This window comes from Ruegeria sp. SAZD013 (assembly GCF_059612525.1).
Genome location: NZ_JBXWQT010000020.1, coordinates 56,392 through 112,388, shown reverse-complemented (window position 1 = coordinate 112,388; position 55,997 = coordinate 56,392). Strand labels below are relative to the sequence as shown.

Here is a 55,997-nt window from a genome sequence, read left to right as displayed (position 1 = left end):
ACCATCGAAATGCAGCCTTCGACCGGGCAGACATCAACGCAGAGGTTACAGGCGACGCATTCGTCATCCTTTACCTCAAACACACGGTCATCCGACATTGAAATCGCCTGATGGCTGGTATCTTCACAGGCGGCATAGCACCGGCCGCATTTGATGCACTGGTCCTGATCGATCTTGGCTTTGGCGATGTAGTTCAGGTTCAGGTATTGCCAATCGGTGACATTGGGCACCGCGCGTCCGATCACCTCATCAATGCTGGTATACCCCTTTTCATCCATCCATTCCGACAGACCTGCTGTCAATTCATCGATGATCTTGAACCCATAGGTCATCGCAGCGGTACAGACCTGCACCGTGCCACATCCCAGCGAAATAAACTCGGCCGCATCACGCCATGTGGTGACACCCCCGATGCCCGAGATCGGCATGCCATGCGTCGCCTCAGCCCGTGCGATTTCGGACACCATCGACAGGGCGATCGGTTTCACGGCAGGGCCACAATACCCTCCGTGGCTGCCCTTGCCATCGATCGAGGGTTCCGGGCTGAACGTGTCCAGATTGACGCTGGTGATCGAATTGATCGTGTTAATCAGCGACACCGCGTCCGCGCCACCATTTCTGGCCGCCGCCGCGGGTTTCCGGATGTCGGTGATATTCGGCGTCAGCTTCACGATGACCGGACGGTCATAGTATTGCTTGCACCAACGCGTGACCATCTCGATATATTCCGGCACCTGCCCCACGGCGGACCCCATGCCGCGCTCACTCATCCCGTGCGGGCAACCGAAGTTCAATTCGATTCCGTCCGCGCCGGTTTCGGCCACGCGCGGCAGAATGACTTTCCAGGCTTCTTCCTCGCAGGGCACCATGATCGAAGCGATCAGGGCGCGATCCGGATAGTCGGACTTGACCCGCGCCATTTCCTCGAGGTTCACCTCAAGCGGGCGGTCGGTGATCAGTTCGATATTGTTCAGTCCCAGCAAACGGCGGTCGGCACCGTAAATCGCGCCATACCGCGGGCCGTTCACATTTACGACCGGCGGTCCCTCGGACCCCAGCGTCTTCCACACAACACCGCCCCATCCGGCCTCAAACGCGCGACGAACATTGTATTCTTTGTCCGTCGGCGGCGCAGAGGCCAGCCAGTAAGGGTTGGGGCTGGAAATGCCCAGAAAGTTAGTCGTCAGATCGGCCATGGCTTCTCCCTTCCCGGCTCAGCCGGATTTTTTGAATATCATTTCGGTCGGGCGTATGCGCCCGGCCTTGAGGTTTTTGACGTAGTTCTGGAACTTTTTGGGCGCCGTCTCGCCCATCATCAGATGAATGCCCAGTGGTGCCGGGCCGGATTCGGCAATCTTTGCAAAGACGTCCTCAAAGAACTGTATCGCGAATTCGGTGCGATCCGTTTCTGTCACCAGTTCAAAACCCGCGGCGCTTGCCGCAGACTTATAAACATCCGGCGCATCCACGAACGAGGTCTCGGCAACAGTGGACCACGGCAGAGGGAAAGCCAGCGGCTCGTCCACGTCTCCGGCCATCACATCGAACAGGGCAAAAGTACCGCCCTTGGCAAGCGCCCGCGACACTTCGGCGAACAGTCCGGCCTTGTCCTTTATGTTCATGCCGACATGCATCATGACGGCCAGGTCGAACCCAGCATCCGGCACCGGCATCTCCAAAGCGCTGCCCACATGAAAGCTGGTTTTCGAGGAATGCCCGACCATATCGCTGAGAGCCCTGGCGGTTTCAACGAATTCCGGTGTCAGATCGACGCCTGTTACTGTCGAATCATAGCGATCCACGACATAGCGAGAGGTTCCGCCGATACCGCATCCGACATCCAGAACACGGGTCGCATGGGTCGGCGACAACTGCGCAAACAGGTTGTTGGTCGCCAGAACGCCGCCCGTGTGGAACTCGTCCCCCGCTTTCAGGTCTGCGACCGTGGCCGCATCCGGATCGATACCGCTGGCCTCAAGCGCCGCGCGAACGCGGTCGGCCAGTGCTCCGGTGGTGTAGTGTTGCGCTACGGCTTGTTCGATCTGGGACATGGGAATACCTCAGCAGCGAAAGGAATGGGGCGAATACCCCATCCTATCACGAAACCAGCGTCGCGTGGATGTCCATCGCAGCATCCCGGCCTTCAGCAACAGCCGTAACGGTGAGGTCTTCGCCGCCCGCCGCGCAATCTCCACCTGCCCAGACACCAGCCACGGAAGTGCGTCCCGCACCGCTGACAGCGATCTTGTTGCCGTCCAGCTTCAGCCCTTCCGGCGCACCTTCCAGCGTCTGACCGATGGCTTTGAGAACCTGATCTGCCCGCAGCCAGACCGTCTCTCCGGTTCCGGTAAGCTGACCGTTCTGGCTCGAGGTATATTCCAGCTCAATCTCGGTAGCGGCTCCATTGCCGTGTACTGCCACCGGCTGCACGTTGGTCAAAATCTGAACCCCGTGCGAGGCTGCCAGATCCTGCTCGTACCGGCTGGCACCCATGGCGTCGCGGCCCCGGCGATAGGCAATGGTGACGTTTTCGGCACCTAACAACTTGGACTTTACCGCCGCGTCCACGGCAGTCATGCCTCCGCCAATAACGACGACGTTCCGACCGACAGGAAGCTTTGCAAGATCATCAGCTTGCCGCACGTCCGCGATGAAATCGACGGCATCCCGCACGCCGTCCTTGTCAACACCATCCGCGCGCAAGGCATTGATCCCGGCAAGCCCGATGGACAGGAACACCGCGTCGTAGTTTTCGACCAGACCATCCAGTGAGATGCCTTCACCCAGAACCGACCCGGTTTCAATCGTGATACCACCGATTTTCAGCAGCCAGTCGACCTCGGCCTGCGCAAAATTGTTGGTCGATTTATAGGCGGCAATCCCATATTCGTTCAGACCGCCCGGTTTGGGCTTGCCTTCGTGGATCACCACGTCATGGCCCAGCATGGCAAGACGATGGGCGCAGGCCAGACCGGCAGGCCCTGCCCCCACGACAGCAACCGTTTTCCCGGTCGATGCCGCACGTTCAAACGGATGCGCGCCCGAGGACATAAGATCATCTGTCGCAAAGCGCTGTAGCCGTCCGATCTCGACCGGTTTGCCCTCGGCCGCCTCACGAACACAGGCCTCCTCGCACAGTGTTTCCGTCGGACAGACACGGGCGCACATTCCGCCCAGAATGTTTTGCTGAAAGATCGTTCGCCCGGCAGCCTGGGGCTGTCCGGCCTGAATCTGCCGGATGAATAGCGGAATATCGATGTCTGTCGGACACGCTGTCACGCAAGGTGCGTCATAGCAGAAATAACAACGGTCTGCTGCAACTGCGGCCTCATGCGGGGCCAATGGCGGATGCAGATCGGTGAAATTCGAGGTCAGCTCATCGCTTGAAAGCCGCCCCGCGACGATGCCGGGTGCCATCTGGCCCTGTGCCATCACTCTACTCCCTGAAGATATGTTTGTTATGACCTCAGCTTGCCACAAATAAATTTTTTATCAATTGGTAAAATTTGCCAAATGGTCAAAAAATCGAAAATCCGGGCCGTTAAACCCGGATTTATTGGCATTTTAGCTGATTTCAGGGCCGAAAAGCATTCAGACCATTTCACCAAGGTGGCAGGACTTGATCCAGACTCGGGCCCCATCAGGCCCTGCAACAGCCCGCGAGTGCGTTCCGGGAGGCAGGCGCAACCAGTCCCATTTCGAAAATTCTTCCCCCGATTCAGAGAAACTGCCCCTTATGACAAACACTTCCATGCCGTCGCGCGCGTCCAGTTCGACCACGCCCCCAGCAGCCCATGTCCGCACAAAAACGTCCTCATGATCATCTTTGAACAGCTGTACGTCAGAATAGCCATTTATCGAGCGGCGAACCTCGGTCCGGTCCTGCGGGTCAAACTGGTGCAACTTGACCAGAATGGTCGCGCCCTCGGCAGCGGACGGAGTGTGCGAGGAAGTTGGAGGGTTGCGAACATAGCTGCCGACGGGAAAATCTCCGGTCTCGTCCTGAAATACACCGTCCAGCACCAGATATTCCTCGCCGCCGTCATGGGTATGGGCGGAAAAGGTGCTGCCGGGCGCAAAGCGGACAATGGTTGTTGCACGGGCCACCTCATCACCAATCCGGTCCAGCATTTTGCGCTCGACCCCTGCTGCGGGAGAAGCGACCCATTCACTTTCGTCAAAGTGTACTGCGACCCGTTTGGTAAAATCCGCATTGATCCGCATGTGTATCCCTTTCTGAAGCGACCCCTGAAAGAAATGGGATCGCGTGATGAAATTTCAAATTATCCGCTTTTGACGCCTTGGGCCGCTTGCTGTAATCCGAACTTCAAGGTGCATGGTCAAACACCTGTCGGGAAACGGGCATAGATGCAGGCAACGTCACAGAAATTCAACGTCGCGGTCGTCGGTCAAAACAACCGTCTGCAATACGAGGCCCTGTTGTTTGCGGCTTCACTGCGCCATTCTTCACCGAAATTCGGGGGCAAACTGTTTGTCGTCACACCCAATCCGGGGCCACGCTGGAAACAGGATCCCCGCATTCAGGACGAAGATGTTCTGAAAGCCCTGAAACAACTGGATGCTGAAATTCTGCCCTTCGACTCGCATGTATTCGGTGAAAGCTATCCCTACGGCAACAAGATCGAAGCGCTGATGGCCCTGCCGGAAGATGAGCCCTTTGTGTTCTTTGACACCGACACGCTGATCACTGGCGAGATCACATCCGTCCCATTTGACTTCGACCGCCCCAGCGCGTCACTGAAAGTTGAAGGGACATGGCCCAAACCAACGCTGTATGGTCCCGGTTTTGACGGTATCTGGCGCGCACTTTACGCCCGGTTCGGGTTGGATTTCGAAAGCTCGCTGGACACCGATCAACCCCATGACCACTGGCGGCGGTACCTGTATTTCAATGCAGGCTATTTCTTCTACAAATGTCCCCGGAAATTTGGTGAGCGTTTTCTGGACTACGCCAGAACAATCCGCGACGAAAACATTCCGGAGTTGACAGGCCAAAGCCTTGACCCCTGGCTGGATCAGGCCGCCCTGCCCCTTGTCATTCACTCGTTCGGCGGTGGTCGTGATGTTTTGCCCTCTGGTTTGCTGGATGGATCCGTCAGTTGCCACTATCGCCTGTTTCCCTTGCTGTACGCCCGTGAAAGCGATCATGTGATAGACGTTTTGGAAACCATCGTCGCTCCAAACAAGGTCAAGAAGGTTCTCAAGCAATATGAGCCGCTGAAAAAGATGGTTCTGCAGGGTAAAGGCGCAAAAGTCCGCGCCCTGTTTGACCGCGATCATCTGCCACGACGTGAACAGGCCATCCGCAACACGATCAAAAGCAGGGGCCTCTGGCTGCGCTGACAGGATCGTTGTGCGCAAGCGGGCAATGGCCTACAGATTTCGCAAGACAAATTCCAACAGGAGATTTTCAAGATGTCTGACGGTCCCACCTACGGTTTCGACACGTTGCAAATTCACGCGGGCGCCCGCCCCGACCCGGCGACCGGAGCGCGCCAGACACCCATTTATCAGACCACGGCCTATGTGTTTCGCGATGCAGACCACGCAGCGGCCCTGTTCAACCTGCAAGAGGTGGGCTTTATCTATTCGCGCCTGACCAACCCAACTGTGGCTGTTCTTCAGGAGCGCGTGGCTACACTTGAGGGCGGTGTTGGCGCCGTTTGCTGTTCGTCCGGGCACGCGGCGCAGATCATGGCGCTGTTCCCGCTGATGGGTCCGGGTTGCAACGTGGTCGCCTCAACCCGTCTGTACGGCGGCACGGTCACCCAGTTCAGCCAGACAATCAAACGCTTTGGGTGGTCTGCCAAGTTTGTCGACACCGATGATCTGGACGCGGTGAAGGGCGCAATCGATGAAAATACCCGTGCGATTTTCTGCGAGTCCATCGCTAATCCCGGCGGCTATGTGACGGACATCCGTGCACTGGCAGATGTGGCCGATGCGGCGGGCATTCCGCTGATTGTCGACAACACCTCGGCAACACCATATCTGTGCCGCCCGATCGAACACGGAGCGACCCTGGTCGTGCATTCGACCACCAAGTACCTGACCGGCAACGGTACGGTCACTGGCGGTTGCATCGTGGATTCGGGCAAGTTCGACTGGTCGGCAAATGACAAGTTCCCCTCGCTCAGCCAACCCGAACCAGCCTATCATGGACTGAAGTTCCACGAAACGTTCGGACCTTTGGCCTTTACCTTCCACGGCATCGCCATCGGTCTGCGCGATCTGGGCATGACCATGAACCCGCAGGCGGCCCACTACACGCTGATGGGGATCGAAACCCTGTCGCTGCGGATGGAGCGTCATGTTGAAAACGCGCAAAAAATCGCGGCCTGGCTGGAAGCGGATGACCGGGTGGACTACGTCACCTATGCTGGATTGCTGTCATCGCCCTATCAGGATCGGGTCAAAGCTCAGTATCCACGCGGTGCCGGCGCCCTGTTCACATTCGCCGTGAAAGGTGGCTATGACGCCTGTATCAAACTGGTCAATGCGCTGGAGATTTTCAGCCACGTAGCCAATCTGGGCGACGCGCGTTCGCTGATCATTCATTCGGCTTCGACCACACATCGTCAGTTGACCCCGGAACAGCAGGAAGCCGCGGGCGCAGGTCCGGGCGTGGTGCGCGTATCCATCGGGATCGAGGACGTGAACGATCTGATTGCCGACCTTGATCAGGCTCTGGCCAAAGCAACCGCCTGACCATGACCCAGCACGATACAAACAACCTTGGCCAGCCCATCGGTTTACCGGTTTCGGGTAACTTTCCACGCCCGACACCACCCTATACGCCGATGGTGGGCCGGTATTGTTCTGTCGTGCCCCTTGATGTGAACAGGCACGCGCCCGGACTGTTCCGGGCGTTTGCCAAGGACACGGATGGCCACAACTGGACCTACCTGCCCTACGGCCCGTTTGACAGCGAACCTGAGTTCGAAGACTGGGCGCGCGCCAACTGCGTGGACGCGGACCCGATGTTCCATACCGTTCTGGACGGTGATGAGGTACCGTTGGGCATGGCTTCTTACCTCAGGATAGCTCCCGCCGCCGGAGCGATTGAGGTCGGGCATATCCACTTTTCACCCCTGCTTCAGCGCAAGCCGCAATCAACCGAAGCCATGTATCTGATGATGCGGCGCGTGTTCGATGAACTGGGTTACCGGCGATACGAGTGGAAATGCGACGCGCTGAATGGTCCGTCGCGCAGTGCGGCAGAGCGGCTTGGGTTCACCTTCGAAGGCGTGTTTCGCCAAGCAACCCACTACAAAGGGCGCAACCGCGACACGGCCTGGTATTCAATCATAGATACCGAATGGCCACGCATCCGTGATGCTTTCGAGGCCTGGTTGTCACCCGATAATTTCGACGCTTCGGGCCAACAACGAAAACCGCTGTTGGCCCGCGCGAAGGGTTGAATTCATTTGGAAATCTCGAACACCATCGAGACGCTGACAGACACCGAAACCTCACCACCTGCCACAGGTACACCCCCTGCGTCAGCCATGCTCATCATGCGCATCTCGGGCATCGGGCGCACGCCCCCCGTTTGTTCCGAAATCGTTTGCACCGCGCCAAGGGTTACACCCGCCGCCTGTGCCAGCTGCTCGGCCTTGGCCATAGCTTCGCCCACAGCTTGCGCGCGCGCTTGGGCCTCGATTGGTTTGGTATCCTGCACCCCAAAGCTCAAGCCCCCGAAATCGTTGGCGCCATCCTGAATGACCGCATCCATGATACTTCCTAGTTTGGACAGATCACGCACACGCACAAACACGCGGTTCGAGGCAGCGAATCCCGAGATTTCCGGTGTTTCTCCATTCTGCCCGTGCCGCCCGGACCAAACAGGGGAAAGCGACAGATCGCGGGTCTGGATATCGCGGTCTTCAATCCCCATCCCGGTCAGGCGCGCAAGCATCTTCGCAACTGAGTCCGAGGTGGCCTGCATCGCCGCCGAAGCCTCGGCGTTTTCATTTGTCACACCCAATGTGATCGTCGCCATATCGGGGGCAACCACTATGGTTCCAGTTGCGTCAACTGTGATGCGACGTTCTTCCGCATGGGCAAGTCCAGCGGTCGTTGCGGCCATCATCGCGGCCAGAAAAGCGAATGTCTTCAATGTTATCACTCCGATTTGCTTGGGTTAAAGATGGGTCGGCGATGCATTGCCATACAAGAGGAGAGTTTGCCTTTTTCTTTCCCTCGGCAAGTTCCTGCTTTAATGTCGGTCTGCGAACGCCAAGGTGTTTGCATTGACGTTGATAATTATGGTTCCTGCGGATTATGAAACCTGCCTTTGCGCTGTCTTTTTCTGCGACCGGAATATCATTGCATCATCACTCGGATGACGAATGGTTCGTTATCGGCTCGATTCCCTTGGATTCGCCGGACCTGTCTGGTCAGATGCAGGTTTTGCGGGAAAACGCTTTTGCGTTGGAAAACGACCTGAGCTGCAAGCTTGTTTTGCCTTCCGAACAGGTTCGATACCTTCAGGTTGCAACCGATGGCTTACCCCCCCAAGACACAGTGGAACGCATTGAGAGCGCACTTGCTGACGCAACGCCTTACGTTTTGTCCGAACTTAGCTACGACTATCAAACCGAAGGCGGCACCACCTATGTTGCGGCTGTTGCGCAAGAAACGCTGAGCGAGGCTCGGGCCTTTGCCTCGGACCATGGTTTCGTGCCGGTTTTATTTTGCGCCGAAGAAGACGCAGACGCATTCCCCCGAGAAGCATTGTTCGCAGAGCGTTCGGGCGCATCGGAAACCCGACCAGCAGAGCCACCGCTGTCGGCAAAAAACACAGACCAGCCCGAACCGGCAAAATCCGCCGGGAAACCAGCGCATCCCATTGCAGGCACAGCCGCACCAAACGTGTTTCTGACCCCCGAAACACCTGACAATAAGTTTGCGAATACGAAAGCGCAGGCACCGCGCATTGCGATCCCGGCATTTGCCGCGGCGGTTCTTCTTGGCGGCGCTTTCGGCGTTTGGCTGGCCTTGGACAGCGGTGGAGAAACAGATCAGACCGCACTGAGTCCAACTTCTACCGAGATAGGTGTTTCCGAGCCGGATATCGACGCCCTGCCACTGATAGTGCCCGAAGTTGCGGCAATCACCCCCCCTGAAAACTTGCCGCCTGAGGCTCCACTGGACAGGGATGTGCCCCCCACGCCAGAACCTGCCGAAGCCGAGGCCGAAGCCGTAGAACAACCAGAGCTCACCCCTACCGACGCGGCAATCCTTGAGGCGCTCAAGGTGGCCCCTACCCCGGTAGACCCCATCGCTCAGGACCCCGAGGCAGATGAGGATATCAGCGCTGCCTCCGGTGTGAATGTAACGCCTCCGGCCGCTTTGGACGTGCCAGAAGCCCCGGAACCGGACGATTTGTATCTGACATCGATCGACAAATCCGACCTGTCCAGCGATGCGGTTGCCCTGCCCCCGGCTTCCAGTTTCGATACCGACGAACCCTTCGTTCGGGACGTGCAACATGGCATAGCAGGAGCGCGGTTCAATCTGGATGATCGCGGGCTTGTGGCACCTACACCGGAAGGAACGCTGAACCCGGATGGGATTGTCGTTTATCAAGGCCGACCGTCAAAGGTTCCGCCAGCAACGCCAGTGCGTTTCGAAGATGAACCCGTACTTGACGAGGTCGACGAAAGGCTGGCCGGTCTACGACCCAAACCTCGCCCTTCAGATCTGGTCGAGAGTTTCGAACGCGGGCAGTTGGGGGGGCGGTCGCTGGCAGAGCTTTCGGCCAAGCGCCCAAAAGCACGCCCGGACAGTCTGCAAGCGCGCACAGAAATCGACGAGACGCCAACCGCGTTGGCCGTTGTCCGTGTCCCGCGCCCCAGGGTGCGCCCGGCGGGTCTGGACACTGCAAAGGCACCCGCTTCTGGTAACTCCAATCTTGGATCAACGGCCGCGCTGGACCAGAGCTCTGACGAATCCGGATCGTTTCAGGCGAAATCTGTCGCCCCCAAGATTCCCACAACTGCGTCTGTTGCCCGGCAGGCCACGCTCGATAACGCGATCAATTTGCGTCGCCTGAATCTGATCGGTGTTTACGGCACACCCGCCAACCGGCGCGCCTTGGTCCGGCTTCCCAGTGGACGTTACAAGAAACTGAAAGTTGGGGACAGTATTGACGGCGGCAAGGTCATTGCCATCAGCGACAGCGAGCTGCGTTATCAGAAGAAGGGTCAAAACGTGACGCTGGCGATGCCGCGTGGCTGATATCGGCACTCAAGGCCTTGACCCATTAACTGTAAACAGGTGCGTCGGAGGCAGCAGAACCGCCTCCGACATGTTGGTTTACTTTGATCAAGCAGCCGAAATCTCGCCGCTTTCGATCTGTTCGCGCTCGATGGATTCAAACAGCGCCTGGAAGTTCCCTTCACCGAAACCATCGTCACCCTTGCGTTGAATGAACTCGAAGAAGATCGGGCCAATCACCGTTTTCGAGAATATCTGCAACAAAATGCGCGTCTCGCCTCCGTCAACGACGCCTTCGCCGTCGATCAGGATGCCGTGTTTCATCATCCGGTCCAGCGGCTCTTCATGGCCGACCACGCGGGTCCTGGACTTCTCGTAATAAGCTTCGTTTGGACCCGGCATGAACTTCAGCCCGTTTTCAGCAATAGCATCGGTCGAAGCGTAGATGTCGTCGCTGCCAACAGCGATATGCTGAATGCCTTCGCCTTTGTATTTCTTCAGGTAAGACACGATCTGCCCGGTCTCGCCGCGGTCCTCGTTGATCGGAATACGGATACGGCCGCAGGGAGACGTCAGCGCTCGGCTGTAAAGGCCGGTAAACTTCCCCTGAATGTCAAAGAAACGGATTTCACGGAAGTTGAACAGGTCGCCATAGAACTTGAACCACTTGTCCATGTTGCCCTTGTAGACGTTGTGCGTCAGGTGATCGAGATAGAAGAACCCCTCGCCCCGAGGTTTTGATTCCTTGATCCAATTGAATTCCTGATTATAGGGCGATGTGTCGTAGTACTGATCAATGAAATAAATCAGCGACCCGCCAATACCCTTGATCGCAGGCACATTCATTGTTCTGTCATCGTGGTCGTAAGGTTCCGCACCTTTTGACAGGGCATGCTCATACGCTTTTTGCGCGTCCACCACCCGCCAGCCCATCGATGGCGCGCAGGGCCCATGTTCGGCCACGAACTTAGCCGCGAAACTGTCCGGGTCAGCATTCAGGATGTATGTGACATCCCCTTGTTGCCAAAGCTCGACAGCAGGTTTTTCCTTGTGGCGGGCCACCAGATCAAACCCCATCTTTGCGAACAGATCACGCAGCTCCTGCGGTTCTGGATGGGCGAATTCGACGAATTCAAACCCATCTGTACCGGCAGGGTTTTCTTCGCTGATCACGGATTTCGGGGCATTGTGCGGGAAAGGACCCATGGCGCGTCTCCTACGAAAACAGGAATTTCTTTGCTGATTCAAAAATACGACTTTTCTGGCGCTGTTTCTGCGCATTGTTTTCGTATAAACTGCAAGATGACGCGCAAAACGCGCATATAAATTAATAAAATCAGGATTTTTCCGCACATGCTGGATGCAACCGACAAGCGACTGCTTTCCGCGCTGCAAAAAGATGCACATCTGACGGCGCATCAACTGGGTGAAATGCTGAACTTGTCGTCCAGTCAAGCGGGACGCCGCCGACAGCGGCTTGAAGTCGAAGGGTACATCACCGGATACGCTGCCCGGCTGGACCCGCTGAAACTGGGCCTGCAGGTGCAGGGGTTTGTTCAGGTGCATCTGGGCACCCATGGCCCCGAGCAATCCGCAAGCTTTGCACGCATGGTCGACACCCGCCCCGAGATTACCAGCGCTTGGACGATGACAGGCGAGGCCGACTATCTGCTGCACATCTACTGTGACGACCTGTCCGCGCTCAACAGCTTGCTACATCAGGTGATCCTGCCGCATCCTGCCGTTGCACGAGTACAGAGCCAGATCGTAATGGATCAACTTAAACGCGACGCCCCCCTTCCCACCTGAAAAGGTTCCGAGGATACACATGGACGACTTTCTATACCAGGCTTCGATCTATCTGGCAGCGGCTGTCATTGCCGTTCCTCTGTCTGCCAGACTGGGGTTGGGATCTGTGCTGGGCTATCTTGCCGCCGGGATCATTATCGGACCCGTACTGGGACTTGTCGGAGCGGAAACCGAAAATCTTCAGCATGTGGCCGAATTTGGCGTGGTGATGATGCTGTTTCTCATTGGCCTGGAACTGGAGCCACGCGCCCTATGGGACATGCGCGACAAGCTATTGGGTCTGGGCGGATTGCAGGTGTTGCTGTCAACAATCGCGATTGCTGCCGTGGCCATGTACGCCAACCATCCATGGTCGGTCGCCCTGGCGGTGGGGTTGACCCTTTCGCTTTCATCGACCGCGATCGTTCTTCAAACCTTGTCAGAAAAAGGCCTGATGCAGACAAATGGCGGCCGTGCGACATTTTCGGTTCTGTTGACGCAGGACATTGCGGTGATCCCAATTCTGGCTTTGTTGCCACTGCTGGCCCTGCCCGCCATGCCGCGCTTCCAAGCCGATGGATCGATAGACAGGGGGGCCGGAGGTTCACATGGCGCGGGCGATCACAGCCTGTCACTGGTCGAGGGGTTGCCGGGCTGGGCCGTTACCCTGGTCACAATCGGCGCGGTGGTGTTTGTCATTCTGGCCGGTGTCTACCTGACAAGACCGTTGTTTCGCTTCATCCACGCAACCCGTCTGCGCGAGATGTACACCGCACTAGCACTGATGATCGTCGTGGGGATTTCGTTTCTGATGACACTGGTCGGCCTGTCACCTGCCTTGGGCGCGTTCCTGGCAGGTGTTGTTTTGGCCAGTTCTGAATTTAGACATGAAATGGAAAGTGACCTTGAACCGTTCAAAGGGTTGTTTCTGGGGCTGTTTTTCATCACGGTCGGGGCCGGAATAGACTTTGGTTATTTCTTCAACGACCCGCTGGACCTGATTGGACTGGCGCTGCTTGTGATACTTGCCAAGGGGATCATCCTTTATCTAGTGGGCAAGGCTTTCAAACTGCGGGGGCGTGATCACTGGTTGTTCACCCTTGGGTTAGCGCAGGCTGGTGAGTTCGGATTTGTCCTGCTGGCATTTTCGACGAAACAGAATGTTATTCCGCCCAACCTGTCGCAAAAGCTGCTGATGATCGTTGCTCTGACGATGTTGATCACACCTCTTCTTTTCATTGTCTACGACGCCTTGTCAAAGAAGATTGGCGATTCAGCGACCACCCCCGAACCGGACGTGATCGACGAAAAGGGCCCGGTCATCATCGCCGGCATTGGTCGCTTTGGTCAGATCGTCAACCGGCTGGTACGGGCCAGCGGTTTCAAGACAGTCGTTTTGGACCACAATATTGAAACCATTCAGCTGATGCGCCGATTTGGTGTCAAAGGCTTTCTGGGTGATCCCACTCGGCCGGAACTGTTGCGCGCGGCGGGATTGGACAAAGCATCCGTTCTTGTCGCCGTTATGGATGATCACAAGCAAGTCACGCGACTGGTCAGCTATGCCAGACGGCAGCGCCCTGACCTGCACATCATCGCCCGCGCCCGCGACCGGACCCATGTGTACGAGTTGTATCAGGCGGGTGCCAATGACATCGTGCGGGAAATGTTCGACAGCTCGCTGCGTGCAGGTCGCTATGTTCTGGAGAATATCGGGCTGAGTGAGTACGAAGCAGCCCAGGCCGAGCAGACGTTTTACCACCACGACCGGAAGTCATTGCGTGATCTGGCCGAGCTTTGGGTTCCCGGACTGCCAACCGCCGAAAACAAAAAATACATTGAGCGTTCGCAGGCGCTGGAAAAGGATCTGGAAACCGCGCTGCTGGAACTGGCCGAAGAGCACGCGAAAAAATCGGCCTGACCCAAGCCTTTGCCCGGGCCAGGTACGGGTTTAGCTGTCAGATACCCCAGCTTCGGCAAAGGTTGCCATGCCGGAATGACAGGCAACGGCACTTTTCAGAATGTTGATCGCCAATGCCCCGCCGGACCCTTCGCCCAACCGCAGGCCAAGGCTCAGCAACGGCTCTTTACCCAATTTCGCCAGCACGGCGCCATGGGCCGCTTCGGCGCTTTGGTGACCTGCCACAGCATGATCCAGCGCGCCATCGGACAGCTTCCACAAACAGGCGGCGGCGGCCGAACAAATGAACCCGTCCAGGATCACCGGGATGCGCAACACCCGCGCAGCAGCAATTGCACCCGCCATTGCGACTATCTCGCGTCCACCCAGACAGCGCAGGATGTCCAGACCATCATCTGACGCGTGTTTGGCGACACCCTCGGCCACGACACGGGTTTTGTTGACCAGACCTGCGTCATCCACACCAGTTCCGCGACCTGTCCAATCGGACGCGTCGCCACCAAACAGAGCACAGGCAATAGCCGCAGCCGGGGTGGTGTTGCCAATACCCATTTCGCCGACCACCAAAAGATCAGATTGCGGATCAACGGCCTGCCAGCCAGTGCGCAACGCGGCTAGCAATTCATCCTCTGTCATGGCTGGGGCTTGGGTGAAATCCGCGGTCGGCTTGTCCAGATCCAGCGCGTGTACATCCATCTTCGCGCCTGCGGCCCTGGCCAACTGATTTATCGCCGCCCCGCCATGTTCGAAATTCATCACCATCTGCACGGTCACTTCCGGTGGAAAGGCCGAAACACCCTGCGCGGTAACACCGTGATTTCCGGCAAACACGATAACCTGAGGCGCACTGATCTGTGGACGGGCGTCCCCCCGCCATCCTGCATACCAGACTGCAAGATCCTCAAGCCGACCAAGCGCGCCGGGGGGTTTGGTCAATTGTCCATTTCGCTCGGCCGCGCCCTGCACCGCTGCGGCATCTGGGCCCGGAGCTCCCGCCAGGACAGCACGGAACGTGTTCAAATCATTCAGTTCAGGCAGCATGAAAGCCTCATTGCATCAGAGTGGTCCTGCGTGTTTAACCGAAGGATCGAAACCAACAAGACCCCGAAAGGCACGGGCGTGCATAAAAACGACACCAAACCGTTTTCCCTGTGGGATGTTCCGCTGGCCCTGGTGCTGTTGACCCGCCTGCCCCTGCCCCGTTTGCCCAAAGCCGTTTTTGCCCGGCAGGCACAATCGGTATGGGCGTTTCCACTGGTTGGGCTGGTCGTTGGCGGGTTGGCATGCCTGACCGGTTGGCTGGCGATGGGGCTTCAACTGCCCCCGTTTGTGGCGGCTTCATTACTGGTTTCAGCGCTGATCCTGATGACCGGGGCAATGCACGAAGATGGTCTGGCCGATACGTTCGACGGGCTTTGGGGCGGTTTCACCGCTGAACGGCGGCTGGAGATCATGAAGGACAGCCAGATTGGAACTTACGGCGTGCTCGCTTTGGTGATGTCGCAGCTTTTACGAGTATCCGCGATTTCTACCATACTTGTCACTGGTCCGATCTGGATGGTGGTTGCGGCTTGTGTATTTTCCCGCGCATTGATGCCAGCACTGATGGTACTTCTTCCAAACGCCAGAACGTCGGGCCTGAGCCATTCGGTTGGTACCCCCGGCGCAGGAACAGCCTGTATCGCTGTGGGCATCGCGATTTTGGTCGCTTTCAGCTTGTGCGGAAGTCTGGCGCTTAACGCGATAGTCTTCGCGACTTTGGTCGTTGCCGTTTTGGGGCTCGTCGCAAAAACCAAGATCGGCGGTCAAACCGGAGATATTCTGGGAGCGTCGCAGCAATTGGCGGAAATCACGTTTCTGCTTACACTCAGCGCCCAGACCTAAGGCGACCCCCCTGTTTCAATTCGCAACGTATCGCCGCAATGTTTGCAATGCACGGCGTCTGGGTCGTGCCGGTACAGCCCGCAGCTGGGGCATTTGTGACGGACCTTCTGTGGCGCGAAAATTGCTTGCGCCAGCCGGACGAACAGTGCCACGCCAACGACCATAATGAAGACAGAAAACAGCTTGCCACCCGGTGTGACCAAAGTGATGTCGCCAAACCCGGTCGTCGTGAGCGTCGCCATGGTAAAATACAGCGCATCTACGTAGGGCGTTTGCGCGTCTTCTGGTATAAAAAACACCAAAACGGCCGTCGAGGTGGCAAAGACAAAGACCAGCAGGTTGATCGCTGCGATAACAGCGTCTTCGTGCGTGCGGAAAAAACGGCTGTCGCGCCGCAAATCCCAGAGCAGGTGATATGAATGGATCAGACGCAGGGCGCGTAATATCCGCAGGAAAGCCAGGTTGCCTGTCAAAAACGGATCAAGCACCAGAGAGAGGACGACTACGATATCCGCCACCGTGTAAATCTGGCGCAACAGCTTCCAGCGGTCTTTTGAAATCCAGAGCCGCGCAGAGAAATCCAGAAAAATCAGCACGCCGACCAGTTGGCTTGCAACGGTCAAACCTGGCCCATGCGGGATGTGGGCCGTCGCGACAAAGAAAATGATTGTCGCAACATCGAACAGGATCAGCGCATACCTAAACCAAACCGAAACAGGGTCGTGTCCGATATACAGGTATTTCACAGTCTGCTTCATGTCTGTCCGGTAATCCGCTGCATACACAGTGAAATTAGCGCCATATGAACAAATCACCAAGCCACGAAAAAGGCCGCCCCAAATTCGGAGCGGCCCGTTTTGTCAAAGTACCTTCGATCAGGCAGCGCGTGAGGTCAGAACTTCGTCCACCTGCTTGGCGGCAGACACCTCGCCAGCGCCTGAAACAGCCGCGACCTCACGGGTCAGACGTTCCAAAGCGGCTTCGTACAGCTGACGCTCGGAATAGCTCTGCTCGCGTTGATCATCGGTGCGGTGCAGGTCACGGACAACTTCGGCGATCGAGATCAGATCGCCCGAGTTGATCTTCTGTTCATATTCCTGCGCGCGACGGGACCACATGGCGCGCTTAACCTTGGCTTTGCCCTTCAGCGTTTTCATCGCCTGGCTGATCACATCGGGCGAGCTGAGCGACCGCAGACCGGATTCGGTCGCCTTGTTAGTCGGCACGCGCAACGTCATCTTGTCTTTCTCAAATGAGATGACGAACAGCTCAAGCGTGAATCCCGCGACATCCTGTTCCTCGATCGAAATAATCTGACCCACGCCATGGGCGGGGTAGACAACATAGTCGTTCGGGCGGAACTCGAGCTTTTTCGACTTTGTCATTCAGTTTTTTCCTTGCTTGCGGACGGGACACGGACAACAAAAACACCACATGCGGGGACTGTCTCAGCCCCGTCAGGCGGCGATATTGTCACAAATTCAATACTCCAAAGTGAGCATACTTACGGAGCGCATCCCAATCTCGGTCATCATGTGGGGTGGAGTATATCACAAAATTACGACGCCCGAAAGTTTACCTTACGGGAATTTTTCATATTTAACCTGCGTTCAACAGGTTGTGCCGTGATCTTTATGTCAAAACAGGCCGTGTGGAACGAATCACTCAGCCGCCTTCTCCGGGCGCTTCCGAGAAATACTTCTCCATTTTACCCTCTTCACCGTCACGCTCCTCTGCGTCGGGCAGCGGGTCTTTCTTGGTGACGATCACCGGCCATTGTTCGGAATACTTGCGATTGAACTCGACCCACTCCTCCATACCCGGCTCGGTATCGGGGCGGATTGCATCGGCGGGGCACTCGGGCTCGCACACTCCGCAGTCAATGCATTCGTCAGGATGAATGACCAGCGTGTTTTCACCTTCGTAGAAACAGTCCACCGGACACACTTCGACACAGTCGGTGTATTTGCAGGCGATACAGTTTTCGGTGACTACATAGGTCATGGTCGGATTCCTGTTTGCGGTTTGAGCGACTAGCTAATTCAGTCTGGCCCGCTCTTCAAGACAGGATCAGTGATCTTCCGGGCGAGAAAGATCAATAGCGCGTCGATCTTTCTTGGTTGGCCGACCTTTTCCCTCGAAACCTGGATTTACAAGAGGCGCTTCCTGCTTTTCGGTCATATCAAAGTACAGAGTTTGCGCCTCGGGCGCCGGACCGCGGCGTTCCCCCAGTTTTTCCACACGTATGACGCGGACGATGCGACCCTGCGAGAAGGTCAGAACGTCACCGGGGGCCACGGCCTGCGCCGGTTTCAGCACCCGGTTTCCATTCAGCCGGACATGGCCGCCACTGACCTGTTTGGCGGCAAGGCTGCGGGTCTTGAAGAACCGCGCCTGCCACAACCATTTATCGATCCGCAGTTTGGCCTCGGCCATCTTGCGTCAATTACCGTCCTTCAGACCCATAAGCGCTGCGGCGAACGGGTTGTCGGGATCAATGGCCTTTTCTTTTTTCGGTGGCCGTGACGAGAAGGTCTTGGCCCCTTGCGGCTTTCCGCCCTTCTTGCCGTGCGGTTTGCCACGGCCCTCCTGCGGTTTGCCCCGCGGTTTCCCCTTGCCCTGCCCCGGCTCGCGGCGCGGACCACGGTTCGGCTGACGCTGACGACCCCAGGTGAAGGTGTAAAACACTTCGACCTCGGGTTCATCCGACGCAGGTTCCGCGACCTGACCTTCTGCGACAGCCTCGGCTGCCGTCTCGGTGCTTTCGGTGGCCTCGGCTGCCTCCTCTGCGGGCGCGGCGACCTCTTCTGATGCCGCGTCAGGTGCTGGCGTCTCGTCGATAACGGCTTGTTCAGCCGCCTCTGTCACAGGCTGCTCAACCGGTTCCGGTTTGACCTTGCCACGCTCGCCGCGTTCGGCTTTGTAACCCAGCCCTTGCATCAGGTCAGCAAACTGTTCAAGCGTCATACCAGTGATCGACAGCATATCCGGCTTGGCTTCGAACCCGCCACGGCTGTCTTCCGCACGAAGCATATCGGCCAGACGTTCCAGCATGTCGATACGGATCGATCGGTCGCCCGCATCGCGGTAGCCGCACATGGTGTCGTAACCCTGCGGTGCATCCTTGGCGACCGGCACAGTCACCAACCCCGGAGGCGGTGCTTCGGGGAATTCCTGCAAACCGCCATACAGCGCCCACAGCACCAGACGCAGACGCGTCGGTGCGGGCTTCAGCAAGAGCGGCATGAAGATGGTGAACTGGCCAAACCGGATACCATGCTTGCGTAATGCGCCACGTGCGTCCTGATCCAGATCCTTGACCTCTTGCGCGACGCCGGCGCGCGGCAGTACGCCCAGCGCCTCGACCATGCGGAAGGCAAACCCTTTCGCCAGCCCGTTGAGCTCCTCGTCGCGCGACAGATTCAGCAGCGGCTCGAACAGCGCAGCGATCTTGCGGTCGATGAAATGCTGCAACCGGCGCCGCACCTTCTGTTCGACATCCGGACCGGCGGCCTCGTCCACAAAAACCTCGACCACAGGCTTGAGAGGTTCGGACCCGGCAACCAGTTTGCCAACGGCATACTCGCCCCACATCAGGCCGCCCTGATCGGTGAAATCAATTTCGGTATCGGGCGCATTGTAGAAGCGATCGGCACGCAGATGGAATTGCGGCGCGAGTGCTTGCAGGGATGCCGATTTGAGCGCTTTCGCCTCGGTTCCTTGCGCGCTTTTGTCCGGACTAAACCGGAACCCTTCCAGACGACCGACGAATTCTCCTTCGACGGTCACTTCACCCTTGTCATTTACTTCGGCCAAAAGGGCCTCCTTCTGTTTGAGCCGCCGCAACAAAACCGATGTACGCCGGTCCACAAATCTTTGAGTCAGACGCTCATGAAGTGCGTCAGACAGTCTGTCTTCTACAGTGCGCGTTTCGTCACGCCAATGTGATTCGTCACGCACCCAACTGTTTCGTTGCGCAACATATGTCCAGGTGCGAATATATGCCAACCTTTTGGATAACGCATCGATATCCCCATGGGTTTGGTCAATCCGCCGTATCTGCCGGGCCATGAAATCATCGGGAATACTGCCGCGTTCGTGCAGGTGGCCATAGATCACTTCCAACAGGCTTGCGTGCTCTGCATGGCTGATGCCGCGAAAATCAGGGATTCTGCACACATCCCACAGCAATCGAATGGATGGACCGTCACTTGCGCGGGCGACAATCTCGGCCTGTTGTGACAGCGATTTCAACACATTCAGGTCATCAGCAGGGCGGGCTTTGATCAGGTGTTCGTCATTTGGACTGACTTCAAGCGAGTTGATCAGTGCGTCAATCGAACCAAACCGGAGAGCGGCATTCCGCCAGTTCAGCTTTTTCATCGGCGTGAACCGGCTGTCCATGATCGCCTGCGCGACACCTTCGTCCAGCGGCGGTGCCTCTCCGGTCACGCCAAAGGTGCCGTCCGACATCCCGCGCCCGGCCCGACCGGCGATCTGGGCCAGCTCATTTGGGGCCAGCGGACGCATCCGCCGCCCGTCGAATTTGGTCAGGGATGAAAAGGCAACGTGGTTAACATCCAGGTTCAGGCCCATGCCGATAGCATCTGTGGCGACCAGGTAATCAACCTCACCATTTTGATAAAGCTCCACCTGAGCATTCCGCGTCCGCGGGCTGAGGGCACCCATGACCACCGCCGCGCCACCTTTCAGGCGGCGCAGAAGCTCCGCGATGGCATACACATTTTCGACCGAAAATCCGACAATAGCGCTGCGGGGCGGCATCCGGCTGAGTTTCTTCGAACCGGAATAGACCAGCTGCGACATCCGTTCGCGCCGGACAAACTGCGCCTCGGGCACCAGCGCGGCAATCGGGCCACGCATGGTGTCAGAGCCAAGAAAAAGTGTCTCGTTTGTTCCGCGCGACCGAAGCAGGCGATCTGTAAAGACATGGCCGCGCTCGGGGTCGGCACACAGCTGGATTTCATCAATCGCCACGAAATCCGCACCCACACCTTCGGGCATCGCCTCGACAGTGCAGACCCAATACTGGGTCCGGGGGGGCACGATCCGCTCTTCACCGGTGACAAGCGCAACAATCGACGGCCCGCGGATGGCGACGATCTTATCGTAGACCTCGCGCGCAAGCAGACGCAGCGGCAGACCGATGATACCTGTGCGGTATCCCAGCATCCGTTCGATTGCGTAATGGGTTTTACCTGTGTTCGTAGGGCCCAGAACGGCCACTATTCGGGATGACCCGCTCACCTTTGCCCCCTGCCCGGACCTTACAGCGCTGCGCCGTCGATCTGCGGCTTCAGTCGATTCACCGCATTGGTTACTTCTTCGTGGTGGGGATGTATAGCCAATGCCCGTGAATAGGCGTCGTAGGCTTTGTCAGGTTGTCCGATAATCTCAAAGATCAGGCCCAGACCATAGATTGCCTCGTAATTGTTGGGGTTCAGGGTCAGGGCATGCTCCAGATCGGCAGCGGCCATGCCAAACCGTTCGATTCCGAAAAAGGCCGAAGCGCGCAGATGCCAGCCTTCAGCGAATTCGGGCGCATGATCCGTCAGGGCGGTCAGGTGTTCCAATGCCGCACCTACGTCGCCGTCATCCAGCGCTTCACGGCCACGCTCTAGCAGCAGATCAGCCGATGCTGAACCGGACTGCGCCCACAGGGCTTGCAACTGCCGATCCAAAGCGATGGCCTGATCTGGCGTCGATTGGGCAAGTTGTTGCAGCAATTCACCCTCGTTCCGCGAATCCGCCTGTTGCGCGAGGCAAGTGGAGGAAATCGTGACTAGGACAAAAAGTGCCGCGACGATACCTTTGAGATTGTGGATTGCAATGCTCATAACAATAATCAGTGTAGCGTTGCGACCGGGGATGTCCATTCACGGCGCACTAACAATATGAGGAAAAACATGAGCGAGATACTTGAAAAGGCAGCTGCCGCGCTGAATGAAAAACTGGAAGGCGGCGCGTTTGATGCCTCGGCCAAGTTTGATATCGCCGATCTGGGTGCCATTGTCCTGGATTCCAACGGCGCGCGGGTCAGCGACGATGACGCTGATGTCACCCTAAGCGCTGATGCCGACACGTTCGAACAAATCCTCAGCGGTGAATTGAACCCGACAGGTGCATTCATGTCCGGCAAGCTGAGCATTGATGGCGACATGGGTGTTGCCATGAAACTTGCATCGGTACTGGCCTGATGGAGTTCTCGCCGGCCCCTTTGTTTGAAGACGTGGCCGGCGGCCCCGCCGGTGGAAAGGCCCACTGGTTGATAACGTCGGATCAAAAACGCATTCGCGTTGCTCACTGGCTTCCGGACGGAAAGGTACATGGCACTGTCATGATGTTTCCTGGACGCACGGAATACATTGAGAAATACGGCACTACTGCCAGCGAATTCGTAGAGCGTGGGTTCGCCATGCTGGCCGTCGACTGGCGCGGTCAGGGTCTTGCAGATCGATTGCTGGACGATGCTCGGGTCGGACATGTCGATCAGTTCACCGATTACCAGCAGGACGTTCAGGTCACTCTGAAACTTGCAAGCGCGCTGGATCTGCCAAAACCATGGTACGTGGTCGGGCATTCGATGGGCGGTGCAATCGGGTTGCGTGCCGTCATCGAGAAAGGATGTTTTGCCGCTTGCGCGTTCACGGGCCCAATGTGGGGAATCTTCTTCACTCCGGTCATGAAACCCCTAAGCCGCGTTACGGCCTATTGGGGCACAGCGCTTGGCCTGGGCGAACGAACGCCCCCCACCACAACACTCAAAAGCTATGTCCTGTCGCAACCTTTCGAGGGAAACATGCTGACCCGCGACCCGGACATGTACCGGATGATGCAGGATCAGTTGAATGCACACCCAGAACTCGCGCTTGGTGCCCCTTCAAATCTGTGGCTGCGCGAGTCGCTGGATGAATGTGCTTGGTTAATGGAGCAGACCGCCCCTCAGACACCCTGCCTGACATTTCTGGGCAGCCATGAGCAAATCGTTGACCGCAAGGCAATTCGTGCGCGCATGGCCAATTGGCCCAACGGAACGCTGATCGAAATTCCGGATGGTGAACACGAGGTACTAATGGAAGCACCCGAGGTTCGGGGGCCGGTGCTGGACAAGATTGCGGCGCATTTTCTGGCCAATCAGGCCAATGGCGCACCCGAGCTGGTTTCCTCGTAAACCCTTTCACCTTTGGGATTGGCCGCTTGTGATCCGGGCGCGCCAGCCCTAGATGTTTGCAAAAGCAGTCTACTAAAGGTGATCCATGCGCGACCTTCCTTTCCCTGTCCGTGACGCGAACGCAATCGGTGGCTCCGGCAATCTGGGCAATCTTCCGGAATGGGATCTGAGCGATCTCTACACCTCGGAAAACGCACCCGAATTAGCGCGCGATCTGGATTGGCTGGAAGGCGAATGTGCCGCATTTGCTGCCGATTACGAAGGCAAGCTGGCCGATCTGGAGGCCGCAGACCTGCTGACCTGTGTGCATCGCAACGAAAAGATCAACGCCATCGCCGGGCGTGTCATGTCCTTTGCAGGTCTGCGCTATTACCAACTGACCACAGACGCAGAGCGCGCCAAATTCCTGTCGGATATGCAGGAAAAGATCACGATCTTCACCACTCCGCTTGTGTTCTTCACGCTCGAGATCAACCGGATCGAAGACGATGTTCTGAAAGCGCATTTTGCGGCCAACACGGATCTCGCCCGCTACGAACCTGTGTTCCGTCGCATCCGTGCAATGAAGCCCTACCAACTGTCTGATGAGCTGGAAAAGTTCCTTCATGATCTGGGGGTTGTCGGCGACGCGTGGGAACGTCTGTTCGACGAAACGATTGCCGGACTGGCATTTCATGTCGACGGTGAAGAACTGAACATCGAAGGCACCCTGAATCTGCTGACGGAACAGGACCGCGCGAAACGTGAGGCCGCGGCGCGTGAACTGGCATCGGTTTTTCAGGACAACATCAAAACCTTCGCCCGCGTTCACAACACGCAGGCCAAAGAGAAAGAAATCGTTGATCGCTGGCGCAAGATGCCGACCGCTCAGACCGGGCGTCACCTGTCGAACGACGTCGAACCCGAAGTGGTCGAGGCCCTGCGCGAGGCGGTCGTGGCCGCCTACCCCAAGCTGAGCCATCGCTATTATGAGCTGAAGCGCAAGTGGCTTGGACTGGACGTCATGCAGGTCTGGGACCGCAACGCGCCCCTGCCCATGGAAGACACGCGTATCGTGAATTGGGAAGAGGCCCAAAAGACGGTGATGAACGCGTATGATGCCTTTGATCCCCGCATGGGCGAAATCGCGGCGCCTTTCTTCTCAAAAGGATGGATCGACGCGGCGGTGAAACCGGGCAAAGCGCCGGGGGCCTTCGCCCATCCGACAGTTACGGATGTCCACCCCTATGTGATGCTCAACTATCTGGGCAAACCGCGCGATGTGATGACGCTTGCTCATGAACTGGGACACGGCGTCCATCAGGTGCTGGCCGCAGGCCAGGGCGAGATGTTGTCATCCACCCCGCTGACGCTGGCGGAAACTGCCTCGGTCTTTGGTGAGATGCTGACCTTCCGCAAGATGCTGGAACAGGCGGAAACCCCGGAACAGCGCAAGGTTCTGCTGGCTGGCAAGGTCGAAGATATGATCAACACGGTGGTCCGACAGATCGCCTTCTACGACTTTGAATGCAAGCTGCACGCTGCCCGACGTGAGGGCGAGCTGACCCCGGATGACATCAACGCCCTTTGGATGAGTGTACAGGCCGAAAGCCTTGGCCCCGCATTTGAATTCATGGACGGGTACGAGACCTTCTGGGCATACATCCCACACTTCGTTCACTCGCCCTTTTACGTCTATGCCTATGCCTTCGGCGACGGCCTCGTGAATGCGCTTTATTCTGTTTACGAAAGCGGCGCGGATGGGTTTGAGGACAAGTATTTCGACATGCTGCGCGCTGGTGGTTCGATGCACCACAAGGAACTGCTGGCCCCGTTCGGTCTGGACGCCAGCGACCCCAAGTTCTGGGACAAGGGCCTGTCGATGATCTCAGGCTTTATCGACGAGTTGGAGGCGATGGAGGGCTGAGACGCCCTCGACAGAGGGCGGCGACATCTGCCTTGCGGAAAAAACCTGCCATGCCCGGCAATTTTGGATCAGGCTTTATGAAAAAGCTATATCTCAGTGAAGAAACGTAGCCTTGAATGCGGGATGGCCATTGAAACTTCTTACTCAATTTATAGTTGTCGCCTCAATTCTATTTGCACAATCAAGCTGTGCAGAAGGCACTCGGTTTGGTCGCCTTGAAGGGTCATACCTTATCGCCAACATGGAAAGAGAGGAAATCTGGTCAGCCGAGTTCAATGAGGCATTTATCAAGTACACCTGCTTAGAGTGCGCTTCTCCGGTCACAGCTCTCTTGGAAACCATCAAGCCTTACACGTCTGAACACTATGGAAGTTTGACCGAAAGGTATCTTTCAGAACGCAAGATTTATTGCGCGGAATTGGTAGTAAGCGGCGCCGGTCAATGCCTGAAAACACGTCCAGCACGTATGCGTGGAGGTTCTTTGTCAGGATTTGCCTCTGAGCAAGACATTGCAAGTCAGCGAGAAATCGAAATCGTGTTCTTTTACCATGAACGAGAGTTTGGCCCTGAACTAATCCGAACCAAGATTTTGCTCGAAGATGGTGCAATCTTACCAATTGATGCCCTGGGAATGTTTCGAGAGCATATGGCAAAGCTTACAATATTCTGGTGATCGAACAGTTTGCGTAGCTTATAAGTCAGGGCTCTTAGAAGCCAAACCCGAACTCACTTCAGCTGACTGTCCTTCGACCCCCGCCGATTGACGCCGCCGCGCGCTTTGAACGCGCCATCGCGTTCCTGCTGGCACTCAAGGCACAGCTTCACGCCCGGCAAAGCAACGCGGCGTTTTTCAGGGATCGTCTCTTCGCATTCGGCGCAATGGGTCAGGCTTTCACCAACAGGCCGCTTTTGCGCCTGCATCCGCGCCAACTCATCCGAAATCGACGCTTCGATCTGTTCGTTTACTGCGCCGTCGCGCGCCCAGCCTCCGGCCATGGGTCATCTCCTGCTAAACGTACGCAAAAGGATAGCCGAGCCCGCGCGCAAAGGGCAAGTTACAGCGAAACTGCACCCGCGAACACACGATCAATCACCTCTTGCGTCCCCCGAGAAAACTCCAGCGGACAGGGATACTCTACCCCTTCCCTGACCGAGCGGCAGAAGGCCTCGACCTGAAGCTTGTAATGGTCCGCTCCGGGGAATCGGGTAACCAGTACCTCAAGCCCCGGGCGATGCAACTCGACCCGGGCTTCACCAAACACACGCGCATTAAACGGTGTTGTCAGGCGGATCAGGCCATTGTCCCCGTGAAACACCATTTCCTGATGGGGATGCATCCGAATGGACACGTAGCTTGAGTAGGTAAAACCGGGGAACTGCGCGCGAATTTCGGTGAAGATGTCGATTTCATCCTGCCAACGGATGGCTGACTGTATCGCCACAGGTTCCTGCCCCGTAGCAAACCGGGCGCCGCCGATCACGTAAACACCGATGTCACGCAATCCGCCGCCGCCCGTTTCAGCACGGTTTCGAATATTCTGGGTATCTGCCCGATTGTCGAAGCTGAACGCCCCGGTTACATGCACCAGATTTCCGATTGCGCCATCCGCAATCAGTTTGCGTGCCAATTGCCATTGGGGGTGGTGCACGATCATATACGCCTCGGCAGCAAGCAGGCCGCTTTCGTCGCGCTTTTGGATCAATGCGTCAAACTCATCCGCCTTCATTGTCATTGGCTTTTCGCAGAGCACATGTTTGCCGGCATCCAGCGCTTTCAGGCTCCATTCCACATGAAGGTGGTTCGGCAGTGGAATGTAGACCGCGTCGATACCGGGGTCTGCCAACAGCGCATCATAGCTGTCGAACATGTTCAGGTCGGGACAGAAAGACAAAAAAGGTTCAGCCTTTACCGCATCCGACGTCGCCAGCGCAGCCAATCGCGCCCCGTTGGAGGCATGTATCGCCGGTGCCATGTATTCACGCGCGAATTTCGCGGCTCCCAACACGCCAAACTGAACCGGTTTTTGCATAACGCTCTCCATAGATGTTCGAACCCCAAAGGGTTCGTTCCCCTGCGAGGTCCGCAGGATCGACCTGTCACACCGTCATCGAAATGAAACGCGTCTTTGCCCTACCATAGCTTTGACCCTGCGGCCATTCTTTTGGCTTCACAGTCAGGATAGCGGCCTCAGACGATCAACTGGTAATGAGTCGTCAGGATGCGCCGGGCATGTGCGCGTAGAGGAGGTTTCTTCGCACAAATGCAAAAAACCAGCCCGCAGCTATTGCAGCAGGCTGGTATCGTGGTCAGCTGACACCCAGCATCCCTTTTTCACGCGCAAGATCCCGCATTTTCCTTTGCAGTTTCTCGAACGCGCGAACTTCGATCTGTCGGATCCGCTCGCGGCTGACATTATATTGGGCGCTGAGGTCCTCCAGCGTCACCGGCTGATCCAGCAACCTGCGCTGAGTCAGGATATCCTTTTCACGGTCGTTCAACACGTCAAGCGCCGCAGCCAGCAACTCGCGACGCGCTTCCAGCTCATCGCGCGCCTCATAATCTCCGGCCTGGTCGGCATCTTCATCCTCAAGCCAATCCTGCCATTGCATCGTGCCTTCGCCTTCGGACCCGACCGTGGCGTTCAGAGACGCGTCCCCGCCGGACATGCGGCGGTTCATGCTGATCACTTCCTCTTCGGTCACACCCAGATCATTGGCGATTTGCGCGACATTTTCCGGACGCAAGTCGCCCTCTTCCAGGGCGCCGATGCGCGCTTTGGCTTTGCGCAGGTTAAAGAACAGCTTTTTCTGCGCCGAGGTTGTGCCCAGTTTAACCAGCGACCACGACCGCAGGATATATTCCTGAATCGAGGCGCGAATCCACCACATGGCATATGTGGCCAGACGGAAGCCTTTTTCAGGGTCAAAACGTTTGACCGCCTGCATCAGGCCCACATTGGCTTCGGAAATCACTTCGGCTTGCGGCAAACCGTAGCCGCGATATCCCATGGCAATCTTGGCCGCCAGCCGCAGGTGCGATGTCACCATCTTATGCGCGGCTTCTGTGTCCTGCTCTTCGACCCAGCGCTTGGCCAGCATATATTCTTCTTCCGGCTCAAGCAGGGGAAACTTGCGAATCTCCTGCATATAGCGGTTCAGGCCGCCCTCGGGCGTCGGCGCGGGGAGATTTGCGTAATTTGCCATTATGATGTCCCTCCGACAAATGTTTAAGTCTTTAACATAGGATATGGGTAAAGAACCCATCCTGTTCAAGAGGTGCTGCTAACAGTCTGAAATTAATCTTTCATGAAGGAAAGATAAGAAACTCTTACTCACAGGACTTTGCTTATTGTGTCAGCGGCGCGCGAAGCGCGGCAATCAGGTTCTCCATGTCTTGCGGCAGTTCGGCCTCAAACCGCAGGTGTTCGCCCGTCACCGGGTGCTCGAACCCCAATACGGCGGCGTGAAGCGCCTGCCGGGGAAAGTCGTACACGCATTCGGCAGCGGCGGGCGTAAACGCCCTGGTGGCCAGTTTCCGCTTGCCACCATAGATCGGATCCCCGACAAGCCCATGCCCGGCATGGGTCATATGAACACGGATCTGGTGCGTTCGCCCGGTCTCGAGCCAGCATTCGATCAGAGCAAGACCAGCAGGCGTGCCAAATGTTTCAACTACCCGCGTGCGTGTCACCGCGTGACGCCCGCCATGAAACAACACCGCCTGCCTTTGGCGGTCGGTCTTGTGCCGCGCAAGCTGGGTGGTCACACGCATGATGTTTCCCGGCTCAAAGCTCACCCCTTTGACGCCTCGCAGACGGGGATCACTTGCATCCGGAACCCCGTAACACACAGCGCGGTAATAGCGTTCGACACTATGTGCTGCGAATTGTTCGGCCAGCCCGTGATGTGCGGCGTCTGATTTGGCGACCACCAGAAGACCGCTGGTTTCCTTGTCGATCCGGTGAACGATACCGGGGCGTTTCACCCCCCCAACACCTGACAAAGCCTCACCGCAATGGTGTAGCAAAGCGTTGACCAGCGTACCCCCGGGCGAGCCCGGCGCGGGGTGCACCACCATGCCTGCTGGCTTGTTGACGACGATCACGTCTGCGTCTTCGAAAACAACTTCAAGCGGGATGTCTTCTGCGCCGATGTGGCTGTCTTCAGCCTCGGCCACAGTTATGACGACCTGCGCCCCTTCGGACACTTTGGCCTTTGGGTCCTGCATCCGGGTTCCGTCGATCCGAACTGCGCCATCCTCGATCAGGCGCGCCAGCCGCGTGCGCGACAGGTTTTCACCGTCTGGCACATCCCGCGAAAGCGCCTTATCAAGGCGAGGCGGCGGATCGGCCGCGATCTGAAACTCAATCTGGCGGGTGCCCATGACTGTCCCTTCCGAACCCCAAGAACCGCAGGAAACCCCGCAGCTGCGATTGCTGCGGCGGATGGTCATGCTGCTGACCGCGGTGATGATTGGCGGGGTTCTAGTGACATTCGCCCTGATTGTCATCCGCCTATCGGACCGCACACCCACCTTGCCGGATCAGATCGACTTACCCGATGGTGCGCGGGCACAGGCCCTGACCATCGGGTCCAACTGGTATGCGGTCGTGACCGACGACAACCGCGTCCTGATCTTTGACAAGACGACAGGAAAGCTGCGTCAGGAAATCGCCGTCGAGTAACCGGATCAGTTCGGGAACAGACGGGTACCGACCCAGGCCTCACCCATCTGCACATCCAGTTCGGGCGTACGCATCTTACGTTTTCCGCCAAACGGGCAGAGCGTGATTTCGCCCAGATAAATCTTGTCGCCAATTACATAGAGGTCCACCCGCGCAAATTCGACACGTTGCCCGACGGCTTCGGCGATTGCGACCATATCGTCAAACACCTTTGGCTTGGGCTCGGTGTCATCGCTTGTCTGGAAATACAGCTCTTTCGGGATGAAGTTGAAATCCCGGTCGTGGATCATCTGCACATGTCCCCGAGAGCGGTCCCGGTCGACCTGAACAATCTGGACCTTTCCGGCGACAACCCAGAATTTCCAATCGATGTTGTCCTGACCTTCAGCCGCCAGATCCTCTTCAAGGAAATAGCGCGTTTCAATCGTGGAATACCACCATTCTGCCACCCAAAACCCGTGGGGAATGGGTTTATTGTTCCAATTGGCAAGCTTTTCCTGGGCCAGGTTGCGGTCTTCTGTGTTCATGGGCCAGGTGACCCTATGGTTTTGCCCCTGCCCGTTATTGCATTTGAGCCAATAGCTGCCCGGCTCGAGGTCGAGGTCTTCCGGCAACTCAGGCGAAGATGAGACCCAATAGCGCTTCACCGGTGTAACAAGGTTCCTGGCTGGTTCCGGGATATAGTTCTCCGCCGTCAATCTGTCTGCCGGCGACACTTCAGGCATCTCGCCAAACATCTTCATGACCAGGAGTTTTTCTGTAAGCGTCTTCGGCGCACTCAAGTCTGGCAAACGGCGGTGCGCTTCAGAAAACTTAAAGATAGATAGCATCAGCGCATTCAGACGCGCCGGGTCGTTGGCAAAGTGGTCCCAACCACGCAGAAAGCCGTCGCGCGACTGATCCTGTGCTCTGTAAAGACCAAGATTTTGGATTTTATCCAACTCGAGCTGCGCGAATTTGAGGTACTCTTCGCGTTCGGATAACAAAGCAACGGACATCAATCCGCCAGTCGCTGCACTGATCTCTTCTTTCGTCGTCGTTAAGTCAGGAAGCACATCGGGGAAACTAACAGGCTTCGGCGCCCTTCTGCCGCCACGTGGCAGTGGTGCGTCGGTGGGTCTGATCCCCAAGCTGCGCAGCCTGCGGTCCAGAAATGAATAACGTTTTACACCCTTTGCAATCCACCAACGCATCCGCCGCCCCCATAGATGGACGGCTAGCGTTTCATCCTTGAGGTACTTATCGCGAAATTCCCGTGCATGAATGTCGTTCGCCTGACCCGTTTGCCGAAACGGCAAAGGGTAAAAGACCGGAGGTGGACTGGCATGCCCTATCTCGCCATGATGCTGTAAAAACCATGTCATGACCTCTGGTCCATAAACACTGTGCGCCTGATCCGAGGCATGAGGCAACTCACCAGCCTTTTTCAGGCGTTCCAGCTTTTCGCGTTCCTCACCTTCTACCCACGGGCGGATCGGGAATGGATCAAGGCTGTATTCCGTATATGCCTTCAAAGCAGGGCTATCGGATGGCAACCGCATGATCGCGTTGCAAATCGTGGTGCGATTGAAGAAACCAAACACGTGATCCGCTTTCGGGATAGGCTTCAAAGCAACGACATCTGTGTCGCACCAGAGGAAATCGGTTTTTTGCATCAGTTGCAGCCTGAATATGTCAGACTGCGGGACCGGTGTTTTGAACTGGTTGTTCATGATGAACTGCTGCGGTTCGTGAATCTCGTTCGCCGAAACCAGTTCGATACCTTCGGGTACGTTTTCGATCTCGCCATAGTGGAACAGCACGACCCTGTGTCCGTTCGCAACAAAGGACAAAAGGCACATCTGTTCCAGAAAACTGAGAGGACCTTCCAACCAGAGCATTCCGATTGTAGGAAGAGTGCTTTCCGCAGCCATATGCTGTTTCTCCGAAGGCAAGTCTTTCAGGACTCGGGCAGATTTTCGCTAGAGGACGGTTGAGTGTCCGCCGAAAGGCGCGCGTGCAATCCGCGGTCTTTTGCAACAAATTCTACAGCCGGCTTATTAACAAGCGTCTGGTAAAGCGCGTTGTATTCTGGCTGTTTGAGAAGGTCCTCGATCAACGCCTTGTGCCACAGGAATGCTTTTCGGTGCAGCCGTGCAAGCCGTTCATCGGACTGAAATTCTGCCATCACCGCGTCAACGTCCTCCTTGTACCTGAGGATTGTCTCATCCGTCGCGCCACCCCTGTTCCAGCGGTCCCAGTATTCCGTTCCCAGCGTCTGCGAGGAGTGGTTGGCCCGCCCACGGCTGCGCTTGGCTAAATAGGCTTGTGTGGAGCGGACCGCGTAATGATTGATCTGTGCAATCTCAAATCCAAAAGGCGGTGCAACATGGTTCCCAAAGGGTGCGGGTTCTTTCGCGTGCCCCCCGGGAACAGACCGGAATACACCTGCCTGAAACTCGGACTTGGGATGCGGGTTGTGCATACCATAGCGGAGATAGACTTCACCCTGCCGGAAAAGCGATTTGACGAACCGGCGCCCCGCCCCGCCCTGCTCATACTTCAACTCACCATCGAAAAACTGCTGCGTCACTGGCGCGTCGCGCAACACATGGCGACCGCTGTTCGAGAATATCTTCCATGGAATGGAAATGACATCCACGCCCGGTGTGGCCTCGATCAGGTCGTCCACCTTATGGTTTCCGACATGAATATTCAGAAACTCATCCGCATCGCAGACATAGACCCATTTGGCTTCTTTCACGACGGGCAAACGGCGGGCCTGCCTCAGAGCTGATCTGTGAATCCCGCCCGTTCCAACGCGGTTCCTGTGAAACTCAACATGACCCAGGGCCTCAAGACGGCGCAAAATTCTGTTCGTACCGTCCGTGCAATCGTTGGTGTAAACAATGATCCTGTCGAAACCCAAAACTTTATGATGAGCCACCCATTCCAGAATGTACGGGCCCTCATTTTTCATCGCAGAGATGAGGATTTTTTCAGGCTTGTTCATCACTGCCATTCACCCCAGACGCTTAGTCGCCCTGTTTCTTGCTGTCATCTTGCGGGGTGATTTTTTCAATAGCGATCTGCGCACCAGCAATTGCCCGGATACGCAATTCACGGGGGTGTTTGCCCAGAAACTCGTTGACGGCCCGGATCACTCCGTCGCCCCACCACCCCCGGCGGTGGTAATCATCAAACGCCATGATCCCACCCGATTTGATCTTGGGAAACAACGCCTCTAGGTCCGCAGTAACACCTTCGTAAGAATGATCCCCATCGACATAGGCAAATGAAATGCTCTCATCGTCAAAAAGCTTTAATGCTGGCACCGAGAAATCGCGAATAATGCCAACCTTGCCCTCCTCGATCTCTTTTTCGAAAGACGTGACGACCTTCTGGAAGATGGCTTCCATCTTTTCGTCTTCGGTCCTGCCGACAAACGCCGTTGTATGCGATTCCTCGCCAATATGTTTCCAGGGGTCGATCAGAAACAACTGACTGGGTTCAAGCAACTTCAGGATTGTCGGAGAAAACTCGCCCTGCCAGACACCGATCTCAACAGCCACCCCACCCTTGGGAAGGCGCGTCAGGAACGTACGTCGGATCGCGTCTTTTGTATTCTTGCGTTTGGTTGCCTTGTCTGCGTTCGGTTTATTCTGGCTGCCGGGAACAGCACCGATCACTCTGGGTTCGTTTGACATCTCGACCTCACTTGCAGACGGGTATTGATTTCTCGCGAAACCCGTTTTGTTTATTGGGCAATGGCTAACATGTCGTTGCTTCAAGAACCAGAAGCTATGTGTCGTTTTTGGAAAGTGGTGGCAACTTGTCGATACCAAGCCACGGAGGCTCGAGGCTTGTAACCCGATAGTCACTCGCTTTACTCGCAAGAAAACGGTTGATAGCCGAAGACATGCCGGAATAAGACCCTTTGCCCCGCCTGTAGGATGTAAAGGCGATGCTTCCGCCCGGAGCCAGAACCCTGTCGATCCGGTTCAACAGCTGCAACATGACACGCTCGGCCCGAACCCCGCGTATGATCACGACACCAACGCTTTGATCTTCAAACAGCTTCAGCATCAAAGGCGGCAGCGCCCGGTAGACCCTCAGACGCCCAGCGACGATCGGTTCACGGAAGTACTCCAGCAATGCATAGAAGGTGCGATCCAGGGCCTGAAGTTTAGGATCTTGCGTTGTATCCTTGCAGGCGAACGTATCCCACGACAGCCCCCATGGCCCGATGATCGTCAATTGCGCAACTGCATCCAATGCAAGTATTTCTTCTACGATTTCGGTCTCGACATGCCCGATCAAAACCCAGTTCTTCTTGCCGCTGATTGACCTCAAGAACCGCTGTCGCTGCTCTTTCGTTCTTTCAACCTCCGGAGACACTGGCGGCAGGAAAGATGAGTCCTTCGGATCGAACGGCAAGTCCACCTGTTTTGCATCAGTGATTAATGCATGCTGCGCCGCCGCTTCTTCGTACTCCATGGCCGTTCCCAGGGAATCCAGCCGGGTAAACCAGGGGTAGTTATTGGGTCTTGAGTTTTCAGATTTGGACATCTTGCCCAAACGCGTCCATTTCGCAACTTGCGCGAAAGAAACTTCGGGGTCTTTGTAGGTCTCCGCAACAAAGGAAAGATCGCCTTCTTCCATCACGCCCAGATCCAGCGCCTTTATATATCGCCCCCCGGCAAAATTCTTGTACCGAGTTATGAATCCCTGTGCGGCCTCTGTTTCACGTATCTCCGAGATACGGCGCTTGTGATAAGCAACAGCTTTTTCGTGCAAGTCTCCCAGAACACGATCCGCACGTAGTTCATCATACGATTTTCCAAGGCGGTCCAATTTGGAAAGGATCGATAATTCTTCAACTTTGTTGAAGCAATGCATGTGCCAATAGGCTTGTCCCGTTGCCTCCATCTTGGGATGAAACGCGGTTGTGTTTACATCCCCCCGCAGCCGCTTCATCAGATAACTCTCGATGGATCGGACGGCATAGTGGTTCATCCTGAAAAACTGCTGCCCAAAGGCCGCGCCAGTAGTGGAATGGGACCAACCATTTCGCCGCATTGCAGGTGGCAAGGGATCTCCGTCACCATCAATCCATGCAAAGCTTTCGGCCTTACCGGCGATTGGGCCACGCGGACGGTGTGTGTTGATTGCCCGATAAGACCCGTTGTTTCTGACAAGCGATTTGAAGGCACGCACATTCTGCGGCGTCACCACCCCCAACTCTGCTGCAGATGTGAATTGTTCGATCACAAACTTGTCTTCAAACTCGACAATCCCATTGTGTCCGAACATCTGCCATATCGCGGCAAAGCCATCTGCATGTGGAAAGGTGCGAAACAGATCGTCCAGCGTACCGTCCCCAACACGGATATCGAGAAATTCGTCGACATCACAAACCAGAATCCACTCGGCTTCAGCGTACCAGGGATGTTCCATAGCGTTCGCATAGGCCGACGCCTGCGGCCCATGCTTCCAGGGACCGGGGTTATCGATATGCGCCAGAAAACCCAGTTCCTCGCATCTTTTCAAAATCGCGTCAGTGCTGTCGGAGCAGTCATTCGAGTTAACGATGAAATGCGTAAACCCGATCGAAAGGTAATACGCGATCCATTCAAGGATGAACGGCCCCTCGTCTTTCATCGTTGATATGACAAGTCTCATCGCACCTACCCGCAACCATGGCCCGCAAATTCAGGACGAAGGGAAAAATCGCATCATTGCAGAGGCATGGCGCGCTTCCCGACACATGGCTTAGTTACGGGCCACGGATTTGCAATGCAAGTGAACAGACAAGAACGGCAAAGTCAGCTTCGCATAAGCTGATCCGCACTTCACAGGATACGAAAAGATTTGGTGCGGTCGAGAAGACTCGAACTTCCACGGGTGTTACCCCACAGCGACCTCAACGCTGCGCGTCTACCAATTCCGCCACGACCGCACTGCCTGTGACTTGGTAGAGCGGCGTATAGACGTTGGCGCACGCGATGTGAAGAGGCAAAAACACACTGGTTTAAAAACCTTCGCAGCAGTCCTATCTAAGCCGGTGATCAACACAGTTTCGATCTGACAGGAGCCGCAGATGACCTCGCCCGATACCCGCGCCATCATCCAAATCGATATCGTGTCAGACGTCGTGTGCCCGTGGTGCATAGTCGGGTTTCGCCAGCTTGACGTGGCATTGAAACAGCAGGGCATCCAGGCCCAAATTCGCTGGCACCCGTTCGAATTGAACCCGAACATGCCGCCTGAAGGGCAGAACCTGCGGGAACACATCACGGAGAAATATGGCTCGACCCCCGAACAGAGCCAGCAGGCACGTGACAGGCTAACGGCGATCGGAGCAGAACTGGGGTTCACCTTCAACTTTCACGAAGACAGTCGGATCGTGAATACAATCAAGGCGCATCAGTTGCTGGATTGGGCCGAATGTCAGGGCCAGCAACACCAATTGAAGCTTGCGCTTTTCGACGCATATTTCACACGGCAACAGGATGTGTCCGACGTTGAGGCTCTGTTGCAGGCCGTCACGTCTGCCGGGCTGAACCCTGATGCTGCACGTCAGGTGCTTGAGACCGGCGAACACATCGCCTTGGTGCGAGAGAAACAGCAATTCTGGACCAGCAGGGGTATTTCAGGTGTGCCGTCCATGGTGTTTGGCGGAAAATACCTGCTGACCGGCGCGCAAGGGGTCGATACCTATTCCCGGGTGCTGCAACAGTGTTTGACCGAAGCGGCCTGACCCCTCTTCCCCTGCCCGCTACGGACGGATATGAGGCCGCCATGGAATGGAAAATCACCGATGGTCTGACCAGTTATGACGAAGCGACCGCCTTTATGGAGGCACGCGTCGCCGGGATTGCACGCGGCGACGCGGAGGAGTGCATCTGGTTACTGGAACACCCGCCGCTTTATACGGCAGGCACGTCAGCTAAGGTAGAAGACCTGACCGATCCTGACCGCTTTCCGGTTTATGCAAGCAAACGGGGCGGCGAGTACACCTATCACGGCCCCGGTCAGCGTGTGGCCTATGTCATGCTGGATCTGAACAAGCGCGGGCGCGACGTGCGCCAATTCGTGAAGCAGTTGGAAAACTGGGTGATATCGGCACTTGCCGAATTCAACGTGCATGGCGAAATACGCGACGGGCGCGTTGGTGTCTGGGTGCGGCGCGACGACAAACCGCTGACGGTGACCGGCAAACCGGCAGAGGACAAGATCGCGGCAATTGGCCTGCGTTTACGCAAATGGGTCAGCTTTCACGGTATTTCGATCAATGTCGAACCGGATCTGGAGCATTTCTCGGGCATTGTTCCCTGCGGGATCAGCGAATATGGCGTGACTTCATTGGTGGATCTGGGGCTTCCGGTCACCATGAATGATCTCGATGCGGCCTTGAAGAAAACCTTCGCGGGCGTGTTTGGTGCCTCTGATTTCTGATTCTGCCTTGGCAGAGAATCAGCTTCCGCTGCGCTTGGATACAACAATATGCATGTGCGGAAGGCTCTGTTTCCGAAACACGTCGCAATTTACCAAGAACCATTCAGTTTTACGTTATTCTTTAGGCAAGTTTTAATTCTCTAGGATACACCGGTGTTGTTAACGAGTAATATGAAACTGCCAATCAAGAGTGAGTGGTATGTTAAACCGGTGATCAAGGGCTCGCCCTCGAAATCCGAGAAGTGTTTGGTTACGAGTCTGCCGTTCCGACCCCAAATCGGAACGGCAATTCATTTCCCCCCTTCACGCTGAAACCCGTGCTCAAGCCGCAATGGTCGGGGGCAGGCGATTTCTGCGTTGTCCAGCTATGGATCCACATGGCCTGTCCCAAGGAGGGGTTTCGGGTTTTCTTGTCTCCGGTCGCGGCGACATGCACGGGCGGATGCGGGTAATTGTCCAGATTGTCATCTCACAAAAAGACCTGAAGATATTGATTACAAATTGATTTTTATCCTTTCCGCATGTTCGGCAATCAAGTCGAAATCACCCATCTTACCGGGTGGGCGCATCGACACCCCGTCATGACGCGGCAGGACGTGAAAATGCAGGTGGAAAACCTCCTGCCCGCCTGCGGTTTCGTTGAATTGCTGAATGGTTACACCCTCTGCGTCGAAGGCTTTCATCACCGCACGAGCCATCTTTTGAACGGTGTTCATAACCGCCGCCAGTTGGTCGGGCGTGGCATCCAGCACGTTTCGGCAGGGCGTTTTGGGGATCACCAGCAAATGCCCATCAGCGCGCGGCATGATGTCCATGAAGGCCAGTGTGTCGGCGTCTTCGTAAACTTTTGACGAGGGTATCTCGCCGCGCAGAATTTTGGCGAAGATGTTGTCGGGATCATAATCCATGGTTGGCCATCCGTTCCTTGAGGGGCTTTTGACCGAGTTGTGGTCCACCCGCCCTGCGGGGTCAAGTCGGGGGATTGAAGGGGGAAATGTACAAATTGTACCGGGTTTTCAGAGGCCGTTGTTCGTTTTGTACAATTGGATTTGGCTTGAGATCGCATAGATCGAGACAGATGCAGGACGTTCCCGACAGGTGATGTCCGCCTACGCAGCAGAGTACAGGTTTCGCATTTCTTAATGAGACGAAAACTGGTTAAGTTCTTCAATACTTCATCAAGCTCAAGTCAAAGGTTCGCATTGCGAGTATTTGCGGTCAACTGAGTGTTCCCGAGTGTTGGTGTTTGCTGCCCGCTGACCGTTAGGCAAGACAGTGGTTTCGCCTCTGCATGATTGATATTCTAGGCGGGGTGAAAATTTGGAGAAGAACATGCTTTCCAGACGGGATTTTCTTGGCTCAACAGCGGCGAGCCTCATGTTCGCGACAGCCGGCAACCGAGCTGCGGCGCAGGTTTCGGAATTTCGGCAAGTTCTGTTGACTACGGACGGGCTCGGCCTTGCGGCACTGGTCAAGTCCGGAGACATAACGCCATCAGAGCTTTGCGACGCTGCCGTCGAAGCCGCCTTGGCGCTTGATCAGAGTCTCAATGCGATCACAACGCCGATGTACGAAGAGGCGAGAGACAAGGCCGTGGACATGCGACGGCAAGGACCGTTTGCCGGGGTTCCGTTTGTGGTGAAGGATAACCTCGATATTGCAGGGCAATACACGACCCATGGCTCGCGCGTATATCGCGACAATCACCGACCAAGGTCCGCGCCGCTGGCACTGGCCCAAGAGGCAGCCGGGCTGAACCTGATCGGAAAGAGCAATATGCCAGAGGTCGGAGCACTTCCGGTCACGGAAGGTCAACTGCTCGGACCGTGCCGCAACCCGTGGAACCTCGATCACTCCTCCGGAGGCTCAAGCGGAGGGTCCGCGGCTGCGGTCGCGGCAGGTATCGTACCGCTCGCCCATGCCAGCGACGGCGGCGGGTCCATCCGTATTCCTGCATCCTGTTGTGGTGTCTTCGGATTGAAGCCAAGCCGTCACCGTATGTTGTGGGGATCGAGTGATCAGACCACCTATGCTGCCGACAATTGCGTCAGCCGCTCCGTGCGAGACAGCGCGGTGCTTTTCGCCTTGGGGCAGGACCGGTCACCGAATGCACCGCACAGACCAATCCCGTTGATTTCTGGCCCGTCCACCAACCGGCTGAAAATCGGATTTGACCTCCGCAATTATTACGGCGACCTGCCAGATCCCGAGGTGCAGCGCGTCATCGAAGAAATGGCGCAACTCTGCGAAGACCTTGGTCATAGCGTGATTGAAACGCAAAGCCCGGTGGACGATGAGTTCGAGCTTCGCTTCAACCAGATCTTCGGGTTCCGCATGGTGGGCCTCGCCGACGCGGCGACGGCCAAGGCAGGCCGACCGCCGGAGGAAACGGGACTGCTTGACGCGTTCGTCCGCGACTGGGCCGCCTTCGCGCGCAACTTCACTCATGAAGATCAGGAAGCAGCCAGCGCATATATGCTGGATCTGGGCACCAGATATGGCGCATGGCTGTCCGCGTTTGATGTGTTTCTGTCACCGGTTACCCCGGGCACAGCACCGGTGATTGGCACGCTATTCGATGAAAGTGTCCCATTCGAGGAGATGTTCGCGCGTGTTGCGAGGTTCACGTCCTACACCCCGATTCAGAACGCGCTTGGATTGCCAGGAATGTCCGTGCCCGCAGGCCTGACCCGTGAAGGTCTGCCTATTGGCAGCCATTTCGTTGCACCCGCCGGTCGCGAAGACACACTTTTCGAACTGGCCTACGAAATCGAACAGGCGAAACCATGGTGGGCCGACTGGGCGCCTGTGTCGGTGGCCAGTCTCTAGAGCTCCATGCAATAGCAATAAGTACGTTGAAATCGAGAACGCCCAAGGAGGCAGCGACCCCTTTGTGTTCTTAAGCTACCCTTCCCTGTCCTCGATCCTGCGGAGTGGGCCGACGGCAGGCGTTCACTCCTTTCCGGTCGGCTTTGAGCGCCGGTCCCATTGCGGGCGGCATGATGACAGGTACCAGATCCGCTGTATCGCCACCCCCCGAACGCTCAGATCCCAGCCTCTTGATCGTTCCTTTTCAAGGGGGGTGCGGCCATTTATCTTGATCCAGATCAAACTCGGCCATTGAAGGTCGCCCCTACGCATTCTAAAACCAGCAGGAATCCCGCGCGTTGGAGAGGTCCGGCTGCGCGGTGTAGTTGCAACAGGAGGCACCTATAATGGCAGACGCAGCCATTCATGGTCACGACCATGAAGACCAGCGCAGCTTTTTCCAGCGCTGGTTCATGTCGACCAACCACAAGGACATCGGGATTCTGTACCTGATCGTTTCGGCTCTGGCCGGTCTGATCTCGGTTCTGATGACCGTTTACATGCGGCTCGAGCTGATGCACCCCGGTGTTCAGTACATGTGCCTTGAAGGCTTCATGGCCGACCCGTGTACGCCCAACGGGCATCTGTGGAACGTGATGATCACCTATCACGGTGTTCTGATGATGTTCTTTGTTGTCATCCCTGCCCTGTTCGGCGGATTTGGCAACTATTTCATGCCGTTGCAGATCGGCGCGCCGGATATGGCGTTCCCGCGGATGAACAACCTGTCCTTCTGGCTTTATGTCGCCGGTACCTCGCTGGGCGTCGCCTCGCTGCTGAGCCCGGGTGGTAACGATCAGATGGGTTCGGGCGTGGGCTGGGTTCTGTACCCGCCGCTGTCCACGACCGAGGGCGGCATGTCCATGGACCTTGCGATCTTTGCCGTGCACGTATCGGGCGCCTCCTCGATCCTCGGCGCGATCAACATGATCACCACCTTCCTGAACATGCGTGCCCCCGGCATGACCCTGTTCAAGGTGCCGCTGTTCAGCTGGTCGATCTTCGTCACCTCGTGGCTGATTCTGCTGTCGCTGCCGGTTCTGGCGGGCGCAATCACCATGTTGCTGATGGACCGCAACTTTGGCTTTACCTTCTTTGATCCGGCCGGTGGCGGCGATCCGATCCTGTATCAGCACATCCTGTGGTTCTTTGGCCACCCGGAAGTGTATATCGTGATCCTGCCCGGTTTCGGCATCATCAGCCATGTCATCGCGACCTTCTCGCGCAAGCCGATCTTTGGCTATCTGCCGATGGTCTGGGCGATTATCGCAATCGGTGTTCTGGGCTTTGTCGTGTGGGCGCACCACATGTACACCGTCGGCATGTCGCTGCGTCAGCAGGCCTATTTCATGCTGGCCACGATGGTCATCGCGGTTCCGACGGGCGTTAAGGTCTTCTCGTGGATCGCGACCATGTGGGGCGGTTCCATCGAGTTCAAGACACCGATGCTGTTTGCCTTCGGCTTCCTGTTCCTGTTCACCGTTGGCGGTGTGACCGGTGTGGTTCTGTCGCAGGCAGGCGTGGACCGTGCCTATCACGACACCTACTATGTGGTTGCGCATTTCCACTATGTGATGAGCTTGGGTGCCGTCTTTGCGATCTTTGCGGGGATGTATTTCTACTTCGCGAAAATGACCGGTCGCCAATATTCCGAGTTCTGGGGCAAGGTTCACTTCTGGATGTTCTTCATCGGCGCCAACCTGACCTTCTTCCCGCAGCACTTCCTGGGTCGTCAGGGCATGCCGCGCCGCTACATCGACTATCCCGAGGCGTTCGCGCAGTGGAACTATGTTTCGTCGATTGGTGCGTTCATCTCGTTCGCTTCGTTCCTGCTGTTCTTCGGCATCGTGATCTACGCCCTGCTGCGTGGCGCACGCGAGACCCGGCCCAACTACTGGAACGAGTATGCGGATACGCTGGAATGGACCCTGCCCACCCCGCCGCCCGAGCACACGTTCGAGCAGCTACCCAAGCAAGAAGACTGGGACAAGGGCCACGCGCACTGATCCCGATCTGATCAAAGGAAACCCCGCCCAGGTGGCGGGGTTTTTCTTTGCCCTCACCTCGCGTTCGCCAAGTGCCCCGAAATCAGCTATGATGTGCGGACGGAACAGTCGGAGGGTCGGCAATGCCCGAGATCGACTTTTGGTATTCCATTGGCAGCACGTACAGCTTCCTGACCGTGATGCGTCTGGACGAATGGTGCGCCCAGCATGACGCCACGGTGAACTGGCGCCCGTTCAACGTGCGTACGGTGATGTCGGCCCAGCAGAATATTCCTTTTGCCGGAAAGCCTGTGAAATCGGCTTATATGTGGCGCGACATCGAACGCCGCTGTGCCAAGTACCACATCCACGCCAACCTGCCCGCGCCCTATCCGATTTCCAATCTGCCGCTGGCCAATCAGGTTGCGGTGCTTGGAATGATGGACGGCTGGGGCGTGACGTTCACCCAGACGCTTTATCGCATCTGGTTCGAAGAAGGGGTGGAAGCCGGTAGCGAAAGTGCACTGTCCGAGGCGCTTTTGCGGTGTCAGCAGGACCCCCGACTGACCCTGGCGCGCGCGCAAGGCGACGACATCGTCGCGGCCCTTGAGGCCGAGACGGAAACCGCCGTCAAACTGGGTGTTTTCGGCGCCCCCAGCTTTGTTGTCCGGCAAGAGGTGTTCTGGGGTGACGATCGTCTGGATGACGCCCTATCCTGGTCTCGGGTCGGCCACGTCGTCTGATCAAAACCCGTCGACATGAGGCCGCGCTGCGCTATGTTCGCGGTATGCCCTACACGTGGAATCAGACCTCGGAAACCGAACAGGAACTGCGGCTTTGGCCGCATAACTCGCTGCCTCCGCGAGGGGCGATGATCACGATATTGTCGGTGTTCCTGTTTGGCCTGATCCCATTGCTGGCCACGCTTGGTTCCGTGATCCTGTGGGGGCTGCTGCCGTTTCTGCTGATCACTGTGCTGGGGCTGTGGCTGGCCATCAAGACCAACTACCGCGCCCGCAGTGTTTTCGAGGTTCTGACCCTGTCGGGCACACATGCGCGGCTGGTGCACCACACCCCCGGCAAAGAGCAGCACGAATGGTCTTGCAACCGCTATTGGGCGCGACCGGCGATGCACGAGAAAGGCGGCCCGGTGCCGCATTATGTCACCCTTGTCGGAGACGGGCGCGAGGTCGAAATCGGGGCGTTTCTGTCCGAAGATGAACGGATCACGCTTTATGACGAGCTGGTCCTAAGACTGCGCGAGCCGGTCGCGCAGTAGCAATTCACAGGGCCTAGTGCCTCAGCAATCGCCGTTTGAGGCTGCGCACAGGTGATCCTTGACCATCGGGCCGACCTTGCCGAAATCCATCCGGCCGGTATAGCGCGTCTTCAACTCGCCCATCACCTTGCCCATATCGCGGATCGAACCCGCGCCGGTTGCCGTGATGGCGGTTTGAATGGCCCTGCTGACCTCATCGTCATCCAGCTGTTTGGGTAGAAATTCCTCGATCACCTCGACTTCGCGAATCTCGCGTTCGGCCAGATCCAGGCGACCGCCCTCTTCGTAGGCGCGTGCGCTTTCCTTGCGCTGCTTGGTCATTTTTCCAAGGATTTCAAGAACCTCTGCGTCGCTGCATCCCTTTGCTTCTTCATTGTCGGACGCACGTGCCGCGATGTCGCGGTCTTTGATGGCGGCGTTGATCAACCGCAGCGTCGACAGACGCTCGGCTGCTTTGTCTTTCATTGCTTGCTTCAGGGCTGCATTCACCCGTGATCGCATATCCATTTGGCTTGTCCATCCCCATGACAAAGGAACCTCGACCATATCGAAACAAAAAGCCTGACACAACCGGGGGTGAATACAGTTAACCCATTGAAAAACAACAATAGCCTAAAAATTGAACAGACTTGACCCAGACGCGCAACCCCCTTAGGTATGCGCCGATTTACCCTACAGGAGAGTCGCGCCATGGCCCCGAATGCCCCGTCCAAGCCCACCGCATGTCTGGCTTTGGCCGATGGAACCCTGTTTTACGGCGCAGGCTTCGGCGCGACCGGGCAAACCGTGGCTGAGCTGTGCTTTAACACGGCGATGACCGGATATCAGGAGATCATGACCGACCCGTCTTATGCCGGGCAGATCGTAACCTTCACCTTCCCTCATATCGGCAATGTCGGCGTGAACCCCGAGGATGACGAAACCGGTGATCCGGTCGCCGCTGGCATGGTTGTGAAATGGGATCCGACCGAGCCATCGAACTGGCGCTCGACCGAGGAGCTCAAGGGCTGGCTGGCCCGCCGGGGGCGCATCGCCATCGGTGGTGTCGATACCCGCCGTCTGACCCGGGCCATCCGCCAGCAAGGTGCGCCGCATGTGGCGCTGGCCCATGATCCCGAGGGAAATTTCGACATTGGGGCGCTGGTGGCTGCCGCGCGCGGTTTTGCCGGGCTGGAGGGCATGGACCTGGCCAAGGAAGTCACCTGCGCCCAAAGCTATCGCTGGGATGAGATGCGGTGGGCCTGGCCGGATGGGTACCAGCGTCAGAAGGCCCCTGCCCACAAGGTTGTTGCCGTTGACTATGGCGCCAAGCGCAACATCCTGCGCTGCCTCGCATCCGCTGGATGTGATGTTACCGTTCTACCCGCAACCGCGACCGCAGCTGACGTGCTGGCACATCAGCCCGACGGTGTGTTCCTGTCGAACGGTCCCGGCGATCCGGCAGCAACAGGCGAATACGCCGTACCGATGATCAAAGAGATTCTGGAGACGACAGACCTGCCTGTGTTCGGCATCTGCCTTGGACACCAGATGCTGGCGCTGGCGCTGGGAGGTCAGACGGTCAAGATGAACCACGGCCACCATGGCGCGAACCACCCGGTCAAGGATCTGGACACCGGCAGGGTCGAGATCACCTCGATGAACCACGGTTTTGCCGTCGATGCGCAATCCCTGCCCGATGGCGTCGTGGAAACTCACCGGTCGCTGTTTGACGGCTCGAACTGCGGTATCCGCATGGCTGACCGGCCGGTCTATTCGGTGCAACACCACCCCGAGGCATCGCCCGGACCGCAGGACAGTTTCTATCTGTTCGAGCGCTTCGCCGAGGCGATGGAGAAGAAAAAAATACAGGCATAACTGCTTGTCTGTGCAGTGTTAACCGGGCGTTAACCTTGTTCGAACAACCCTGAGCGCAGGTAACTGCGCCAGGGTTTTGTTATGGCTGAGCTTGATCTTCTGGATTTCACGTCCGCCGCACCGATCCCTGCGCCCGGGTATCGGAAACCACTGGGCACCTGCCTGCTGGAAACCGGAACCATCACCCGATCCCAGCTGGACCATGCGCTAAGCCAGCAAACCAGACAGAACGCTCCGCTGGGAGAGATACTGGTCGGCGAAGGCTATGCCACCCGGCAGGACGTGTTGAGCGCGCTGTCCGCGCAATCCGGCTGGCAGATTGCAGATCTTGAACAAGTCCCGCCGATGCCGGAACTGAGCGGGCTGATGCCGGTCGACTTCTGGCTGCAACACAATGTCATCCCCTGGATGCGGATTGGCCCCCTTGTTCTGGTGGCCACGGCCCGGCCCGACCGGTTCGCAACCGTGACCGCCGAAATGCGCGAATGCGATTATGCCGTGATCCCGGTGCTGGCGGCCCCTGATCAGATCGACCGCACGATTGCGCGGCAATTCTCGGGGTCTTTGGCCAGATCGGCGGAAACGCGGGTTGATCCCGCGCAAAGCTGCCGCAACTGGACCCTTAGGTCGCGCGTAGGGCCGTCGGTGGCCCTGTTGTGTGTGCTGGGGCTGTTTGCCTTGTTCCCGGCGTTTGGCCTGCTGGCGATGCTGGGCATGGCTGTGGGAACTCTGGTGCTTTTTGCCGTCTTTCGGACGGCTGGCACGCTGGCTTATCTTTGGCATCGTCTGAGAACGCAGCCGGACCACACCGAAGCTGCCATCACATTGCGGCAGCCCTGCGTGTCGATCATGGTGCCATTGTACAAGGAGCGCGAGATTGCAAACGCTCTGGTGCACAGGCTACAGCGGCTGACCTATCCCAAGGCGTTGCTGGATGTCATCCTTGTGCTTGAGGAAAAGGATGACGTGACGCGCAATGCCCTTGCGCAGATGAGCCTGCCCAGTTGGATGCGCATCGTCGAGGTGCCCGAGCTGAACGGGCTGACCACCAAGCCGCGCGCCATGAATTACGCGCTGGATTTCTGCCGGGGCGACTTCGTCGGCGTCTGGGACGCGGAAGACGCCCCACAACCGGATCAGATTGAGCGCGTGGTGGCGCATTTCACCCAGGCCGCGCCGGATGTTGTGTGCCTGCAAGGGGTTCTGGATTACTACAACCCGCGCAGCAACTGGCGGTCGCGCTGCTTTACCATCGAATACAACAGCTGGTTCCGCGTGATCCTGCCGGGGATCGCCCGCATGGGCCTGGTGGTGCCGCTTGGGGGCACCACGTTCTTTTTCCGTCGCGACAAACTGTTGGAACTGGGCGGCTGGGATGCCCATAACGTCACCGAGGATGCTGATCTGGGCGTAAGGCTGTGCCGGGCCGGGTACCGGACCGAAATGGTGGATACCACAACATATGAGGAGGCGAATTTCCGGGCCTGGCCCTGGGTCAAACAGCGCTCGCGCTGGCTCAAGGGGTTCATGGTCACGTATCTGGTGCATATGCGCAGCCCGCGAAAACTGTGGCGTGACCTTGGTGCCGCTAAATTTCTGGGCCTTCAGGCGTTCTTTTTGGGCACGTTGGGGCAATTTCTGCTGGCGCCCGTTCTCTGGGTATTCTGGCTGTCAAGCCTGGGGCTGGCCAATCCGATGGATGATATCGTGCCGCATTCAACCTCTACCGCGCTGATCGGGCTGTTTTTGATGGCAGAGGGACTGAGTATCGGTGTTGGCCTGATCGCCGTATCCGCGCGCGAGCGGCGGTTTCTTTTGCCTTGGGTTCCGACGATGTTTCTGTATTTCCCGCTAGGCGTGGTTGCCGGTTACAAGGCGTTGTGGGAATTGGCGACCAACCCGTTTTTCTGGGACAAGACCCAGCACGGACAGGCCAGCGAAGACGAGCCGCTGACCTGATAATCACTTGTCGCGGCGACTTGCGTCCTGTTTCAGGCGCGTCATGAACGCGATCGAGATATGATCCTTGAGCGCCCGCCCCGCCGCCTCTTCATCGCGTGCGGCAATGGCTTCGACGATGCCTTTATGTTCGCTCTGGGCAATCTCTCCGCGCCCCTGCACGGCCAGCGACGTGGTTGCCATCAAGGCCATAGTCCGGTGCACCAGATCAAGCTGCTGGACAAGGTAGCGGTTGTGCGAGGCCAGATGGATCTGTTCGTGAAAGCGCCGGTTGGCACGTGACAGCGCCATCGGATCGCCCACCAGCTTGTCATCTTCGAGGACCATGTCCTGAAGAACCCTGATCTCTTCTTCGGTGGCGTGTTTGGCAGCCAGCCGCGCGGCGAGCCCTTCCAGTTCGCGGCGCACGATATAAAGCTCGGCCATCTGGTTGTGGTCCAGCGACGCCACGATCAGTGACCGACCGTCCCGTTCCAGCAGAGACTGGGTTTCCAGGCGTTGCAACGCTTCGCGGATCGGGGTGCGCGACACCCCGAACCGTTCTGCCAGCTCGCTTTCCACCAGACGATCGCCGGGCTTGTAGACGCCGACATCAATGGCTTCGAGTATCAGGCTATAGGCATCCTTGGTGGGGGATCGGGTCTGGCTCATGGGGTATTCTGTCTCCTCGTTCGGACATGTCTATCCGTCTCTGGGGGCAGCAATCAAGTACGGCATTGAAATCACCCGGCCCGCGCCCTAAACCAAAGCCATGGTCAAACCGTCCTTCAGTCATGTCACGCAATGGGTGTTCGATCTGGATAACACCCTCTATCCGCCGCATATGCAGCTGTTCGATCAGATCGAAGTTCTGATGACGGATTATGTGGTGCAAGCCATCGGCGTGGACCGGGCCGAGGCCGACAGGCTGCGCGGGCAATACTGGCGCCAATACGGCACCACGCTGGCCGGGTTGATGGCCGAACATGATCTGGACCCCGAGCCCTATCTGCACGCGGTGCATCAGGTGGACATGAGCCATATGGACCCGGATGCAGAGCTGGCCGATCACATTCGCGCCCTGCCCGGACGGCGCATCGTCTACACCAATGGCAGCGCGCCCTACGCCGAGCGGGTCTTGCAGGCGCGCGGGCTTTCGGGGCTGTTTGATGCAATCTATGGCGTCGAACATGCCGGGTATCGGCCCAAGCCCGAGAAAGCCGCCTTTGAAGCCATCTTTGCACAGGATGGCATTCAGGCTGACAAGGCCGCGATGTTCGAGGACGACCCGCGTAATCTGGCCGCCCCGCATGAGATGGGAATGCGCACGGTTCATGTCGCCCCGGACCCGCATGAGGCCGATCACATCCACCATCACACGGACGATCTGACCGCATTTCTGGCCCGCCTGCGGTAGCCTGTCACACTGCGACGATCCGTACGTTCTGCACCCGCATGCGCAGCCCTATATGCGCTGGAGCGACGAACAGAACGGAGAAGCCCCATGAGCGCGATCGATATGCCCGGACGCCTGCCGGTTTGGCAGCGCCTTTTCTTTGCAGTTCCGGTTTTCGGGTGGCTGGCCCGCGACGCCGCCAACGCCAAGGCGGAGGACTTGTATTACACCGTCGGCGCGGTCCTCAGCATGTGGGGCTGTTCCGCCATGGTGTTCGGCCTTCCCGGCCTTTACATCCCTGCCCTGATGATGGTGCCGGTGATGTTCCTGGTCCTGATCCTGATCTCACGCGGCTGAGATACGGGACAGGATGTCACTTGGCGCAGGGGGCGGAACCGAACTAGGGTCTGCCCGAACTGATGAGAGGCGCCATGACTGACAGTTGTGACATCCTGATTTCCGGCGGTGGAATCGCCGGTCTGACCGCAGCGGCGGCGTTTGGAACCGCCGGGTTTGACGTGGTGTGCGTAGATCCCGCGCCACCGATCACCGAACGGGATGTGGACGGGTCCGACCTGCGCACCACCGCCTTTCTGCAACCTGCGCGCGGCCTGCTGGAGCAATGCGGCCTGTGGGCGCGGCTGGATGCCCATGCGGCCCCCTTGCAGATCATGCGTATTGTCGATGCCGGGGGGGACGTGCCCGAACCCCGCGTCGTACGCGATTTCAACGCCGCTGACATTTCCGAGCAACCGTTTGGCTGGAACCTGCCCAACTGGCTGTTGCGCCGGGAAATGGTCGCGCGGCTGGCAGAGCTGCCGAATGTCGATTTCCGCCCCGGCACCGGCACCGTCAGCCTGTTCACCCGCACTGCCGAAGCCCGCGTTGGCCTGAGCGACGGCAGCCGCATCCGCTGCAAGCTGGTGCTGGCCGCAGATGGGCGCAACTCTCCCATGCGCGAGGCCGCCGGTATCAATGTGCATACAACGCGGTATGGGCAGAAAGCGCTGGCGTTCGCGGTGACGCACCCTGTTCCTCACGAGAATGTCTCGACCGAGATACACAGGTCTGGCGGGCCGTTCACATTGGTTCCGCTGCCCGATTGGCAGGGGCAGCCCTCGTCCGCCATTGTCTGGATGGAACGCGGCCCAAAGGCAGTTGACCTTTTGACCCTTGATGCCGAAGCGTTTGAGGCTGCGATGACGGAACGGTCCTGTGGCCTGTTTGACCCCTTGAAGTTGGCATCGCGCCGGACCATCTGGTCGATCATCAGCCAGTCCGCGGAACGGCTGGCGGGTGAGCGCATTGCCCTGATGGCCGAGGCCGCGCATGTGGTGCCCCCGATCGGCGCGCAGGGGCTGAACATGTCATTGGGCGATCTGCGCTGTCTGCTGGATCTGGCGCAGTCCCGGCCCGAAGGTCTGGGCGACGCGCAGATGCTGAACGCCTATCACAAGGCGCGCCACACCGAGATCGAGATGCGGGTGAAAGGGATCGACCTGCTGAACCGCGCCTCGATGATCGAGGCGCGCCCGCTGCGGGATGCGCGCGCAATGGGGCTGAGCGCGCTGTATTCCCTGCCGCCTGTGCGCAAGACGCTGATGCAGATGGGCCTTGGCGTTCGCTAAGGCCCGGCCTGTTTACAGAACCTGATCCAGCACGCGTTTCAGGCGCGCGATGGTGGCGTCTACATCATAAAGCTTGTCCAATCCGAACAGGCCCAGACGGAAGGTGCTGAAGCCTTCGGGTTCGTCACATTGCAGCGGCACCCCGGCGGCAATCTGCATCCCCAGAGCGGCAAATTTCTTGCCGTTCTTGATTTCGGGGTCCGAGGTGTAGCTGACCACAACGCCGGGTGCGCCGAAACCGTCAGCCGCCACCGAGACAATGCCATACTCCTTCAACATCGCCCGCACGCCGTCGCCCAATGCCCATTGCGCCTTGCGCAGCTTTTCGAACCCGTATCCCCTGGTTTCTGCCATGGTGTCGCGGAAAGCCAGCAGCGCATCGGTGGGCATCGTGGCGTGATAGGCGTGACCGCCATTTTCATAGGCCTGCATGATCTGGCGCCACTTTTTCAGGTCGATGGCGAAACTGTCCGAGCTTGTCTGTTCCAGACGCGCCTCGCCCCGTTCGGACAGCATGACCAGACCGGCACAAGGCGATGCGCTCCAGCCCTTTTGCGGGGCCGAGATCAGGACGTCGACGCCGGTGGCTTTCATATCCACCCAGGCACACCCGGATGCGATGCAATCCAGTACCATCAACGCACCCACCTCATGCGCCGCGCTGGCCAGGGCGGTCACATAGTCATCCGGCAGGATGACACCTGCCGCCGTTTCAACATGCGGTGCGAACACAACACCGGGTTTCTGTTCGCGAATCGTTGCGACGACCTCGTCAATCGGTGCGGGCGCAAAGGGGGACGGGCTGGTATTGCCGGTCTCGCGCGCCTTCATCACGGTGGTCGAGCTGGTCAGGGCGCCGCTTTCGATGATCTGGCTCCAGCGGTATGAAAACCACCCGTTCCGAACCACAAGGACTTCCGCCCCGCGCGCGAATTGCCGGGCGACCGCTTCCATCGCATAGGTGCCACCGCCCGGAATGACGGCCACCCCGTCTGCCTTGTACACCTCTTTCAGCATGGCAGAGATGTCGCGCATTACCCCCTGAAACTTTTGGGACATATGGTTCAGCGAGCGATCGGTGAATACGACCGAGAATTCTTCGAGCCCGTTCGGGTCAACGTTTTTCAGCAAGGCAGGCATATGGCGTCCTTTCAATATCGTCAGTGCAGTCTTGGTCTCTTTACCTTGGCCAGTAAAGCCATTTCGCGACAAATAGTGACGCCACGGAATGCGGGTAAAATCGGCCTGTTTGGTGCTGTAGGACGCTGGGAACACAAGAAAATGACGCCAACCAGTGTCACTTCCCCTTTACACTTCTGCTTGCTTCTGAACAGATGCGCACACTTTTTACTTGAAGGGATATTTTTCCTGTGACGATTCATAAGCGTATTAACTTCCAGTCCGTTCGAGATGAAGTAAAACGACGTATTGAAAGCCGCGTGTGGCCTCAGGGATCTTTGCTACCGACCGAAACGCAACTGGCGGAAGAATTCAATTGCGCCCGCGCGACGGTGAACCGCGCCCTCAGGGAACTGGCCGATCAGGGTTTCATCGAACGCAAGCGCAAAAGCGGTACGCGGGTCAAGAAAGAACCCAGCAAACACGCCAAGCTGGAATTCTCGCTGGCGCGACAGATGGTCGAAAGCCAGAATGCCGCCTATCGCTATGCGCTGGTGGAACGGACTGTCGAGGCCTGCCCCCGCTGGCTGTCCTCTCAGCTTGATGTCCCCGCCGAGACGCGGGTTCTGCATGTCGTTTGCATGCATTACGCGGACAACCGCCCGTTCCAGCTTGAAGAGCGCTGGATCAATATCGGAACCGTCCCCGATGTGGAAAAGGCCGACCTGACCCAGCAAGGACCGCATGAGTGGCTGTTGAATGCCGCTCCGTTCAACGATGCCGAGGTTGCGTTCTGCGCGATTTCCGCTGATGCAAGGCTGGCGGAATTCATGGGAACCACGGCGGGCGCGCCGATGATCCAGATGGAGCGCACCACATGGAAAGAAGACAAACCGATTACGTTTGCCCGCCTGACCCATCATCCCGGATATTACATCCGCACCAGATACTAAGGCAGGTCACCCAATCGGTCCCGGCAGCCGTTCCTCGCTCAGCAGAACATTCGCTTCGACATCGCCTGCGCCGGGCAGCGTCATGATCCGGCGCCGCAACACGCGTTCGAAATCGGACAGGTCCCGCGCCACGACGCGCAAACGGTAGTCGTACAGACCCAGAACATGCTCGACAGTCTGAACTTCAGGGATGGCGCTGACGGCGCGTTCGAAATCCTCAAGGCTGATCTGGCCCTTGCGCGCCAGCTTGACCCCCAGAAACACGGTCACGCCAAAGCCGAGCGCCTCGGCATTCAGGCGCAACCTTCGGCCCTTGATGATCCCGGCGTCCTCCAACCTGCGGATACGCCGCCAGGTGGCGGGTTGAGACAGATTGAACCTCCGACCCAGGGCACCCGCGCTTTGGGTGGCGTCCTGTTGCAGCGCACGCAGCAGACGGCGGTCAATCTCGTCCAACTCGATCATACCGGCAACACCTCGTCCCGCTTGACTCGCGCGATATGCATCAGCGCTTCGATATCGGCGATATGCGGCAGGGTCAGGATCCGGTCCCGATAAAGCTGCTGATAGTGCTTCATATCCCGCGCTATGACCGACAGGCGGACATCCACCCGGCCCAGAAAGGTCTGGATTTCGATCACCTCGGCCACGTTGCGGGCCTCTTCCATAAACTCGTCAAAGGCGCGGGCCTGTGTCTTGTCCAAGGTGATCCGAAGCGACACTTCGACAGCATAGCCCATTGCGGCCCAGTCGATCACCGCCTCCTGCCCTTCGATGATCCCGGCCGCCTGCATCTTTTCCAGCCTGCGCCAACAGACGCCAGCGCTGATCCGGCACAGATCGGCAAGTTCCGCGGTGGTCAGGCTTGGGTTGGCCTGAAAATGGCGCAAAATGCGCCGGTCGATATCGTCAAGCATGATTTTTTCGGTATTTTCCGTTTCCAAGAATTATTCTTCATCTTTTTCACAAATACTCAAGCCCAACCCTATCGCCAATCGGACGCCCGGCAGGTAGAACCGCCCCAACCAAACCAGAAAGGACCGGCAAAATGCGCGTCTATTACGATCGCGATTGCGACATCAACCTGATCAAAGACAAGAAAGTGGCTATCCTGGGCTATGGCAGCCAGGGTCACGCCCACGCGCTGAACCTGCGCGACTCGGGCGCCAAGAACCTGGTCATCGCCCTGCGCGAAGGCTCGCCCTCGGCCAAGAAAGCCGAAGCAGAAGGTCTGGAAGTGATGGGCATTGCCGAAGCGGCTGCCTGGTGCGACGTCATCATGTTCACCATGCCCGACGAATTGCAGGCCGAAACCTACAAGAAATACGTTCATGACAACATCAAGCCGGGCGCGGCCATCGCCTTTGCCCACGGCCTGAACGTCCATTTCGGCCTGATCGAGCCGAAGGACGGCGTTGACGTCATCATGATGGCCCCCAAAGGCCCCGGTCACACCGTGCGTGGCGAATACACCAAAGGCGGCGGCGTGCCCTGCCTGGTCGCGGTTCACAACGATGCAACCGGCAAGGCGCTGGAAATCGGCCTGTCCTACTGCTCGGCCATCGGTGGCGGCCGTTCGGGCATCATCGAGACCAACTTCCGCGAAGAATGTGAAACCGACCTGTTCGGCGAACAGGCCGTTCTGTGCGGTGGTCTGGTCGAACTGATCCGCTGCGGCTTTGAAACTCTGGTCGAGGCCGGTTACGCACCCGAGATGGCCTATTTCGAATGTCTGCACGAAGTGAAGCTGATCGTTGACCTGATCTATGAAGGCGGCATCGCCAACATGGATTACTCGATCTCGAACACGGCCGAGTATGGCCAGTATGTCACCGGTCCGCGCATCCTGAAATACGACGAGACCAAAGCCCGCATGAAAGCGGTTCTGGACGACATCCAGCAGGGCAAATTCGTCCGTGACTTCATGCTGGAAAACGCCGTTGGCCAGCCGACCATCAAAGCGTCGCGCCGCGCCAATGACGAGCATATGATCGAAGAGACCGGCGCCAAGCTGCGCGGCATGATGCCGTGGATCTCGGCCGGCAAGATGGTCGACAAAGAAAAGAACTAAACCTGACCGATGTCAGGCAAAGGGCGGCCCAAGCGGTCGCCCTTTTTCATTTTAAGACCGCTTTGGCAAAGCATTCGCACAGCACGAAATCCCATCCCGTATCGTAGCCGCCGCGCTTTTCGGGCGCTTCCCCTGCCCAGACGTCCCAGCCGGAATGCATCAGGGTGACTTTGGCCTGTCCCGAACCGCAATCCTCAAAACGCACATCGACGCGCGTTGGAGACTCCCTGCTGGTGCCCGGATGCCAGGTGAATGCCACGGATTGGCCGGGATCAATTGCCAGCACCTGACCCCAGTCGGCACGGGTTCCGTCGAACATGACCTCATAGACCGCGCCACCGATCCGGGGTTCAATAACCACGTCCCTTGCCGGTTGCGCCTGCGATGCGGAAACCGCGTGGCTGTCCAGCGGCCACCATGTCCCGATGCGGTTGACGAAGATGTCGAAAGCGCGCGCAGCAGAGGCACTTACGACAATTGTCTTGACTATCGGGTCTGTCATGGCCTCTCTCCCGCTCTGTTCACCTCATCTGCAAAGCTGTTCATCACGTCGCTCCAGTAACGGTCGAGCCATCTGCGCAGCTCTGCCAGCCCCTCGGGGCGCACCGCATAGATCCGGCGCGTCCCTTTCGCGTGGCATGTCACCAGCCCAGCATCAGACAGCACCTTGAGATGTTGTGAGACGGCCGGTCGGCTTACCGGCAGCTTTGACGCAAGTTCGCCCACTGCCTGAGGCTGGCTGGCAACGGCTTCGAACACCTGCCTGCGGGTCGCATCGCCCAAAGCTGAAAATGTCATATCGTAAGTCATTGCTTACGGTAAGTAGAAACTAACATAAAGTCAAGATCGACCCGTGACACCGGCGCGCACGCGGGATAAGGGGATGGAATGGTTGAACAACCCACGAAACAGGACTGGAGCGGCGTTTTCACGCTGGGGCTTATTTGGGGCGGCACATTCATGGTCGTCGCGATGGCTTTGGAAGGCTATGGCCCGATTACCGTGGCGACATCGCGCACCACTTTGGGTGCGATGACATTGCTTGTCCTGATGCGGATCACCGGGCGCCGTATGCCGGTTTTGACACCCGCGCTGACAACATCAATCCTGCTGATTGGCGTGTTGTCGACTGCGGTGCCTTTCATGCTGCTCAGCTGGGGGCAGCAATATGTACCCTCGGCCTTTGCAGGGCTGTCCATGGCCGCAATTCCGCTGATGGTGCTGCCGCTGGCGCATTTCTTTTCCGATGAGCCGCTGAACCTGCGTCGGTTTCTGGGCGTATGCCTTGGGTTTTCCGGCGCATTGGTCCTGATCGGACCCGGTCTGGCAAAGCTGGGTCAAGGGACCGAGCCGCTGGCGCAGCTGGCCTGTATCTCTGCCGCCCTCTGCTATGCCTCGACATCGATTCTGACACGACGCTGCCCGCCGGTCGAGCCGCTGGCGCTGGCCGCGCTGACCCTGCTGGTCGGCGCTGTTCTGCTGGTGCCCATCATGCTGCTGGTCGAAGGTGTCCCTACTTGGCAGGGCAACCGCCCATCGCTGGCCCTGATTGTCCTTGGGCTGATCCCCACAGCTTTCGCCAATTTGCTGCGGGTTTCGATCACCCGCAGCGCCGGATCGGTGTTTTTGACGCTGGTGAATTATCAGGTGCCGATCTGGTCGATGGTGTTCGGGGCCTGGATCCTGTCCGAGGCCCTGCCCCTGCGGTTCTACGTCGCCCTGGCCCTGATCTTGACGGGCATGGCCATCAGCCAATGGTTCAGCCTGCGCAGGGTTCTGTTCGGGCGCTAGCCTGCGGCGGCTTCGACCTCGGCCACGATACTGTCGACGACCTGTACCAGCAGCGCG

The 55,997-nt window shown here is 57.6% G+C and carries 56 protein-coding genes and 1 tRNA gene (2 of these 57 only partly in view); 26 read left to right on the top strand and 31 right to left on the bottom strand.

Going from position 1 to position 55,997, the window contains the following annotated elements:
- The 4 genes from preA to AC2FLU_RS06780 all read right to left on the bottom strand — a co-directional run.
- Positions 1-1,196, bottom strand: partial view of an NAD-dependent dihydropyrimidine dehydrogenase subunit PreA gene (gene preA, locus AC2FLU_RS06795; RefSeq protein WP_480516690.1) — the 5' portion only. It extends 109 nt beyond the left edge of the window; 1,196 of the gene's 1,305 nt are visible here — the first part of the coding sequence; it begins with the start codon at positions 1,194-1,196; the stop codon falls past the left edge of the window.
- 18 nt (positions 1,197-1,214) lie between these two features.
- Positions 1,215-2,051, bottom strand: coding sequence for a class I SAM-dependent methyltransferase (locus tag AC2FLU_RS06790; RefSeq protein WP_480553266.1), 837 nt, complete (start codon positions 2,049-2,051; stop codon positions 1,215-1,217).
- A gap of 46 nt (positions 2,052-2,097) precedes the next feature.
- Complete coding sequence (locus tag AC2FLU_RS06785) at positions 2,098-3,432, bottom strand: NAD(P)-dependent oxidoreductase (RefSeq protein WP_496811918.1); 1,335 nt, start codon at positions 3,430-3,432, stop codon at positions 2,098-2,100.
- A 159-nt stretch (positions 3,433-3,591) separates the two neighbouring features.
- Positions 3,592-4,224, bottom strand: coding sequence for a cupin domain-containing protein (locus AC2FLU_RS06780; RefSeq protein ID WP_480553264.1), 633 nt, complete (start codon positions 4,222-4,224; stop codon positions 3,592-3,594).
- A gap of 144 nt (positions 4,225-4,368) precedes the next feature.
- On the opposite strand from AC2FLU_RS06780, the gene AC2FLU_RS06775 reads away from it, so the two are divergent.
- From AC2FLU_RS06775 to AC2FLU_RS06765, 3 genes are all read left to right on the top strand, one after another.
- On the top strand, positions 4,369-5,364 hold the full coding sequence (locus AC2FLU_RS06775) for a GT-B fold glycosyltransferase domain-containing protein (RefSeq protein WP_480553262.1): 996 nt from the start codon (positions 4,369-4,371) through the stop codon (positions 5,362-5,364).
- Positions 5,365-5,436: 72 nt separating this feature from the next.
- Positions 5,437-6,729, top strand: a complete 1,293-nt coding sequence (locus AC2FLU_RS06770) for an O-acetylhomoserine aminocarboxypropyltransferase/cysteine synthase family protein (protein ID WP_480553261.1) — start codon at positions 5,437-5,439, stop codon at positions 6,727-6,729.
- A gap of 2 nt (positions 6,730-6,731) precedes the next feature.
- Positions 6,732-7,442, top strand: a complete 711-nt coding sequence (locus AC2FLU_RS06765) for a GNAT family N-acetyltransferase (protein WP_480516680.1) — start codon at positions 6,732-6,734, stop codon at positions 7,440-7,442.
- Between the two features lie 2 nt (positions 7,443-7,444).
- Here AC2FLU_RS06765 and AC2FLU_RS06760 read toward each other — a convergent pair whose 3' ends face one another.
- Positions 7,445-8,149, bottom strand: coding sequence for an SIMPL domain-containing protein (locus tag AC2FLU_RS06760; protein ID WP_480516678.1), 705 nt, complete (start codon positions 8,147-8,149; stop codon positions 7,445-7,447).
- A gap of 155 nt (positions 8,150-8,304) precedes the next feature.
- On the opposite strand from AC2FLU_RS06760, the gene AC2FLU_RS06755 reads away from it, so the two are divergent.
- A complete protein-coding gene (locus tag AC2FLU_RS06755) occupies positions 8,305-10,263 on the top strand; it encodes a hypothetical protein (protein WP_480516676.1) in 1,959 nt (652 codons plus the stop codon).
- Positions 10,264-10,350: 87 nt separating this feature from the next.
- Here AC2FLU_RS06755 and hppD read toward each other — a convergent pair whose 3' ends face one another.
- Positions 10,351-11,448, bottom strand: coding sequence for a 4-hydroxyphenylpyruvate dioxygenase (hppD, locus tag AC2FLU_RS06750; protein ID WP_480476620.1), 1,098 nt, complete (start codon positions 11,446-11,448; stop codon positions 10,351-10,353).
- A gap of 147 nt (positions 11,449-11,595) precedes the next feature.
- On the opposite strand from hppD, the gene AC2FLU_RS06745 reads away from it, so the two are divergent.
- Both AC2FLU_RS06745 and AC2FLU_RS06740 read left to right on the top strand, forming a co-directional pair.
- Positions 11,596-12,051 carry an Lrp/AsnC family transcriptional regulator gene (locus tag AC2FLU_RS06745; protein WP_480553259.1) on the top strand — a complete coding sequence of 152 codons (456 nt, stop codon included), beginning with the start codon at positions 11,596-11,598 and terminating at the stop codon, positions 12,049-12,051.
- Positions 12,052-12,070: 19 nt separating this feature from the next.
- Positions 12,071-13,951, top strand: coding sequence for a monovalent cation:proton antiporter-2 (CPA2) family protein (locus AC2FLU_RS06740; RefSeq protein WP_480493394.1), 1,881 nt, complete (start codon positions 12,071-12,073; stop codon positions 13,949-13,951).
- 30 nt (positions 13,952-13,981) lie between these two features.
- Here AC2FLU_RS06740 and cobT read toward each other — a convergent pair whose 3' ends face one another.
- Complete coding sequence (gene cobT / locus AC2FLU_RS06735) at positions 13,982-14,992, bottom strand: nicotinate-nucleotide--dimethylbenzimidazole phosphoribosyltransferase (RefSeq protein WP_480516674.1); 1,011 nt, start codon at positions 14,990-14,992, stop codon at positions 13,982-13,984.
- Positions 14,993-15,022: 30 nt separating this feature from the next.
- Between cobT and cobS the strand changes: the two genes are divergently transcribed.
- Complete coding sequence (gene cobS, locus AC2FLU_RS06730; RefSeq protein ID WP_480516672.1) at positions 15,023-15,835, top strand: adenosylcobinamide-GDP ribazoletransferase; 813 nt, start codon at positions 15,023-15,025, stop codon at positions 15,833-15,835.
- On the opposite strand, the gene AC2FLU_RS06725 is transcribed toward cobS, so the two are convergent.
- The 6 genes from AC2FLU_RS06725 to AC2FLU_RS06700 form a co-directional block, all read right to left on the bottom strand.
- Positions 15,832-16,593: a potassium channel family protein gene (locus tag AC2FLU_RS06725; RefSeq protein ID WP_480476612.1), complete on the bottom strand. Its 762-nt coding sequence runs from the start codon at positions 16,591-16,593 to the stop codon at positions 15,832-15,834. The two genes, cobS and AC2FLU_RS06725, sit on opposite strands and share 4 nt — an antisense overlap.
- Positions 16,594-16,710: 117 nt before the next feature.
- Positions 16,711-17,220: a CarD family transcriptional regulator gene (locus tag AC2FLU_RS06720; RefSeq protein ID WP_050603638.1), complete on the bottom strand. Its 510-nt coding sequence runs from the start codon at positions 17,218-17,220 to the stop codon at positions 16,711-16,713.
- Positions 17,221-17,500: 280 nt separating this feature from the next.
- Positions 17,501-17,839 carry a ferredoxin FdxA gene (gene fdxA, locus AC2FLU_RS06715; protein WP_170616129.1) on the bottom strand — a complete coding sequence of 113 codons (339 nt, stop codon included), beginning with the start codon at positions 17,837-17,839 and terminating at the stop codon, positions 17,501-17,503.
- Between the two features lie 66 nt (positions 17,840-17,905).
- Positions 17,906-18,271: an RNA-binding S4 domain-containing protein gene (locus tag AC2FLU_RS06710; RefSeq protein ID WP_209504209.1), complete on the bottom strand. Its 366-nt coding sequence runs from the start codon at positions 18,269-18,271 to the stop codon at positions 17,906-17,908.
- A 6-nt stretch (positions 18,272-18,277) separates the two neighbouring features.
- Complete coding sequence (locus AC2FLU_RS06705; protein ID WP_496808586.1) at positions 18,278-21,103, bottom strand: helicase-related protein; 2,826 nt, start codon at positions 21,101-21,103, stop codon at positions 18,278-18,280.
- A gap of 20 nt (positions 21,104-21,123) precedes the next feature.
- Positions 21,124-21,693, bottom strand: a complete 570-nt coding sequence (locus AC2FLU_RS06700; protein ID WP_496715187.1) for a tetratricopeptide repeat protein — start codon at positions 21,691-21,693, stop codon at positions 21,124-21,126.
- A gap of 69 nt (positions 21,694-21,762) precedes the next feature.
- Between AC2FLU_RS06700 and AC2FLU_RS06695 the strand changes: the two genes are divergently transcribed.
- The 4 genes from AC2FLU_RS06695 (at position 21,763) to AC2FLU_RS06680 (ending at position 25,606) form a co-directional block, all read left to right on the top strand.
- The gene (locus tag AC2FLU_RS06695) at positions 21,763-22,053 is read left to right on the top strand and encodes an SCP2 sterol-binding domain-containing protein (RefSeq protein WP_480516666.1); all 291 of its coding nucleotides are present in this window, start codon (positions 21,763-21,765) and stop codon (positions 22,051-22,053) included.
- Positions 22,053-23,027, top strand: a complete 975-nt coding sequence (locus AC2FLU_RS06690) for an alpha/beta hydrolase (RefSeq protein ID WP_496715186.1) — start codon at positions 22,053-22,055, stop codon at positions 23,025-23,027. Before AC2FLU_RS06695 ends, AC2FLU_RS06690 begins: the two co-directional genes overlap by 1 nt.
- Before the next feature lie 85 nt (positions 23,028-23,112).
- Positions 23,113-24,933: a M3 family oligoendopeptidase gene (locus tag AC2FLU_RS06685; RefSeq protein WP_480476604.1), complete on the top strand. Its 1,821-nt coding sequence runs from the start codon at positions 23,113-23,115 to the stop codon at positions 24,931-24,933.
- Positions 24,934-25,063: 130 nt separating this feature from the next.
- Complete coding sequence (locus AC2FLU_RS06680; RefSeq protein ID WP_496808588.1) at positions 25,064-25,606, top strand: hypothetical protein; 543 nt, start codon at positions 25,064-25,066, stop codon at positions 25,604-25,606.
- A gap of 53 nt (positions 25,607-25,659) precedes the next feature.
- On the opposite strand, the gene AC2FLU_RS06675 is transcribed toward AC2FLU_RS06680, so the two are convergent.
- The 4 genes from AC2FLU_RS06675 to AC2FLU_RS06660 all read right to left on the bottom strand — a co-directional run bounded on the left by AC2FLU_RS06675 (position 25,660) and on the right by AC2FLU_RS06660 (position 29,317).
- Positions 25,660-25,929: a DksA/TraR family C4-type zinc finger protein gene (locus tag AC2FLU_RS06675; RefSeq protein ID WP_480476600.1), complete on the bottom strand. Its 270-nt coding sequence runs from the start codon at positions 25,927-25,929 to the stop codon at positions 25,660-25,662.
- Between the two features lie 59 nt (positions 25,930-25,988).
- Positions 25,989-26,963, bottom strand: a complete 975-nt coding sequence (locus AC2FLU_RS06670; protein WP_480554715.1) for a Gfo/Idh/MocA family protein — start codon at positions 26,961-26,963, stop codon at positions 25,989-25,991.
- Between the two features lie 277 nt (positions 26,964-27,240).
- Positions 27,241-28,137, bottom strand: a complete 897-nt coding sequence (gene rpoH, locus AC2FLU_RS06665; RefSeq protein WP_480476596.1) for an RNA polymerase sigma factor RpoH — start codon at positions 28,135-28,137, stop codon at positions 27,241-27,243.
- Between the two features lie 142 nt (positions 28,138-28,279).
- Positions 28,280-29,317, bottom strand: a complete 1,038-nt coding sequence (locus AC2FLU_RS06660; protein ID WP_480624346.1) for an RluA family pseudouridine synthase — start codon at positions 29,315-29,317, stop codon at positions 28,280-28,282.
- On the opposite strand from AC2FLU_RS06660, the gene AC2FLU_RS06655 reads away from it, so the two are divergent.
- Positions 29,316-29,618 (top strand): DUF6476 family protein, encoded by a 303-nt coding sequence (locus AC2FLU_RS06655; RefSeq protein ID WP_480493405.1) that lies wholly within the window; start codon positions 29,316-29,318, stop codon positions 29,616-29,618. The two genes, AC2FLU_RS06660 and AC2FLU_RS06655, sit on opposite strands and share 2 nt — an antisense overlap.
- A gap of 5 nt (positions 29,619-29,623) precedes the next feature.
- Here AC2FLU_RS06655 and AC2FLU_RS06650 read toward each other — a convergent pair whose 3' ends face one another.
- The 5 genes from AC2FLU_RS06650 to AC2FLU_RS06630 all read right to left on the bottom strand — a co-directional run bounded on the left by AC2FLU_RS06650 (position 29,624) and on the right by AC2FLU_RS06630 (position 35,556).
- Positions 29,624-31,531, bottom strand: a complete 1,908-nt coding sequence (locus AC2FLU_RS06650) for an ATP-grasp fold amidoligase family protein (protein ID WP_496808589.1) — start codon at positions 31,529-31,531, stop codon at positions 29,624-29,626.
- A gap of 26 nt (positions 31,532-31,557) precedes the next feature.
- Positions 31,558-32,610: a glycosyltransferase family 2 protein gene (locus tag AC2FLU_RS06645; RefSeq protein WP_496808590.1), complete on the bottom strand. Its 1,053-nt coding sequence runs from the start codon at positions 32,608-32,610 to the stop codon at positions 31,558-31,560.
- 22 nt (positions 32,611-32,632) lie between these two features.
- On the bottom strand, positions 32,633-33,304 hold the full coding sequence (locus tag AC2FLU_RS06640) for a class I SAM-dependent methyltransferase (RefSeq protein ID WP_480476586.1): 672 nt from the start codon (positions 33,302-33,304) through the stop codon (positions 32,633-32,635).
- 94 nt (positions 33,305-33,398) lie between these two features.
- Positions 33,399-35,279: a glycosyltransferase family 2 protein gene (locus AC2FLU_RS06635; protein WP_496811917.1), complete on the bottom strand. Its 1,881-nt coding sequence runs from the start codon at positions 35,277-35,279 to the stop codon at positions 33,399-33,401.
- A gap of 190 nt (positions 35,280-35,469) precedes the next feature.
- A tRNA-Leu gene (locus AC2FLU_RS06630) sits at positions 35,470-35,556 on the bottom strand.
- Positions 35,557-35,697: 141 nt separating this feature from the next.
- Here AC2FLU_RS06630 and AC2FLU_RS06625 point away from each other — a divergent pair.
- Both AC2FLU_RS06625 and lipB read left to right on the top strand, forming a co-directional pair.
- Positions 35,698-36,357, top strand: coding sequence for a DsbA family oxidoreductase (locus AC2FLU_RS06625; RefSeq protein ID WP_496811916.1), 660 nt, complete (start codon positions 35,698-35,700; stop codon positions 36,355-36,357).
- A gap of 41 nt (positions 36,358-36,398) precedes the next feature.
- On the top strand, positions 36,399-37,055 hold the full coding sequence (gene lipB, locus AC2FLU_RS06620; protein WP_496811915.1) for a lipoyl(octanoyl) transferase LipB: 657 nt from the start codon (positions 36,399-36,401) through the stop codon (positions 37,053-37,055).
- Positions 37,056-37,549: 494 nt separating this feature from the next.
- On the opposite strand, the gene AC2FLU_RS06615 is transcribed toward lipB, so the two are convergent.
- Positions 37,550-37,963 (bottom strand): HIT family protein, encoded by a 414-nt coding sequence (locus AC2FLU_RS06615; protein ID WP_496811914.1) that lies wholly within the window; start codon positions 37,961-37,963, stop codon positions 37,550-37,552.
- Positions 37,964-38,432: 469 nt separating this feature from the next.
- On the opposite strand from AC2FLU_RS06615, the gene AC2FLU_RS06610 reads away from it, so the two are divergent.
- The 4 genes from AC2FLU_RS06610 to AC2FLU_RS06595 all read left to right on the top strand — a co-directional run bounded on the left by AC2FLU_RS06610 (position 38,433) and on the right by AC2FLU_RS06595 (position 43,187).
- Positions 38,433-39,884, top strand: coding sequence for an amidase family protein (locus AC2FLU_RS06610; RefSeq protein WP_480554704.1), 1,452 nt, complete (start codon positions 38,433-38,435; stop codon positions 39,882-39,884).
- 386 nt (positions 39,885-40,270) lie between these two features.
- On the top strand, positions 40,271-41,929 hold the full coding sequence (gene ctaD / locus AC2FLU_RS06605; RefSeq protein WP_267366169.1) for a cytochrome c oxidase subunit I: 1,659 nt from the start codon (positions 40,271-40,273) through the stop codon (positions 41,927-41,929).
- Positions 41,930-42,051: 122 nt separating this feature from the next.
- The gene (locus AC2FLU_RS06600; protein ID WP_480516658.1) at positions 42,052-42,651 is read left to right on the top strand and encodes a 2-hydroxychromene-2-carboxylate isomerase; all 600 of its coding nucleotides are present in this window, start codon (positions 42,052-42,054) and stop codon (positions 42,649-42,651) included.
- Between the two features lie 44 nt (positions 42,652-42,695).
- The gene (locus tag AC2FLU_RS06595; protein ID WP_209504230.1) at positions 42,696-43,187 is read left to right on the top strand and encodes a DUF2244 domain-containing protein; all 492 of its coding nucleotides are present in this window, start codon (positions 42,696-42,698) and stop codon (positions 43,185-43,187) included.
- A 21-nt stretch (positions 43,188-43,208) separates the two neighbouring features.
- Here AC2FLU_RS06595 and AC2FLU_RS06590 read toward each other — a convergent pair whose 3' ends face one another.
- Positions 43,209-43,694: a GatB/YqeY domain-containing protein gene (locus AC2FLU_RS06590; protein WP_480493418.1), complete on the bottom strand. Its 486-nt coding sequence runs from the start codon at positions 43,692-43,694 to the stop codon at positions 43,209-43,211.
- 183 nt (positions 43,695-43,877) lie between these two features.
- Between AC2FLU_RS06590 and carA the strand changes: the two genes are divergently transcribed.
- On the top strand, positions 43,878-45,044 hold the full coding sequence (gene carA, locus AC2FLU_RS06585; RefSeq protein ID WP_496808595.1) for a glutamine-hydrolyzing carbamoyl-phosphate synthase small subunit: 1,167 nt from the start codon (positions 43,878-43,880) through the stop codon (positions 45,042-45,044).
- Between the two features lie 81 nt (positions 45,045-45,125).
- Entirely contained in the window at positions 45,126-47,003 is a 1,878-nt protein-coding gene (locus AC2FLU_RS06580) for a glycosyltransferase (protein ID WP_496808596.1), read from the top strand.
- Positions 47,004-47,006: 3 nt separating this feature from the next.
- On the opposite strand, the gene AC2FLU_RS06575 is transcribed toward AC2FLU_RS06580, so the two are convergent.
- A complete protein-coding gene (locus tag AC2FLU_RS06575; protein WP_267363400.1) occupies positions 47,007-47,654 on the bottom strand; it encodes a GntR family transcriptional regulator in 648 nt (215 codons plus the stop codon).
- A 100-nt stretch (positions 47,655-47,754) separates the two neighbouring features.
- Here AC2FLU_RS06575 and AC2FLU_RS06570 point away from each other — a divergent pair, with 100 nt between their 5' ends.
- The 3 genes from AC2FLU_RS06570 (at position 47,755) to AC2FLU_RS06560 (ending at position 50,006) form a co-directional block, all read left to right on the top strand.
- Entirely contained in the window at positions 47,755-48,399 is a 645-nt protein-coding gene (locus tag AC2FLU_RS06570) for a pyrimidine 5'-nucleotidase (RefSeq protein ID WP_480476564.1), read from the top strand.
- Between the two features lie 87 nt (positions 48,400-48,486).
- Positions 48,487-48,735: a hypothetical protein gene (locus tag AC2FLU_RS06565; RefSeq protein WP_480516652.1), complete on the top strand. Its 249-nt coding sequence runs from the start codon at positions 48,487-48,489 to the stop codon at positions 48,733-48,735.
- A gap of 74 nt (positions 48,736-48,809) precedes the next feature.
- Positions 48,810-50,006, top strand: a complete 1,197-nt coding sequence (locus AC2FLU_RS06560; protein WP_496811913.1) for a UbiH/UbiF family hydroxylase — start codon at positions 48,810-48,812, stop codon at positions 50,004-50,006.
- Between the two features lie 12 nt (positions 50,007-50,018).
- On the opposite strand, the gene AC2FLU_RS06555 is transcribed toward AC2FLU_RS06560, so the two are convergent.
- On the bottom strand, positions 50,019-51,146 hold the full coding sequence (locus AC2FLU_RS06555) for an aminotransferase class V-fold PLP-dependent enzyme (RefSeq protein WP_496811912.1): 1,128 nt from the start codon (positions 51,144-51,146) through the stop codon (positions 50,019-50,021).
- A 230-nt stretch (positions 51,147-51,376) separates the two neighbouring features.
- On the opposite strand from AC2FLU_RS06555, the gene hutC reads away from it, so the two are divergent.
- Positions 51,377-52,078 carry a histidine utilization transcriptional repressor HutC gene (gene hutC / locus AC2FLU_RS06550; RefSeq protein ID WP_480493423.1) on the top strand — a complete coding sequence of 234 codons (702 nt, stop codon included), beginning with the start codon at positions 51,377-51,379 and terminating at the stop codon, positions 52,076-52,078.
- A gap of 6 nt (positions 52,079-52,084) precedes the next feature.
- Here the strand turns inward: hutC and AC2FLU_RS06545 are convergent, their stop codons facing one another.
- Together AC2FLU_RS06545 and AC2FLU_RS06540 are read right to left on the bottom strand one after the other, a co-directional pair.
- Entirely contained in the window at positions 52,085-52,543 is a 459-nt protein-coding gene (locus tag AC2FLU_RS06545) for an Lrp/AsnC family transcriptional regulator (RefSeq protein WP_209504239.1), read from the bottom strand.
- Positions 52,540-52,995 (bottom strand): Lrp/AsnC family transcriptional regulator, encoded by a 456-nt coding sequence (locus AC2FLU_RS06540; RefSeq protein ID WP_480476554.1) that lies wholly within the window; start codon positions 52,993-52,995, stop codon positions 52,540-52,542. The genes AC2FLU_RS06545 and AC2FLU_RS06540 overlap by 4 nt, the downstream gene beginning before the upstream one ends.
- Before the next feature lie 131 nt (positions 52,996-53,126).
- Between AC2FLU_RS06540 and ilvC the strand changes: the two genes are divergently transcribed.
- Positions 53,127-54,149: a ketol-acid reductoisomerase gene (gene ilvC, locus AC2FLU_RS06535; protein WP_480476552.1), complete on the top strand. Its 1,023-nt coding sequence runs from the start codon at positions 53,127-53,129 to the stop codon at positions 54,147-54,149.
- A 46-nt stretch (positions 54,150-54,195) separates the two neighbouring features.
- On the opposite strand, the gene AC2FLU_RS06530 is transcribed toward ilvC, so the two are convergent.
- On the bottom strand, positions 54,196-54,651 hold the full coding sequence (locus tag AC2FLU_RS06530) for an SRPBCC domain-containing protein (RefSeq protein ID WP_496811911.1): 456 nt from the start codon (positions 54,649-54,651) through the stop codon (positions 54,196-54,198).
- Complete coding sequence (locus AC2FLU_RS06525; protein WP_480493426.1) at positions 54,648-54,947, bottom strand: ArsR/SmtB family transcription factor; 300 nt, start codon at positions 54,945-54,947, stop codon at positions 54,648-54,650. Before AC2FLU_RS06525 ends, AC2FLU_RS06530 begins: the two co-directional genes overlap by 4 nt.
- A gap of 90 nt (positions 54,948-55,037) precedes the next feature.
- On the opposite strand from AC2FLU_RS06525, the gene AC2FLU_RS06520 reads away from it, so the two are divergent.
- Positions 55,038-55,940, top strand: a complete 903-nt coding sequence (locus AC2FLU_RS06520) for a DMT family transporter (RefSeq protein WP_480554694.1) — start codon at positions 55,038-55,040, stop codon at positions 55,938-55,940.
- On the opposite strand, the gene glmM is transcribed toward AC2FLU_RS06520, so the two are convergent.
- Positions 55,937-55,997, bottom strand: the 3' end of a protein-coding gene (glmM, locus tag AC2FLU_RS06515) for a phosphoglucosamine mutase (protein ID WP_480554693.1). Its footprint extends 1,283 nt past the window's final position; only the last 61 of its 1,344 coding nucleotides appear in the window; its start codon lies beyond the right edge, outside the window — the gene reads right to left on this strand; its stop codon occupies positions 55,937-55,939. The genes AC2FLU_RS06520 and glmM overlap by 4 nt on opposite strands.

Bases quoted from the DNA above. Each gene is read 5' to 3' on its own strand.
- AC2FLU_RS06600 (WP_480516658.1), top strand. From the start codon at position 42,052: ATGCCCGAGATCGACTTTTGGTATTCCATTGGCAGCACGTACAGCTTC.
- AC2FLU_RS06520 (WP_480554694.1), top strand. From the start codon at position 55,038: ATGGTTGAACAACCCACGAAACAGGACTGGAGCGGCGTTTTCACGCTG.
- AC2FLU_RS06615 (WP_496811914.1), bottom strand. From the start codon at position 37,963: ATGGATTATGATCCCGACAACATCTTCGCCAAAATTCTGCGCGGCGAG.
- rpoH (WP_480476596.1), bottom strand. From the start codon at position 28,137: ATGGCAAATTACGCAAATCTCCCCGCGCCGACGCCCGAGGGCGGCCTG.
- fdxA (WP_170616129.1), bottom strand. From the start codon at position 17,839: ATGACCTATGTAGTCACCGAAAACTGTATCGCCTGCAAATACACCGAC.
- AC2FLU_RS06700 (WP_496715187.1), bottom strand. From the start codon at position 21,693: ATGAGCATTGCAATCCACAATCTCAAAGGTATCGTCGCGGCACTTTTT.
- AC2FLU_RS06740 (WP_480493394.1), top strand. From the start codon at position 12,071: ATGGACGACTTTCTATACCAGGCTTCGATCTATCTGGCAGCGGCTGTC.
- AC2FLU_RS06710 (WP_209504209.1), bottom strand. From the start codon at position 18,271: ATGGCCGAGGCCAAACTGCGGATCGATAAATGGTTGTGGCAGGCGCGG.
- AC2FLU_RS06695 (WP_480516666.1), top strand. From the start codon at position 21,763: ATGAGCGAGATACTTGAAAAGGCAGCTGCCGCGCTGAATGAAAAACTG.
- AC2FLU_RS06655 (WP_480493405.1), top strand. From the start codon at position 29,316: ATGACTGTCCCTTCCGAACCCCAAGAACCGCAGGAAACCCCGCAGCTG.
- AC2FLU_RS06775 (WP_480553262.1), top strand. From the start codon at position 4,369: ATGCAGGCAACGTCACAGAAATTCAACGTCGCGGTCGTCGGTCAAAAC.
- AC2FLU_RS06770 (WP_480553261.1), top strand. From the start codon at position 5,437: ATGTCTGACGGTCCCACCTACGGTTTCGACACGTTGCAAATTCACGCG.
- cobT (WP_480516674.1), bottom strand. From the start codon at position 14,992: ATGCTGCCTGAACTGAATGATTTGAACACGTTCCGTGCTGTCCTGGCG.
- AC2FLU_RS06645 (WP_496808590.1), bottom strand. From the start codon at position 32,610: ATGAACAAGCCTGAAAAAATCCTCATCTCTGCGATGAAAAATGAGGGC.
- AC2FLU_RS06785 (WP_496811918.1), bottom strand. From the start codon at position 3,432: ATGGCACAGGGCCAGATGGCACCCGGCATCGTCGCGGGGCGGCTTTCA.
- AC2FLU_RS06675 (WP_480476600.1), bottom strand. From the start codon at position 25,929: ATGGCCGGAGGCTGGGCGCGCGACGGCGCAGTAAACGAACAGATCGAA.
- AC2FLU_RS06610 (WP_480554704.1), top strand. From the start codon at position 38,433: ATGTTCGCGACAGCCGGCAACCGAGCTGCGGCGCAGGTTTCGGAATTT.
- AC2FLU_RS06670 (WP_480554715.1), bottom strand. From the start codon at position 26,963: ATGCAAAAACCGGTTCAGTTTGGCGTGTTGGGAGCCGCGAAATTCGCG.
- AC2FLU_RS06755 (WP_480516676.1), top strand. From the start codon at position 8,305: ATGAAACCTGCCTTTGCGCTGTCTTTTTCTGCGACCGGAATATCATTG.
- AC2FLU_RS06555 (WP_496811912.1), bottom strand. From the start codon at position 51,146: ATGCCTGCCTTGCTGAAAAACGTTGACCCGAACGGGCTCGAAGAATTC.
- hppD (WP_480476620.1), bottom strand. From the start codon at position 11,448: ATGGGTCCTTTCCCGCACAATGCCCCGAAATCCGTGATCAGCGAAGAA.
- AC2FLU_RS06720 (WP_050603638.1), bottom strand. From the start codon at position 17,220: ATGACAAAGTCGAAAAAGCTCGAGTTCCGCCCGAACGACTATGTTGTC.
- AC2FLU_RS06625 (WP_496811916.1), top strand. From the start codon at position 35,698: ATGACCTCGCCCGATACCCGCGCCATCATCCAAATCGATATCGTGTCA.
- AC2FLU_RS06690 (WP_496715186.1), top strand. From the start codon at position 22,053: ATGGAGTTCTCGCCGGCCCCTTTGTTTGAAGACGTGGCCGGCGGCCCC.
- AC2FLU_RS06635 (WP_496811917.1), bottom strand. From the start codon at position 35,279: ATGAGACTTGTCATATCAACGATGAAAGACGAGGGGCCGTTCATCCTT.
- AC2FLU_RS06745 (WP_480553259.1), top strand. From the start codon at position 11,596: ATGCTGGATGCAACCGACAAGCGACTGCTTTCCGCGCTGCAAAAAGAT.
- AC2FLU_RS06590 (WP_480493418.1), bottom strand. From the start codon at position 43,694: ATGGATATGCGATCACGGGTGAATGCAGCCCTGAAGCAAGCAATGAAA.
- AC2FLU_RS06525 (WP_480493426.1), bottom strand. From the start codon at position 54,947: ATGACATTTTCAGCTTTGGGCGATGCGACCCGCAGGCAGGTGTTCGAA.
- AC2FLU_RS06530 (WP_496811911.1), bottom strand. From the start codon at position 54,651: ATGACAGACCCGATAGTCAAGACAATTGTCGTAAGTGCCTCTGCTGCG.
- AC2FLU_RS06540 (WP_480476554.1), bottom strand. From the start codon at position 52,995: ATGCTTGACGATATCGACCGGCGCATTTTGCGCCATTTTCAGGCCAAC.
- AC2FLU_RS06765 (WP_480516680.1), top strand. From the start codon at position 6,732: ATGACCCAGCACGATACAAACAACCTTGGCCAGCCCATCGGTTTACCG.
- AC2FLU_RS06595 (WP_209504230.1), top strand. From the start codon at position 42,696: ATGCCCTACACGTGGAATCAGACCTCGGAAACCGAACAGGAACTGCGG.
- AC2FLU_RS06580 (WP_496808596.1), top strand. From the start codon at position 45,126: ATGGCTGAGCTTGATCTTCTGGATTTCACGTCCGCCGCACCGATCCCT.
- ilvC (WP_480476552.1), top strand. From the start codon at position 53,127: ATGCGCGTCTATTACGATCGCGATTGCGACATCAACCTGATCAAAGAC.
- AC2FLU_RS06570 (WP_480476564.1), top strand. From the start codon at position 47,755: ATGGTCAAACCGTCCTTCAGTCATGTCACGCAATGGGTGTTCGATCTG.
- AC2FLU_RS06780 (WP_480553264.1), bottom strand. From the start codon at position 4,224: ATGCGGATCAATGCGGATTTTACCAAACGGGTCGCAGTACACTTTGAC.
- AC2FLU_RS06560 (WP_496811913.1), top strand. From the start codon at position 48,810: ATGACTGACAGTTGTGACATCCTGATTTCCGGCGGTGGAATCGCCGGT.
- AC2FLU_RS06575 (WP_267363400.1), bottom strand. From the start codon at position 47,654: ATGAGCCAGACCCGATCCCCCACCAAGGATGCCTATAGCCTGATACTC.
- AC2FLU_RS06790 (WP_480553266.1), bottom strand. From the start codon at position 2,051: ATGTCCCAGATCGAACAAGCCGTAGCGCAACACTACACCACCGGAGCA.
- AC2FLU_RS06650 (WP_496808589.1), bottom strand. From the start codon at position 31,531: ATGGCTGCGGAAAGCACTCTTCCTACAATCGGAATGCTCTGGTTGGAA.
- AC2FLU_RS06660 (WP_480624346.1), bottom strand. From the start codon at position 29,317: ATGGGCACCCGCCAGATTGAGTTTCAGATCGCGGCCGATCCGCCGCCT.
- AC2FLU_RS06725 (WP_480476612.1), bottom strand. From the start codon at position 16,593: ATGAAGCAGACTGTGAAATACCTGTATATCGGACACGACCCTGTTTCG.
- lipB (WP_496811915.1), top strand. From the start codon at position 36,399: ATGGAATGGAAAATCACCGATGGTCTGACCAGTTATGACGAAGCGACC.
- AC2FLU_RS06545 (WP_209504239.1), bottom strand. From the start codon at position 52,543: ATGATCGAGTTGGACGAGATTGACCGCCGTCTGCTGCGTGCGCTGCAA.
- carA (WP_496808595.1), top strand. From the start codon at position 43,878: ATGGCCCCGAATGCCCCGTCCAAGCCCACCGCATGTCTGGCTTTGGCC.
- AC2FLU_RS06565 (WP_480516652.1), top strand. From the start codon at position 48,487: ATGAGCGCGATCGATATGCCCGGACGCCTGCCGGTTTGGCAGCGCCTT.
- AC2FLU_RS06685 (WP_480476604.1), top strand. From the start codon at position 23,113: ATGCGCGACCTTCCTTTCCCTGTCCGTGACGCGAACGCAATCGGTGGC.
- AC2FLU_RS06640 (WP_480476586.1), bottom strand. From the start codon at position 33,304: ATGTCAAACGAACCCAGAGTGATCGGTGCTGTTCCCGGCAGCCAGAAT.
- ctaD (WP_267366169.1), top strand. From the start codon at position 40,271: ATGGCAGACGCAGCCATTCATGGTCACGACCATGAAGACCAGCGCAGC.